Raw genomic sequence first — 45,043 nt, forward strand, 5'->3', positions numbered from 1 at the left:
CGCAGAATCAGGGACAGCCGGTTAAAGCTGTTTTCAATCCCTTCGGAATCGGGTTTGCCGAAAAATGCGTCCAACTCCTCATGAACGCGCACGGCCTGATCCAAGAGCGGGTCTGATCCTTCTGAATACAGCCCGGCCTTTATCATGACTTCGGATTGTTCGTAGCTGCCGACAAGTTTGCGGGTTTCGTTGATCATCTGGTTCTCGGCCTCGGACGCGGCCTCTGGAAGGCTGCGGGATACGGATTTGCTTAGATCGATGGCCGGGAAGCGCCCGCGTTCGGCAATCTCGCGGCTGAGCACGATATGCCCGTCCAACACACCGCGCAGAATGTCGGCGATGGGTTCATCCATGTCGGACCCCGCAACCAGGACGCTGAACACGGCAGTGATATCACCCTGCTCCTGCGTGCCGGGGCCTGCGCGTTCACACAGGTTGGCAATCAGGGGGGTGACAGAGGGCGGATACCCTCGGAGTGACGGGGCTTCGCCCATGGCAACGGCGATTTCACGGTGCGCTTCCGCGAAACGGGTTACCGAATCGGCCAGAAACAGAACGTTCAGCCCCAGATCCCGCAGGAACTCGGCCGCCGACATGGCCGACCACGCGCACCGCCTGCGCGCCAATGCAGACTGGTCGGACGTCGCGGCGACCACGATAGTGCGCTTCATGGCTTCCGGGCCTATGGCGCGGGCAACAAACTCGTTCACTTCACGCCCGCGTTCGCCGACAAGAGCCACCACAACCACGTCAGCCTGCATGAAGCGCGCCAGCGTCGACAGCAGCGTCGATTTCCCCACACCCGATCCCGCAAACAACCCAACGCGTTGACCGCGTACAATCGGCAGCATGGTGTTGAGAACCGATAGTCCGGTGGCCATCCGCTTTCCCAATGGCTTGCGCGCCACCGCAGGCGGGGGGGCTTGCATGATGTCGCGATCCTGTGGCCCGTTCAGCAGGGGTTTTCCGTCCAGCGGTTTGCCAAACGGATCTATGACGCGCCCAAGCCAGTGCAATGCAGGCGCGAACCCCGGCGAGGGATCAAGGTACACACGGTCCCCCAGGCTGACACCGTCCGGGGCGGAACCCGGAATCATGTGAACATGGTCTGCACCGACATGCAGCACTTCACCGGCCAGATCGGGCCCCGCGCGCCGCCGCAATGTAAGCAAGTCTCCGATTCGGGCATGTTCGTTGAGGCCACTGATCTCGATCAACCCTTGTGCGACGCCGCTGACCAGGCCCACGTGGCGGATCGAAGTCATCCGATCAAATTCATGTTTCAGAAGCATCGGGTCGAGATCAGACATCTTGGGTTCTCCAATTGGGTTCTGAAAACGGTTTTTAAAGGAATCGGGGTTAAGCCTTGATTGAAATTGATCGAGGGAGAAGCCCCGATGTTCTATGACTTGAACGTCCTTAAGACTGCGTACGCAATGGCAACCCATGCCGGGCAACGGCAGGCGGTGATTGCGCGCAACATGGCCAATTCGGATACGCCAGGCTACCAGCCGCGCGATATCGAACCCTTCCATACAGCACTTGAAACCTCGGGACGCGAAGTGACCATGGTGGCTACGCGGCGGGGTCATCTGCACGGCGGTACAGGTGCGCAGCCATGGGCAGAGCATCAGGCCGTTCCGTCGGGTGATCCAAATGGCAACGGTGTATCGCTTGAAGAAGAGATGCTGAAATCGGTCGAGGTCAAACGACAGCACGACCGCGCGTTGGCGATCTACAAATCCTCGATCAACATCCTTCGCACCAGTCTGGGACGTGGATAAGGGGGCCGAGGATGAGCGATTTTTCCCACTCACTTGCGGCATCCGCCAGCGCCCTGCGTGCGCAGGCAGCCCGTCTGCGCCACGTGTCCGAAAACATATCGAATGCGGATACGCCCGGGTATCAGCGCAAGACGGTGCCGTTTGAGACCATAGAAAAAGATGGTCAGAACGTGGTGCAAGCCGGCCGCGTAAAGCTTGATCGACGCGACCTGACACGAATTTTCGACCCCGGCCACCCGATGGCAGATGCCAGTGGTCACTATCTGGGATCGAATGTCGATCTGATGATCGAAATAGCCGACGCGCGCGAGGCGCAACGGAGCTACGAAGCCAACCTCAAGATGTTCGATCAAACACGGCAAATGTCGTCGTCATTGATGGAACTGCTCAGAAAATAAAGGACAGCCAGAATGGACATCCGATCATTGAACGCCGCGCAGAATTATGCCGGCGCCCGTCCTGCAACCCAGGCCGACCCCGATCACCCGGGCATGGTGCAGGGGCTGAAGGCAAGTTTTCAGGACTTTGCATCCACGTTGAAACACAGCGAGCAGATGTCGCAGACCGCGATGGTCGGGCAAGCCGACCCGCACGCGCTGGTGCAGGCGCTGGCACAGACCGAACTGGCCGTTGAGACAGCTGTGATCGTTCGCAACAAGGTGGTCGAGGCCTATCAGGAAATCCTTCGGATGCCGGTCTGATACGATGCTGAGCGAAGGTCTTTTCTATGACATCGTGCGTCAGGCTCTTTGGATCGCCGTCATCACATCGGTCCCGATTCTGGCAGTTGCTCTGGTGTCAGGCCTGGTCGTTGGTCTGTTTCAGGCTCTGACGTCGATACAGGAAATGACGCTGACCTTTGTTCCCAAACTGATCGCCATCGTCGTCGTGTTCTGGATCTCGATGGGGTTCATGACTCAGACCCTTGTTACGTTTTTCACCGGTACGCTTGTTCCATTGATCGCAGGAGGTCGCTGATGGACACCGCCTATGTCACCCTGTCCCGCCAGTCCGGGCTGATGAATGAAATGCGCCTGGTGGCGAATAACATCGCAAATGCCAACACGACCGGCTATCGCCAGCAGGGGCTGGTGTTCTCGGAATACATTCGAGATATGCCGAACAGCCCCTCCCTCTCCATGAGCCGGGCCGAGGCGCGAAATACGTTAATGCAACAAGGCGTGCTGACGCAAACCGGCGGGCAATTTGATTTTGCCATCGAAGGCGACGGTTTCTTCATGGTCGAAACCCAGGATGGCAACCGGCTGACGCGGGCTGGCAGCTTTTCTCCCAATGCCGATGGCGATCTGGTTTCAATGGATGGCGCGCGCGTGCTCGATGCCAATGGCGCGCCTGTGTTCATCCCGCCTGACGCGGCGTCAATCGATGTCGGCAGCGACGGAACGCTGAGTGTCGATGGTCAGCTTCTGGGTCAGCTGGGCGTTTTCAACGTCGCCGATACGAATGAACTTGTACGCGAAGGAAACACTCGTTTCCGCACCGACGGTGCAATTGAGCCGGTCGACGAGCCGGTGGTTTTGCATCGCTTTCTCGAAGGGTCAAACGTGAATGCGATTCAGCAAGTGACCCGTTTGGTGGAAATCCAGCGCGCCTATGAGCTGGGGCAAAGCTTTCTTGAGAGTGAAGATGAGCGCGTGCGTGGAGCACTCAAGGCGCTGATGCGCTGATTTGGATGAGGAGAGTTGGACATGCGGGCCCTTAAAATTGCCGCCACCGGGATGACAGCACAACAGATGCGGGTCGAGACGATCTCGAACAACCTCGCGAATATGAATACCACCGGCTACAACGCGCGACGGGCCGAGTTCGCCGACCTGCATTATCAACAGATGGCGCGGGCCGGCACCGTGAATGCGTCGGACGGAACGGTTCTGCCCACGGGTATTCAACTGGGTCTGGGTGTGCGACCGGCAGCGGTGACAGTGCAATTGGAACAAGGCGCCTTGTCGGCCACCGGGAGCGATCTGGATGTTGCAATCGAAGGTCGCGGATATCTGGAGGTGACCTTGCCCAGCGGTCAGGCCGCTTATACGCGCGACGGCAGCTTGAAGCGGTCGGCGGAAGGACTGATCGTTACCTCTGACGGGTTTGCGGTTTCGCCTGAAATCACCATCCCCGACGATGCGCGTTCTGTTTCGATCAACGCGTCGGGCGAGGTCTATGCATATTTTGACGATTCCCCCGAAGGTCAGTTGCTTGGCGAGTTTACGCTGGCCAGTTTTTCGAACGCCAAAGGGCTGGAAGCCGTCGGAAGCAATCTGTTCAAGGAAACCGAAGCGTCCGGTGCTCCGGTTCTGGGTGCGCCGGGCGAAGACGGTCTGGGAACTTTGCGGCAGGGATATCTGGAAGACAGCTCGGTTGACGCCGTTCGCGAAGTTACCGAGCTGATCGAAGCGCAACGCGGCTATGAGATGAATGCCAAAGTCATCACCGCGGTGGACCAGATGATGAGCGCGACAACGCAGGTACGGTGATGCGATATCTGGTTCTTTCTCTGGTGCTGCTGGCGCCAATTGCCGCCCAGGCTGACATCGTGGTGCCGACACGCACGATCCGGGCCAAGGAAGTCATTTCTGCGGCCGATCTCGAGTTGAAGCCAACAGATGTTGCGGATGCAATTTCCGACCCTGACCTTCTGATCGGACAAGAGGCCCGGGTGGCGCTCTACCCCGGTCGGCCAATTCGCGGCTCTGATGTCGGGCCACCTGCCATCGTGGATCGAAACGATCTGGTCGTGCTGGTGTTCAGCAGCCAACCCTTGTCGATCACCACAGAGGGCCGGGCCTTGGGGCGCGGTGCGGCGGGGGATCGCATTCGGGTCATGAACCTTTCATCCCGAACAACCGTAACAGGCCGAATCCGTCCGGACGGTCAAATCGAGGTACAGTGATGCACGGATTGCCAAAAACCCTTGTCCTGACGGCTTTTGTCTTGTCCGCATGTGGTCGAATGGATCATTTGGGCAAACCGCCAAGTTTCACACCCAACGAGGATTCCCCGGAACAGGTTGCAATGTTGTGGCCGGGTTTGCCATTGCACACCCAACCCCAGCGAAACGTCGACCGGTCCTCTTTGTGGAGCGGCGGGCAGCATTCGCTTTTGGGCGACCAGCGCGCGATCAAGAAAGGCGACATCCTGACCGTTGTCATCGAGTTGGACGAGAAGGCCGAAATTTCGAACAACACCAGACGATCCAGATCTGGGTCCGAGAACCTTGAAGTCCCCAGCCTCTTTGGCCTGCCTCAGCGTGTGCAAAAGAACCTGCCCCAGGGCGCGTCCTTGGATGAAGCCGTTTCGATTGAGGCGGATTCCTCAAGCTCTGGCCGCGGATCCGTCAGGAGAAACGAAAAACTGACTCTGCGTGTTGCCGCAACGGTGCTGGATGTGTTGCCGAACGGAATTCTTTCAATATCGGGATCCCAGGAGTTGCGGGTCAACTTCGAGCTGCGAGAACTTCTTGTCACGGGATATGTCCGCCCGCAGGACATCTCGCGGCAAAACGAAATAACCTATGACAAAATCGCGTCAGCGCGCGTGTCATATGGCGGCAGAGGGCAGATAACGGATGTCCAGCAACCCCGCTATGGTCAGCAAGTTCTTGATTCCCTTTTGCCGTTCTGAGGTGAGACCGTGGTTGCGAAATTGATCCCCGTGATTTTTCTGATTGTTGGACTCGGCGCGGGTATTGGCGCGGGGCTGGCTTTTGCACCTGCGAAAAAACCTGAAACCGCGGTTGCCGAAGAAAAAGCAGTCAAAGAGGACAAGGCGACCGGCAAGAAAACAGGAAAATCAAAGGAAAAGGGCGAGGCGAAAAGCTTTGAATATCTGAAAATGACCAAGCAATTCGTCGTCCCCGTTGTGAAAGACGACCAGATCGAAGCCATGGTAACGCTGTCGCTGAGCCTTGAGGCGAACCCGGCAATTACAGAAACCTATTATGCAATCGAGCCTAAACTCAGGGATGGCTTTCTTCAGGTTCTTTTTGACCAAGCAAACACGGGTGGTTTTGACGGGGCTTTTACAGAATCCGGGAACCTGGATGTATTGCGGAAATCCTTGCTGGAAGTGGCGCGCAAAGAATTTGGCGACGACGTGTCCAAAGTGCTGATCCTGAGTGTAAACCGACAAGACAGCTGACACTGGTCAGCCCGAAACTTCGGACCGGTCAAGCTATGGCCCGAAGTGCTTTTTGGTTTTTGCTTTTCGGTTTGCCTGCTGAACGTTCTTCCGCAGTGTTTCCACGGCTTGTTTTCGCCCAAAAGCAGCACGTAAAGCTTCCATTCCGGCCAGTTTCTGCGCGAGGGTTCGTGCCAGTTGCAGGTTCAATTGTCTCCGCGTCGCGGACTCCCAACTATTCCAGAGAACGTCGGTTCCTGAAACCTGATAGCCTTCGACCTTGGTGCTGTCTTGGCGCGCCTGATGGAGTTGACTGTCCAATCTGGCAAGTTGCTGCCTGATCCGTGCCTCGGCCTCCAGGATCGGTCGCAGCGCTTGAAATTGCTTCTGAAACGCTGCGTCGGTCACTTTTTCCAGATCGGGTAATTGCGTGCGAGTCATAGTACTTGCTCCTTCGCGCGTTTTCGCATCGCTTCGGCAAACCGGATCGCGGCGGCAACAGGACGATAGTGCTCTTCGGCGATCTCCTGACCTATGTCCACGGTCGCGTGAAGTGCGCGCGCTGTGGGAGGGTCCGAATGGATCGGAACGCCTGCTTCTCCTGCGGCGGATCGGATGGTGGCGGCGATTTCGTCCACCCCCTTGGCAACACAAACCGGGGCGCTGCCCGCAACCCGTGTCCATTTCAGCGCCACGGCATAATGGGTGGGGTTTACGATCACGACATCCGCGCCGGGAACATCTGCCAACATTTGGTTGGTTGCGATTTCCTGTGCACGCTGGCGCCGGTGTTGTTTGACATGGGGGTCGCCCTCGGCATCCTTGGTTTCATCCATGATCTCCTTGCGCGACATACGGTTCTTGCGCATGTGCTCGGCATATTGCCAAAGGAAATCGACAACCCCGATGGCCAGTGCGATTGCGATCACGATGAACAGAAAGCGAAACAGCAGGTTCATCATCAGCAGAATGGATGATTTTGCCGGCGCCGCGCTGGCAGACAGAATCTCGGTTAGATTGGCCTTCAGAAACAGCGCAAGGCAGGTGCCGTAGATCAACAGTTTGGTGGTGCTTTTGGCAAACTCGAACAACCCGCCCCGCCCGAACTTGTTCTTTGCGTTCGAAATCGGCGAGATACGCGAAAGTTTTGGTTTCAGTTTGCTTGGGGCAAAGATCAGCGCGCGCTGGGCGATCAAGTTCAGCAGAACAGCCGCGGCAGGAAGGCAGAACAGCAAAGCAACAGGCAGCAGGGCACTTTTCAAAACCCCCGCAACCGGAGCATGCGATGGCCCATCCGTCAGAAGCCGTGCAAATGCGTCGGACTGATCGATCAGGACCATGAACACGGTGCCCATATGCTCGACGGTGTATTGACCGACTGTAAGCAGGGCGATCAGAAGCCCGGTATATGCCGCCACAACCGACAAGTCGTTGGATTTTGGAACCTCACCTTTCTCGCGCGCTTTCAGCAGTTTTTGCGGTGTCGGTTCGTATGACTTGTCGCTTTCGTCATCACCTGCGCTCATCTTTGCGCTCCTATCGGGTTGGTGAAGAAAGCGGCCAGCGCGTCAGCCCACACGGAAAGGATCAGCGGTGTGCCTGCGAACAGCAGAAACAGCCCAGCAAAGGTAATCGCCGGAGCACCGACGAAGGCCACCATCAACTGTGGCATTGCCCGGTTGATGACCCCAAGTGCCAGATTGTAGATCAATGAGGCGATGACGAACGGCGTTGCCAGTGCAAAAGCCAGCCCGAAGCTGTTGGCGACCTGATGCAATCCCCAGCGCGACACATCCGAGGCTTCGGGTGCCAAACCTATTGGAAACAGGGCATAACTCTGGATCAGGAACTGTGCGGCCCGGACGTGCAGGTCCATGATTACCGCGAGTGTCAGCCCTGCCAGGGTTAGCAGGTATCCCATGGCGGGGACCGGATCGGCCGCCGCGCCACCCAGCAGTTGCGACAATGACGTGGACTGAGCCGCAATAGACCCTGCGGTTTGCAGTGCGAGAACGAAAAGGCGCAAGCCTATCCCAAGGACAAGCCCGATCAGAACTTCGGTGCCGACCAGCCGCACGGTCGCCCAAAGGCTGGGGTCAATTCTGACGGGAGGCGCAGCGGGCAGTATGATCAGCGTGAAAGCAACGGAAGCACCAAGCTTTACCCGTGTCGGAATACTACGTTCACCGAAAGCTGGAAGCAGCGAGACAAGAGCGGAGACGCGCAGAAACACGACAAAGGCCTGCCACATTGCTTCGGCCAGCTGCGACAGCATTTCTGGCGGCAGGGCAATCACGCTGCAACAGTTCCGACCAAGGCAGGATTGGCTTCCAGCCCGATTTCTTCGAAGGACAAAACCGGGTTGGACACGCCGCGTGCCTGCATGACGGTGCGCAGCAACCGACGGCGCCGGGTCGAGGTCACGACAGCCGGAAACAGGCCGTTGTCAGCGGATTTGGCGATGCTGCTCACAACTCCGTCGGCCAGTTTGTTGAACACGTTCGGGGGCAGCGCGACGTCCATACCGGTATTTGGGGCGTCGATCTGGTAAGAGGCAAATGTGTCCTCCCATTCCGGGGCCAACTGGATCAGAGGGATCGAACCATCCTCGCGCTTCATGTCCGCGACCAGCTGAAAGCCAAGACGCTGACGCACCAGTTCACAGATGCCTTCGGGCTGGGTTGTGGTCAGCCGCGCCTCGGCGACACTTTCAAGGATCAGCGCCATGTTCCGGATCGACACACGTTCGTCAAGCAGCAGGCGCAGAACCGCGTGCAAAGTGTCGATCGGCACTTTGTCGGGGATCAGTTCATCCAGCAGTTTGCGGTTGGCTTCGGCGCGTACCGGGTCGCTCAGACGGGTCATTTCCGACAGCAGGCGACGGAGGGATTTCAGGGTCAGCAGGCGCGAGAAGTTCTGTTTGATGATCTCCAGCAGATGGGTGGCAAGAATTTCGGGCGGTGAGACTATAGTGGCTCCATTCAGCGCGGCGTCCTCCTGATCCTTGGGCAGGATCCAGCGTGCCGGAGCACCATAGACCGGCTCGGTCACGTCATTGCCCTCCGGCAAAAGGTCAAAACCGTCCTGCACGAGCGCCAGGATCAGATCGGGGTGCAAGACACCGCGTGCCTGTTCGACGCCCTGAACCTTGATCACATACGTTCCGGTCGGCAGGTCGGCGCGGTCGGTCAAGCGGATTTCGGGCAGGATCAGGCCAAAGGTCGACGCCACATAGGTCCGCATATTGGCAATTCGGGCGTCCAGCCCGGTGCCCGGATTCAGAACCATGCTGACCAGATCCGGCGCGAACTCCAGATGGACATCATCCAGGTCCAGGATGTCGCCGATAGCTTGGGATGTCGGCGCTTCGGTTTCGGTCGAGGGCAGGTTTGCCGATGCGGTTGCGTCTTTCTGTTTTCGGTGAACATTGTAAGCCGCGTATCCCAGAATGGCCGCGCCAAGGATGAATGGCAGAAAAGGGAGACCGGGCACCAGCGCGAACAGGACCATGAGCACCGCGACAGTGGACAATGCTGCCGGGTGGCGGCCGAGTTGAGAAAAGATGGCGGTGTCTGTTGCCCCCTGCGTGCCGCCCCGTGCCAGCAGCAGGGCAGACGCTATGGAAATGATGACGGCGGGAATTTGCGACACCAACCCGTCGCCGACGGTCAGAATCGCATAGGTTTCGAACGCCGAGGCCACGGGCATTCCATGCACGACGACGCCCATGACCAGGCCCATGACGAGGTTCAGCAACGTGATCAGAAGCCCGGCGACGGCGTCTCCCTTCACGAATTTCGACGCACCATCGAGAGAGCCAAAGAATGTCGTCTCCTGCTGTTCCAGCTCTCGCCGTTCCTTGGCTTGCTGATGATCGATTGCCCCGGCGGACATGTCGCTGTCGATCGCAAGTTGTTTGCCGGGCATCCCGTCCAACGCAAAGCGTGCGCCTACTTCGGCCATGCGGGCGGCGCCCTTGGTGATGACCATGAAATTCACGATCAGCAGAACGCCGAACACCACCAGCCCAAGAAAAATGCTGCCGCCCATGACGAAACTGGCAAAACCTTCGATCACGTCTCCTGCCGCATTCGGGCCGGTGTGCCCCTGCCCGATGATCAGTTTCGTCGACGAAACATTCAGCGACAGGCGCAACATCAGAGACGCCAGCAGAATCGTCGGGAAGGACGAAAAGTCCAGCGGGCGTTCAATGAACAGGGTCAGGGTGAAGATCAGGATCGCCAGCGCAAAAGAGGCCGCCAAACCCACGTCCAGAACCCAGGCTGGCATGGGCAGGATCATCATGACGATGACCGTCATCAGTGCAATCGCCAGCAGGACAGTAGGCGAAAACAGGGACTGGATGTCGATCTTGGGCACGCGAAACTCCTAATTGAAGGCGATAAACGCTGTTGCGGCGCCTGCGGCTGGCACCAGAGACCCAAGCGCGCCGGTACGGGGCGATGCCGCCGGAATGGGGATCAAGGGGAGTCCGGCCCCGGTGAACGGATCCCGAGTTGTGGCCGCAACCCGGGTTCGGGGGCCACCCTCGAGCTGTGCCAGCACCGTTTGAAACCGCTCTTTGTAAGCTTCGGCAAGGGGTGATGTGCGGGAATGGTAAGCCCCCGCTGCCGCGGGCCACGATCCAAGCTCGGCATGGAGTTCGTTCAGGAACCGGGCGGCGTAGGTTGCATTCTCATCTGGATCGAACATCGCGTCTATCGAACGGAAGGCTTTGCCGTGCCAGCGATAATTGATCTGAAAACAGCCCACATCAAAGCTGCGTGCGCCGGTTTTGAAGATTTTGAACGCATAGGCCTTGGCTTCGACCTCGGACTTGAACCAGTACCCCTGACCGCCGACATTGATCGTCCAGGGCCAGGGCTGCAACCGGCCGTCCAGCCTGCGCCCGGTTTCAACGCGCGAGATGGCGCGCAGCACGTCCAGGGGCACGCCTTCGGACAAAGCGGCGCGGCGCGCGGCCTGATCGCACATGTCACCGGTTTTGGCATCTGGCATGGCAAACCCTGCCTGCGCCAAAAGCACATGCACCAACATGAGTAACAGCGGGAACTTCTGATTTGGCATTCTGCCGGTCCGGGATTCTGATCTGTCCCGGCCAAGCTAGCCAACGATCGGTTTACAGAGAGTTATCGCCGCTTCAGTTTCGATCTATCCTGCGCCCGAACACGACGCTGGTATTGGTGCGCAGGACACCGGGGATCTTCGCCAGGTCGTCGACCAGAATGTCCAGATCCTCCAGCCTTGGCGCCTCCGCCGACAGCATAAGATCGAACTCTCCGTTGATCGACAGGCATAGCTTGACCTCGGGGTAGGCTTCGAGCCGCCTGATGATCCGGCTGGTTTCCTTTTGCTGCACTTCAAGCATGACGATGACCTGCACTTTCGGCGTGTCTTCGGTGGACCCGAGGCGCACGGAATATCCTTCGATCAGGCCACGCTGTTCCATCCGGTTTATTCGCTCGTGCACGGTTGTCCGGGCAACACCCAGCGTGGTCGCAATCTGCGTGGTCGAGGCGCGTGCGTTGGCTTGCAGGGCGGTGATGATGCGGCGGTCAAGCTGGTCCATTGGGGCTCTGGTTCGTGGTCATTCCGGGTTGAGATCAGATCGAAGCGTCCGCTCAGGGTTCGCGCGGGATGCGCGGGTGCAGATCGTCGATGATGATCGGATGCGCGTGCGGGCCTGGCCCGGCCAGATGTGGGTGATCGGGCGGCAGGTCGGGGTGATCATGGGTGATCGGTTCCTGGTCGAGGCGCGGCCAAAGGCCGATTGCACCGACGACGCCGGCCACGGACAGCGTTGCCATGCTGCTGAGTGTGACGGTCGGACCAAACACGGTCATCAGCCACCCTGCCAGCGGGTAAAGAACCAGCCAGCAGCCATGCGAAAGGGTAAACTGTGCGGCGAAGACGGCAGGGCGATCCTCGGGGTGGGCCGACCGGGTCAAAAGGCGGCCCGAGGGTGTCAGGGTGGTGGAATATCCGAAGCCGGTGAATGCCCACAACGCGGTCAGCAACCCGAGCGACAGAGGAGCAATTGCGGCCAGCATCGCGGCGACGGCCATGGAACCAGTGGCAAAAACGGCGCCCGCGACCATGACCCGACGGTCCTCGGTCCGATCCAGAAGGCGGGGCAAGGTAAAGGCCGCCAGCATCGATCCGCCCCCGAAGCCGGCCAGGGCAATGGCCACGGCGCTTTCCGACAGGCCCAGATTGGCACGCACGATGACCACGGTGTTCACGATCACCATCGAGCTCAGTGCCGCCGCGCTCCAGCTGAGTGCAAGCAGCCCGCGCAACCGGGGTGTTTTCAGATAGATACGTATGCCGCGTGTGGTGCGGTCATAGATGCCGCGGGGCCGGCTTGGCTTGGGTGACGGAAGCACGACCGAGACAACCAGCATTGCCGATGCGACAAAACCCAGCGCAGTACCCCAGAACAGGCTGTTGAAGCTGACCAGCAGCAGCAATGCGGCGGCGAACATCGGGCTCAGCAGGCTTTCCATATCGTAGGCCAGGCGCGACAGCGACAAGGCACGCGTGTATTCAGCTTCGTCCGGCAGCACGTCCGGAATCGTGGCCTGAAAGGCGGGCGTAAAGCCCGCCGACGCAGATTGCAGCACGAAGATCAGCACATAGATCTGCCAGACTTCGGTCACGAACGGCAGGCACACTGCCACCGCAGCGCGGATCAGGTCCAGCACGACCAGCATCTTGCGGCGATCCAGACGCTCGGCAAATGCAGCGGCGAGTGGGGCAACGGTGACGTAAGCCACCATCTTGATCGTCAGCGCGGTGCCAAGGACAAGGCCCGCGGCATTCCCGGCCAGATCAAAGGCGAGCAGCCCCAGTGCAACCGTGGCCAGCCCGGTTCCGGTCAGGGCGACGATCTGGGCCGCGAACAGGTGGCGGTAGGTGCGGTTTCTCAGAATGCTCAGCATGGCTCAGAGGTACTTTGTGATCGCTTTGAACTCTTCGATCCCGCTGCCATCGTCGTCAGAGGACAGGCAGTGTTCGATATGATCATGAATCAAAGCGCGTTTGGCATTGGTGACAGCCTTTTCAACAGCAAACAACTGTTGTGCGACGTCCGAACAGGGGGCTTGCCCCTCGAGCATGGCAATGACCTTGGCCAGATGCCCATGGGCCCGCTTCAGCCGGGCCATGATCTGTGGATGTGACTCGTGGGCGTGATTTGACATGGCTTATCCATATCCCCCCGATGGGGATATGGTCAAGGATTTGGCATCGAATGGCCCGCGACTTTTGGACGGCGTTGAGTTTGGGGGCCAAACCGCCTATCTCGGGGGCGATATCGCACAAAGGAATAGTCGCGTGGCGAACCATTTGTACAAAAACGATCTGCCGGATGGGCTGGATCTGGGCCCGGTTGTGGCCATTGACTGTGAAACCATGGGGCTGAACCCGCATCGCGATCGCCTGTGCGTGATTCAGATGTCAGGTGGTGACGGAAACAGCCATATCGTTCAGGTGGAAAAAGGCCAGACCGAGGCGCCGAACCTGAGTGCCATGCTGGAAAACCCTGACGTGCTGAAGCTGTTTCATTTCGGGCGTTTCGACATTGCCGCGATGTATCACACCTTTGGCGCCCTGGCCGCACCGGTTTACTGCACCAAGATCGCCAGCCGGCTGGTGCGCACATACACCGACCGTCACGGGTTGAAGAACCTGTGTCAGGAACTGATTGGCGTGGATATCTCGAAACAACAGCAGATGAGCGATTGGGGTGCTGAAACCCTTACGGATGCGCAGCTGGACTATGCGGCCTCGGACGTTCTTTATCTGCACCGCCTGCGGGACGAGTTGAACAAGCGGCTGGCGCGCGAGGGTAGGGCCGAGATGGCGCAGGCCTGTTTTGACTTCCTGCCGATGCGTGCGAAGCTGGACCTCGCCGGTTGGCCCGAAACGGATATTTTTGCGCACTCATGACCGATACCGAAGCATTCCTGAGAACCGCCCGCCAGGTCGTCACCGATGAAGCCCGTGCGCTGGACGTTCTGGCCGACAGCCTTGACGAGCATTTTGCCGAGGCCGTGCATCTGATCCTGAAAGCCACCGGGCGTATCATCATCAGTGGCATCGGCAAATCGGGCCATATCGGCCACAAGATTGCCGCCACTCTGGCAAGTACCGGAACGCCTGCCTATTTCGTGCACCCGGCCGAGGCCAGCCATGGCGATCTGGGCATGGTTTCCAAAGGCGATGTGGTGCTGGCGATTTCGAATTCCGGCGAAGCGCCCGAGCTGGCCAACCTGCTGGCCTTTACGCGCCGCTTTGGCATTCCGCTGATCGGGCTATCCAGCAAGCCAGAAAGCACGTTGATGAAACAGGCCGATGTGCATCTGCTGATCCCGTCGATGGGCGAGGCCTGCGGTTATGGCATGGTGCCTTCGATCTCGACGACGCTGACCCTTGCCATGGGCGATGCGCTGGCCATTGCGCTGATGAAGTATCGCGATTTTCGCCCCGAGGATTTCCGTGCCTTCCACCCCGGCGGCAAGTTGGGAGCGCGGCTGAGTACGGTGGGTGACCTGATGCATACCGGCGACGCCCTGCCTCTGGTCGCCGCGAACACCCCGATGAGCGACGCGTTGATCGAAATCAGCCAAAAGGGTTTCGGCGTGGCCGGTGTAACGGATGCGCAGGGGCAGTTGTCGGGCATCATTACGGACGGTGACTTGCGGCGGCACATGGATGGCCTGCTGGATAAAACGACCGAGCAGGTCATGACCGCCAATCCGACCACCATAACACCGGGCGCCTTGGCGGAAGAGGCGGTGGCGATCATGAATGATCGCAAGATCACTTCGCTGTTCGTGGTTGACGAGGCTTCATCAGGTCAGCCCCTGGGCCTTCTGCATATCCACGACTGCCTGCGCGTCGGCCTGGGCTGAGGGAGGCTGAAGTGGACAGGTATTCCCGCATGGTACAGTTCCTGAAGGTTCTGTTGCCGCTTGCGGCCATTCTAATGCTGTCCACCGTGTTCCTGCTGTCCCGCAGCATCGAAACCAACGTGTCGGTGCCATTTGCAGAGAAAGACATTGACGAGCGGCTGGCGCAGCAGGTGGTCACACAGCCGAAGTATCGCGGGACAACCCGCAAAGGCGAAGATGTCCAGATCGAAGCCATCCAAGCCAAGCAGGGCGGCGAAGACGAAACTCCGACCGCATCCGAATTTCGGGGCCGTCTGGGGCTTCTCAGCGGTGGAGCGATATTTCTGGATTCCAATTCAGGTTTGATCCGCCCTGATGAGGGCACGGCAACTTTTGTCGGCGACGTGGTGATTACAACCGCCGACGGTCTAAAGGTCACAACGGATCTGCTCAACACGTCGCTGGACGAAATCCGGGGCGACACGCCGGGGCAGGTAAATGGAACCGGGCCGATCGGCAACTTTTCCGCCGGACGCATGACCTTCGGGGCTGAAAAAAAGGACGGACCGGTCCATATTGTTTTTACAGACGGCGTGAAGCTGGTATACGAGCCTGAAAAAGCAGAAAGATAACCTGTGTTCGATTTTCGTTTTGTTCCTTTGTGCCTTGCTCTGTTTGCAGGTGCCGTAACCGCGACTGCGCAGGAGGCGCAGGTGGCTTTTGGTTCTGCAAATGCCGACCCAAGCCTTCCGGTCGAGGTCACGTCCGAAACGTTGAACGTCAACCAGGAGGACGGTTCTGCCGAATTCCTCGGAAATGTCGTCGTCATCCAGGGCGAAATGCGGCTGACCGCTGAACGGGTTCTTGTGATCTACAACGAGGAACGATCGGCGATTGAACGGATGGAAGCCACCGAGAATGTAGTTCTGGTCAGCCCGCCGGATGCGGCAGAGGGCGATTGGGCAGAATACACGATCGATTCCGGTGTGATCGTCATGAAAGGCAATGTCCTGCTGACGCAAGGCCCCAGCATCATCAGCGGCGATCAGATGAACGCCAATCTGACAACCGGCACAGCGAACATGACCGGGCGCGTCAAAACGATCCTTCAACAGGGAAACAACTGATGGCGCGACCCGACCTGTCAGTGGCCGAAGGCAATTCCGGGCTGCGCATCGAGAAGCTGCGGAAATCCTACCGTAAGAAAACGGTGATCCGCGATGTCTCGATGACGCTGGACCGGTCCGAAGTCGTTGCCCTGTTGGGACCCAACGGGTCGGGTAAGACCACGACTTTTTATTCCGTGGCAGGGCTTGTTTTCCCGGAGGCCGGCAAAGTCACGATAGATGGCCAGAATGTTACGACTTTGCCGATGTACCGGCGTGCGCGAATGGGAATCGGTTATCTGCCGCAGGAGATGTCGATCTTTCGCGGCATGAGCGTCGAGGACAATATCGCTGCGGTACTGGATATCACGGTTCCTCATGCTCACAGGCGGAAAGAACGGCTGGAAGAGCTGTTGTCGGACTTCTCGATCGAACATCTGCGCCGCGCGCCGGCTCTTGCCCTTTCCGGCGGTGAGCGCCGCCGCGTTGAGATAGCGCGATGTTTGGCCGCAGACCCGAAATATCTTTTGCTGGACGAACCATTTGCGGGTGTTGATCCGATCAGCGTCGGCGATATCCGGCATCTGGTGGCCGACCTGAAAAAACGGGGGATCGGTGTTCTGATCACCGACCATAACGTGCGGGAAACGCTGGAAATTGTCGACCGCGCCTATATCCTGCATGACGGGCAGGTTCTCATGTCCGGCACTCCTGACGAGGTCGTCGAGAACGAGAATGTCCGCCGTGTCTATCTTGGTGAAAACTTCCGTATTTCATAGGCTTGCTCTGGTCTGCGTCGGGTGCATGGCGGAAATCGCGTATATACACATCTGTTTTGATTGACTCTTCCGTCGTCTCTTGCCTCAATTGTCCCATGGCATTTACCCGGTTTCAGTCTGGAGATCGTTGTCCCTTCGTTGAAGGGCTGGAGTTAAGACAACCGCGGAAAGTGCCTCGACCCCCCACCCGATAAAAACAAGTTCGTCACGCAACGTGACGTCAGAATGGGTGTGAATTGTGAAGGAGATCACATGCGTTACCAAATCAGCGGAAAACAGATCGACATCGGTGCGGCGCTTCAGACTCACGTGCAGACCGAATTGGGCGAGGTTGTGAGTAAATATGCTCAGCGGCCTACCGATGCCAACGTCGTCTTTTCCCGTTCAGCGCATGAATATGTATGCGAAACAACAGTGCACCTGTCCACCGGGCTGACCGCTCAGGCCAAGGCGCATGCAACCGAAATCTATGCAGCGTTCGAGGCATGCTGCGACAAAATGGAAACACAACTGCGGCGCTACAAACGTCGTTTGAAGGACCACCACAAGGATCGATCCGAGCCGGTTGAACTCTTTGGGGCGTCCTCTTATATCCTCGCCTCTGACGAATCGGACACGGCCGATGAACCCGAATCGCTACAGCCCATGATTGTGGCTGAGATGGAAACAAAAATCCCGTCTTTGAGCGTTGGTGAAGCCGTGATGCAAATGGAACTTGCCGGTGCCCCGGTGCTGGTGTTCAGAAATGAGAACAAGGATGGATTGAACGTCGTGTATCGTCGCGAAGACGGTAACATCGGCTGGATTGATCCTTAACAGGCAAGGATACGGGGCCGCACCCGCCGAGGCGGGTGCCGTTCCCATGGAGCGTGATCATGGAGCTTTCGAGCATACTGAAGCCCGAAGCAGTGCGTGTACTATCCGCCGCTTCCAGCAAGAAGCGGTTGTTTCAGGAAATCGGCGATGTAGCAGCCGCCAATCTGGGGCTCGACTCTCAGGCGGTCGTTGACTGTCTGCTTGAACGGGAAAGCCTGGGCCCGACCGGTGTGGGGCATGGCGTTGCGCTTCCGCACGCGCGTTTGCCCGAGCTGGATTCGGTTTCGGGCGTATTCGTCATGCTGGAAAAGCCCATCGACTTTGGGTCGGTTGATCGTCAACCCGTCGACATCGCCTTTGCACTGTTTGCACCGGAAGAGGCCGGCGTGGATCATCTCAAGGCGCTGGCGCTTGTGTCGCGCACGCTGCGGGATACTTCGGTGTGCACCAAGCTTCGGGCGAACCCTGATCCGGTCAAACTCTATGCGATCCTGACCGAAGCGCAGTCCATGCAAGCAGCGTAATCAGAAAAAAAACTCCCGGATTTCGGGGGCTTTTTTCTTTGTACGGTGATCGGGGTCAGCCGCCGGTTCCCATTTCCAGCGTCCACCAGATTTTCCCGCCTTTTTCCTGATGCCAGGCGAACCCCATCTGCGTGGCCTTGGGGTCCATGATGACGGCGCGCGGTCCGGGTTCCTGCATCCAAGCAGCAAGGGTTTCGGTTTCGGTTTCGTAGGTCTCGGAAATGGCTTCACCAAGGAATGTGCCGAAATATCCGACCCGTGCAGCCCGATCGATCGGAGAAGAACCGTCGGACCCAAAGTGCCAGGGCCGGTTCTGCCTTGCCATGTCCTTGGAATGGGTCGCCGCCGCCGCGTTCAACTGCGCGTTCAGCTGGACAGGCTGCAATCCCTGGGCCTGACGCAGGGCGTTGACCGAATCAACCATGCGGAACTGTAGTTTTTCCGGGTTGCCGCGAATTTTGTAGACCGTGGGCAGCGGGCGGCCGTCCGCACCAATGGTCGTGGTGCCGGTGTCTGTACATGCCGCCAGCGCGACAAAGCAAATCAAAAGTAAAGAAACGATACGCGTCATGATCGACCTGGTTATTGTGTCTTTACAGGGCATAGCGCGCCTGACAGCTCTGAGCAAACGCGCAATGGCCCTAACTTGCGTGATTCTGCCGGTTTGATTTGCGACTGAAGCATTCTGGCAATAGAATGTCACGGATTTCAGACCTCACTTGAACACAGGACCCGTTGTCATGGTCAAAAAGCGCATTCAAACGTCTACACGCAGGGGTTTTCTGGCTGGGGCCACCGCGACGCTGGCAACCCCCGCACTGGCACAGTACACCCCCGGTGATCCGCTGCGTCCCGCACCCGAACCCGAGCCATCGGTGCGCCGGAACGTATCGGGTTTTCGGGCACTGGATTGGCAGCCGTATTTTTCGAACACCAGAAACGGCGCCATTCTGGTCGATACCGTATCGCGCGCGCTGCACTATTGGTCGGATGATCAAACCATATACAAACTCTACCCTTCATCGGTTCCACTGACCGAGGAACTGACCCGCCGGGGGCGTACCAGCGTGATCAGAAAGGTGGAAGGGCCCAGCTGGTCTCCGACTCCGTCCATGAAAAAGCGAAACCCGGAATGGCCTGACTATATCCCTCCGGGGCCGGATAACCCGCTGGGAACACATGCTTTATACCTGAGCTGGAAATACTATCGCATTCACGGAACGCACGATACGCGCAAAATCGGTCGCCGGTCGTCGAATGGCTGTATCGGTCTGTTCAACGAAGACATTGCCGAGCTGTTCTCGATGGCGAAGGTCGGCACGCAAGTGTTGCTAATTTGACGACATTTTCGTGTGGGAACCCGCTTAGCGGTCAAGTTGCAATTGCATTCCAGCGTCAATGCTGATTAGAAAAAACCACGAGGTAAGTCTTAGATGTGCGGTTCCGGGCATTGGAACTGCGCAAATTCTGGAGGTTAATATGAAGAAACTCGTTCTCGCTGCTGCTCTGACTGCTGCTGCTTCGACCGCTTATGCTGGTAACCTGGAAGAGCCGGTTGTTGAAGCACCTGTTGTTGTAGAAGAAACTCAGGGTTCGTCGCAGGGCATCCTGCTGCCGCTGATCCTGTTGGTCGTTGTTGCTGCTGCTGTTGCTGCAAGCTAATTCGACACGGAATTCATGAAAAAGGCGGTGGAGCAATCCACCGCCTTTTTTGTTTTCCCAAGGCTGTGCCGGTCAGTCCAGCCAGCCGCGCAAGTTTTCTTCGATCACCGTGCCCAATGCAGCAATGTGCGCCGCATCGTCATTGAGGCATGGAATATAGGTGAAGGTTTCGCCGCCCGCGTCTTCGAAGCTTTCCTTGATCTCTTCGTTGATCTCTTCCAGCGTTTCGATGCAGTCGGCCGAGAATGCCGGCGCGATGACCGCTATGTTCTTTTTGCCCTGCTTGGCCAAATCCGCAACATGATCCACTGTATAAGGTTTCAGCCATTCCTCGGGGCCGAATCGCGACTGGAACGTCGAAACCAGTTGATCGTCTGACCATCCCAGCCGTTCCTTCAGCAGCCGTGTCGTCTTGGCGCACTGGCAATGATAGGGGTCACCCTGTTGCAGATACCGTTCCGGCATCCCGTGATACGAGCAGACCAGAATATCGGGTTTTGTCTCTGCCGCTGCATAAGCACGTTCAACCGATTGCGCCAGGGCGTCGATATAGGCGGGTTGGTCGAAATAGGCCGGTACGGTTCGCGAGGCGGGCTGCCAGGTTTCGTCCATGAGTGCGCGGAAGAACTGGTCATTGGCGGTGGCCGTGGTTGCGCCCGCGTATTGTGGGTAAAGCGGGAAGAACAGAATACGGTCACAGCCCGCGGCAACCATCTCGCGCACTTTGGATTTGGTTGACGGGTTGCCGTAGCGCATACAGAAATCGACCATCACCTGATCCCCGTACCGATCCTGCATCGCGTCGCGCAGTTTGGCAGTCTGGTCCTTGGTGATCGTCATAAGCGGGCTTTCGCCCTTCTCGTGATTCCAGATCGATTTGTAGGCTTCACCCGAACTGAATGGCCGCTTGCTGAGGATGATCCCCTGAAGAATCGGTTGCCATTTCCATTTCGGATAGTCGATGACCCGCTGATCCGACAGGAACTCGTTCAGATAGCGGCGCATCGGCCAATAGGTGTAATCGTCCGGCGTGCCCAGATTGGCCAGCAAAATGCCAACGCGGCCCATCTTGACCTTCGGATGGTCGGCAGGGGCATGAGCGGGGCGAGTGGCATCAAACATGTGGGCATTCCTGAGTTATCGTGTTCAGACCTGAGATAAAGGGATTTGGTTGCGCGTCAATCCGGCAGTTTGCCCTCTTCCGTGCGCAAGGCATCTGCAAGACGCATTTGGGCTGACCCCGGGCGCAGCGGCTTTGGTTGGCTGCCATCGGGGGACCAACCGGTCAGGCAAATCAGTTCGAAGGTTGCGGCAAGGCGGCCTGTTTCCGTCGAAAAGTGATCGGAATAGACGCGCTGCGCGGTTTCGAACACTCTGCGTCGCGTCGGGCATTTCAACCGGGCAGCCAAAGCGTTGGTTTCACCCATGTCCCTCAGATCGTGCATCAGGTGCCAGATGTCGCGGTATTCTGCCGTCAACGGTACGGCATCGGCCACTGGCAATGCCAGACCGGCCCGTTGCAGCAATCCACCCAGATCGCGCAGCTCGGCCATGGGGGCGATTCGGGGGCTGAGCCCGCCCGTGACCTCGATTTCGGCCTGACCCAGCGCGGCGCGCAATTCGTGAAGGGTCTCACCCCCGAGGCACAGGACAAGCACCAGCCCGTCTGGCTTCAAAGCCCTTTTGCATTGGATCAGCTGGCCGACCGGGTCATTGGCGCAGTGCAGCGCCATCGCATGAATCGCCAGATCATGCGCACCGGGTTGCAGTGACAGCACATCGTCATCCGCGACAATGGCGGCATCCGGAAAAACGTCTGCCCAAAGCTGTGGGAAAGGGGTCACAACCGCAGGTGCCGTAAAGCTTCTGTTAACCATGGAGAGCCGATCCTGAACCTCATCAATGGCGGCGCGGTGCAAGAACAGGGCGTCGTCCTTCGCGCGGGCGCGATGATGAAGAATGGCGTTACGGTCGAAAAGAGAGGATGCGGTGGGCTCGGGCAGTTTCATAGGTCGCAAGTATCGCATTGCGCGGCGGATTCAAACTGCCCTTGCATTGATCTATCCGCCGCGATGCATGGGTTGCGGAGAGCTGACGGAATCAGATTTCGGCCTGTGTGGGACGTGTTGGCGGGATACGCCGTTCATCGGTGGCACGGTTTGTGAAAGCTGTGGTGTGCCAGTGATCGGAAGCGCAGACAGGTTCCGGACCGAGTGCGACGATTGTCTGAAAACCCCTCCGCCGTGGAAAGCGGGTCGCGCTGCGCTGATGTATGATGGGAAGGCGCGGTCACTTGTTCTGGCTTTGAAACATGGTGACCGGACCGAACTGGCCCGCCCCGCTGCGCGTTGGATGGCGCAGGCCGGACGCGAGCTGTTGCGTCCCGGGATGGTGATTGCTCCGGTGCCGTTGCATTGGTCGCGCCTGCTGAAACGGCGATACAATCAGTCTGCGCTGCTGGCACGCAACCTGGGGCGAGAAACCGGATTGGACTGCGTGCCGGATCTGCTGGTGCGCAAACGGCGGACCCCGGTGCTGGACGGAAAGACCGCGCGGGAAAGGGGCGAGACCTTGGAGGGCGCAATTGACATCCACCCAAGGCGGGCACTGCATTTGAAGGGGCGTGATATTCTGCTGGTGGATGACGTGATGACATCCGGCGCGACGTTGGCGGCGTGCACGCGTGCGTGTCAGGCCGCAGGGGCAAATCATATTTTCGTGTTGGCACTGGCGCGCGTTGCCAAGGATGCATAATTCGCCCAAGATTGCACGAAATCCAAAGGGACCGGAACATGAAGCCCGTAGAAATCTATACCTCGCCGCTCTGTGGTTTTTGCCACGCGGCCAAGCGTCTGCTGAAGCAGAAAGGCGTTGAGTTCAAGGAAGTTGACATTCTGATGCACCCCAAACGCAAACCCGAGATGATCCAGCGCGCAGGCGGCAAACGCACCGTGCCTCAGATTTTCATCGGGACGCAGCATGTGGGCGGCTGCGACGACCTTTACGAGCTGGAGCGGCAAGGCAAGCTTGACCGTCTGCTTGCGGCCTGATGAAGACCGCGCTGCTGCAAATCACCTCGTCGGATGATCCGGTCGAAAACCTGGACATGGTGCGCGCCATGGCGGCCGACGCGGCAGGGCAGGGGGCGCGGTTTATCCTGACGCCAGAGGTCACGAATTGCGTGTCAAACAGTACGACGCGGCAACACGAGGTTCTTCAGTACGAAGAAGACGACATCACCTTGGCCGGCCTGCGGGATCAGGCCGCCCGACTGGGCGTTTGGGTGTTGATCGGATCACTGGGGATCAAGACTCATGACGCTGACGGGCGGTTTGCCAACCGCTCTTTCATGATCGATCCGCAAGGTCAGATTGTGGCGCGCTACGACAAGATCCATATGTTCGACGTGCAGGTCACGGAAACCGAGACGTTCCGCGAATCGAAAAACTACCGCCCCGGCGAACAGGCGGTCATAGCCGAGACCGACTTTGGCAAGGTGGGGCTGACCATCTGTTACGACATCCGGTTTCCGTACCTGCACGCGGCTTTGGCACAGGCAGGCGCACGGGTTTTGACCGTTCCGGCGGCGTTTTCACCGGTAACGGGCGCCGCACATTGGGAATCGCTGTTGCGGGCCCGGGCGATCGAGACGGGCTGTTGGGTCTTGGCTCCGGCACAAACGGGGGAACACCCGACGACGCGTGGAAAGACACGTTTTACCCATGGTCACAGCATGGTTGTGGACCCTTGGGGAAAGGTGCTGATCGACGCAGGGACAGATCCGGGCATTCACATTTTCGATTTGGATGATAGTTCTGTGACAGAGGCGCGCCGTCGCGTGCCGTCGTTGACACACACCCGGTCTTTCACGGGACCCTGACAGAACTGAACAATGACAGAAGACACCAATGCCCTTGCGGTCACGCTGTTCAGCGAGATCCTGACCGCGGATCAGTTGTTGCGTAACCGGCTCAGCCGGGTGCTGCCCAAGGGCATGGAAATTTCGCATTTCTCGGTGCTGAATCATCTGGTTTTTGTCGGCGACGAGCGTAGCCCCGCGCAACTGGCCAGCACATTCCACGTGACCCGAGGCGCGATGACCAACACCTTGGCCAAGCTGGAATGGGCCGGGTACATCCACATCCGCCCCGACTGGGACGACGCCCGTCGCAAGATGGTCGCGATCAGCCCCGCAGGCCGACGGGCGCGGGATCAGGCGATTTCCTCAATCGCACCGCTGATCAACCGCGTGGTCGGAGAGCTGGGGCTGGAGCGGGTCCGCAGCGCCCTGCCAGTACTGCGGGATTTGCGGTTGCAGTTGGAGGGGGAGTAGGGATCAGCGAACCGTTGTCCCAAGGTGGATCCAGGACTGGTGTGGTCGGGCGCTGGCAGGCTTGATGCTCATGCAATGTGCCGCGGACTAAACGGCCACTTCATTCTAAGAGCATTCTATCCAGAAGCTGCCGTAAATCACGGGGATGCAAAGCAGGAAGATCAGCCAACCAAATTCCGGCCGAAGCCGCCGCCGCAAAAAGAAGGCAGGATTCAATTCCTTCTTTGCCCTCATATTGCCCACCATGAACAAGCCATACCAAATACTCTCCTTTTTCTTCTTCATTCGTGGAGAATATTCTCCCTACATTGCATCCTTCGTCAGAGAGTTCGTGTTTGGAAAATGGTTCTGTCGCCTCCTCCGTCAGTTCTAATTCGACTGGTTTCACAAACTTGCCATCCGAAACTATCTCGGGGTCAATAAAGACGAAAAAATACAACGCCCTTACCAGATCATAGTTGTTCGAGTTCGAACCCAAGTAACGATCTGCTATTTCCTGAGTCGCCTCAGAGACTTTAGGATCGCTTACATAGCCATACAGCGGAACGCCTTCATGTTCGTACACGAACACGCCCGCATTCTCTTCTGCTGTGGCTCGTGTGTTATCGAACAAGGTAGCAGCGGAAATTGCCGCACCAAAAAATACCGCGCGCCACGGCGCGTAACTTAAAGATCGAATCAAAAAACCTACCTCACCCCGGCTTCACACTCGCCGTCACGTAATTCACGCTCAAGTCCCGGTCCGAGATCGACCAGCTCCACAGGATCGGGTTGAAGACAAACCCCTTGCGGTCCACCGGGTCCAGCCCGGCCTGACGCAGCAGGTCGAACAGTTCATCCGGGGTGATGAACTTGTTCCATTCATGCGTGCCGCGCGGCAGCCAGCGCATGACGACCTCGGCCCCGAAAATCGCCATCGCATAGGATTTCGGGTTGCGGTTGATGGTTGAACAAATCTCCAAACCGCCGGGCTTAAGCAACTGTTGTGTCGCGGTCAGATAGGACAGAGGATCAGCCACATGTTCGACCACTTCCATGTTCAGCACCACATCGAACTGCTCGCCCGCAGCGGCCATGTCCTCGGCCGTGGTGTGGCGATAGTCGATTTGCAGTCCCGATTGCTCGGCATGGATGCGGGCTACGGGCAGGTTGCCCTCGGCGGCGTCGGCACCCACAACGTCAGCACCGAGCCGCGCCATGGGTTCGCTCAGCAGCCCGCCGCCGCAGCCGATATCCAGCAGGCGCAGGCCTTCGAACGGCGTCGGCGACTTTAGGTCGCGATCGAATTCACCGGCGATCTGCTGCGTGATATAATCCAGTCGGCACGGATTAAGCATGTGCAATGGTTTGAATTTTCCGTGCGGGTCCCACCATTCAGCCGCCATCGCCTCGAATTTTGCGATCTCGGACGGGTCCACCGTGTTCGGATGCGCTTGCATTCCTGTCTCCGTGTGCTCTTTTACGCTTAAGGACTATATAGGGCCATAATGGACAAGTACCCGGACCAAAAGCGCGCAGTTCAATATCTGTATCCGCCGATCGACCCTTTCGATCAGCGGATGGTCGATATGGGCGATGGGCACCGTATCTATGTGGAACAATGCGGCAATCCTGACGGCATACCCGTCGTGATCCTGCACGGGGGGCCGGGTGGTGGGTGCAGCCCGGCCATGAGGCGATACTTCGATCCACAGGTCTACAGGGTGATTCTGTTTGACCAGCGCGGATGTGGCCGGTCGCGCCCTACCGCCTCGGTCGAAGACAACACGACGTGGCATCTGGTGGCCGACATAGAGCGGCTGCGCAAACTGATCGAGATCGAAGAATGGATCGCATTTGGTGGCAGTTGGGGTGCGACTCTGGCGTTGATCTATGCCCAGACTCATCCCGACCGCGTCAGCCGGTTGGTGTTGCGCGGTGTGTTTCTGGCGACTCAGGCCGAGCTTGACTGGTTCTATGGCGGCGGCGCCGGGCGGTTCTGGCCCGAGCAATGGCAGAAGTTCACCTCACTGCTGCCCGAGGTTGAACTGAACGACACCATTGCCGCCTATAACAAACGTCTGTTCTCGGGCGACCGAGCGACAGAGATCCTGTACGCGCGGGCCTGGTCGCATTGGGAAAACGCGCTGGCCTCGATCCACACCAATGGATCGGTTGGCGAAAGCCCCGGCGAATACGCGCGCACCTTTGCGCGGCTCGAGAATCACTATTTCACCAACAAGGCGTTTCTGGAAACGGACGGGCAGATTCTGGATCAGATGGACCGGATCGCGCATATCCCCGGCCATATCGTGCAAGGGCGCTATGACATGATCTGCCCGCCCCAGGCCGCATGGTCGCTGGCCGAACGCTGGCCGAATGCCGAGTTGAAGATGGTTCGTCAGGCGGGGCACGCATTGTCAGAGCCGGGCATCAGCGCAGAGCTGGTACGGATCATGGATCGTGTGGCGGAGGGTATCGCATGACCCGGATTGACCGCCGTGCTCTCTTTGCCTCTGGTGCCGCAGCTGCATTGCTGGCAGCGACAGGTGCATCCCTTGCCGGGACGCCCAAGAAAGGCGGGACATTGCGTCTGGCCGTTCCGCGCGATGACAGCCTCGAGCAAGTGGCGCGTGGAGCCGTTTTCGACACAATGACCGAAATCGCCCCGGATGGTACTTTGCGCGGTGAGCTTGCGACCGGCTGGCAAACCGACGCCGACGCACGGGTCTGGAGCTTTGATTTGCGTGATGACGCGGTCTTTCACGATGGCGAACCCTTGCAGATTGCCGATGTCATGGCCGTTTTGGCCGAAATCGGAAGGCCCGAGGCCCTTGCCCCCAACCGCCTGCGGCTTGAACTTGCCGAGGCAAATCCCGGATTGCCTTTCCTGCTGGCCGACAGCCGCTTTGTTGTTGCGCGCGCCGGTGAAACCGTAACACCGTTGCGCAACGCCAACGGCACCGGCTGCTATCGTGTCGAACGGGCTGAGGATGGGCGCCATTTTCTGGGCCGCCGTGTCGAGGGGCATTACAAGGATGGTCAGGCCGGATGGGCTGACGCGGTCGAAATCATTGTAATCCCGGACCCTGCTGTGCGGGCCGAGGCGCTGCGGGACGGGTATGTCGATATCGCGGCGCTTCCGGATCGGGCCGGAATGCGAGGCACGCGCGGTGTCCGGTTCCACCCCTCCGAGGCCGACATGGCCCTCGCCGTTTCGGATGCTGTCGGGATGCCGCGGCAGATTGCCGGGAACGCTGCACTGGACGATGGCCGCATCGCCGAACGATGGTGGATGGTGTAAATCCGATCGCGAATCCCGCTGGGGGTTGCAGACTCGGACCATCCTGCGTATATGCAGTTTCAACAGCGGCGCGTTGGACTTCTGGCCCAAGGCTCCACCGGAAAATTCGACGGGCCGCGCGCCCGTTTTTTTGTGCCCGACTGACAGGGTAGAGTACCAGATGACAAACGACCTGATAGCAAAAGCTGCCATTGACCGGCGACTGGCCGAGATCATCACCCCGGTGATCGAGGATCTGGGGTATGAGCTGGTCCGCATCCGCCTGATGAGCGGCAAGCAGACCACGCTTCAGATCATGGCCGACAAGCCCGATGGCGGTATTGAAGTGGATGACTGCGCCGAAATTTCCAACGCGGTCAGCGCCACGCTGGATGTCGAGGATCCGATCCTTGACGCCTATACGCTCGAGGTGTCGAGCCCCGGTATCGACCGCCCTCTGACCCGTCTGAAGGATTTCGAGACCTTCGAGGGATATGAGGCCAAGATCGAAACCGCCGAACTGATCGACGGCCGCCGCCGCTTCAAAGGCGAATTGGCCGGCATAGAAGGGGATGAGGTGCTGATCAACATCCCCGAGGGGGACGAGACCATCACCATCGGTCTGCAATTCGACTGGCTGAGCGATGCCAAGCTGGTCCTGACCGATGATCTGATCAAGGAAATGCTGCGCCAGCGCAAGGACGCCGGTGCCCTGAACGAAAACGCTTTCGACGAGATTGAGACCGAAGGGTCCGAAGAGGAGACGAACTGATGGCAATCACCTCAGCCAACCAGCTGGAGCTGCTGCAGACCGCCGAGGCCGTGGCCCGCGAAAAGATGATCGACCCCGGTCTGGTTGTCGAAGCGATGGAGGAATCGCTCGCCCGTGCCGCCAAGAGCCGTTATGGCGCGGAAATGGACATCCGCGTGTCGATCGACCGCAAAACCGGCAAGGCGACCTTTACCCGCGTCCGCACCGTGGTCGAGGATGAAGAGCTTGAGAACTATCAGGCCGAGATGACTGTCGAACAGGCGCGTCAGTACATGGAAGCGCCCGAGGTTGGTGACGTCTTCGTTGAAGAAGTGCCGCCGGTTGAAATGGGTCGGATCGCGGCGCAATCCGCCAAGCAGGTGATTCTGCAGAAGGTCCGCGAAGCGGAACGTGATCGTCAGTACGAAGAATTCAAGGATCGTGCGGGCACCATCATCAACGGCGCGGTCAAGCGTGAAGAATTTGGCAATGTCATCGTCGATCTGGGCGGTGCCGAGGCGGTTCTGCGCCGCAATGACAAGATCGGCCGCGAAAGCTATCGCCCGAATGACCGGGTGCGCGCGTACATCAAGGAAGTGCGCCGCGAAGTACGTGGCCACCAGATCTTCCTGTCGCGCACCGCGCCGGAATTCATGGCCGAGCTGTTCAAGATGGAAGTGCCGGAAATCTATGACGGCATCATCGAGGTCAAGGCCGTGGCCCGTGACCCCGGTTCGCGCGCCAAGATCGCCGTGATTTCCTATGACAACTCGATCGACCCCGTCGGTGCCTGCGTGGGTATGCGCGGCAGCCGCGTGCAGGCCGTCGTGAACGAGTTGCAGGGCGAAAAGATCGACATCATTCCGTGGAACGAGGATCAGCCGACCTTCCTGGTGAACGCGCTGCAACCGGCCGAGGTTTCCAAGGTGGTTCTGGACGAAGAAGCCGGCAAGATCGAGGTCGTCGTGCCCGAAGAACAACTGTCGCTGGCCATTGGCCGCCGCGGTCAGAACGTGCGTCTGGCCAGCCAGCTGACCGGTCTGGACATCGACATCATGACCGAGGCCGAAGAATCAGCCCGCCGCCAGAAGGAATTCGAAGCCCGTACCAAACTGTTCATGGACAGCCTGGATCTGGACGAATTCTTTGCCCAACTGCTGGTCTCGGAGGGCTTCACCAACCTCGAAGAGGTTGCCTATGTCGAGATTGAAGAACTGCTGGTCATCGACGGCGTTGACGAAGGTACCGCGCAGGAACTGCAAACCCGCGCCCGCGAGTATCTGGAGGCACAGGCCAAAGCGGCACTGGACGCGGCGCGCGCACTGGGTGCCGAGGACAGCCTCATTGAATTCGAAGGTCTGACACCCCAGATGGTGGAGGCACTGGCCAAGGACGACGTGAAGACTCTGGAAGACTTCGCAACTTGTGCCGACTGGGAACTGGCCGGTGGCTGGACGACAGTCGATGGTGAACGCGTCAAGGACGACGGTGTACTTGAGCCTTTCGGTGTAACGCTGGAAGAAGCGCAAGACATGGTCATGACCGCGCGTATCCTGCTGGGCTGGGTCGATCCGGCCGAGCTGGAACAGGCGGAAGAAAACGTCGACGGTGACGCAACAGACGAGGAGGTCGAGGCCTGATCTCAGGCTTCGGGTGGCGTGTATGAGTCGCGGTGGCGCCCATAAGGATCGGTCAGACGGACCCGAGCGCAAGTGCATCGCCACAGGCGAGGTTCAGCCCAAATACGGGCTGATCCGCTTCGTGGCGGGGCCGGACGGTCAGGTTTTTCCGGATGTCGCGGCGAAACTGCCGGGACGAGGGGTCTATGTGGCGGCGGATCGTGCCGCTCTGGACAAGGCCATCGGAAAGAAACTGTTTGCGCGGGGGTTCAAGGCACAAGTGACCGTGCCCAAGGACTTGGCGGAAGAGGTTGAAAAGCAGATCGCACGCCGCGTTGTCGAGTTGCTCAGCCTGGCGCGCAAGTCCGGCGACGCGGTTGCCGGGTACGAAAAGGTCAAGACGTGGCTGGACCGGGAAGAAGCACAGGTGCTGATTCAGGCCGCAGATGGATCGGGGCGCGGAAAGTCCAAGCTGAGTACGCCGCACTTCGGAAAATACATAGGTTGGCTGACCGCAGACGAATTAGGACAGGCATTTGGGCGCCAAACGGTGATTCATGCTGCCTTGGCCTCTGGCGGACTCGCCAAACGTGTTGTAGAGGAAGCGCAGCGCCTGCGTGGCTTGCGCGAAACGGATGACGGCGGCAGGGGCCGCACGGAAGGGTAAATAGCTTTATGAGCGATAATGACGGCAAAAAGACATTGGGTCTTCGTGGCGGGGCACGCCCCGGAAATGTGAAACAGAGTTTCAGCCACGGACGCACCAAGAATGTCGTGGTGGAAACCAAACGCAAACGCGTGGTGGTCCCCAAGCCGGGCGCAGCAAAGCCGGGTGGCGGTGCTGCACCATCGGGTGATCCGTCGCGTCGTCCTGCGGGAATTTCCGATGCGGAAATGGCGCGCCGCATGAAGGCGTTGCAAGCGGCCAAGGCACGCGAGGCCGAAGAGGCCGCAGCGCGCGAGGCTGCTGAAAAGGCGCGCGAAGAAGAGCGCGCACGCCGCCGTGCGGAACAGGAAGCCAAGGAACGCGAACAGCGCGAAGCCGAAGAGCGTGCGCGTCAGAAGGCCGAGGATGAAGAGCGCAAGCGCAAAGAGGCGGACGAAGCCGCCAAACGCGCCGCTGCCGCGCCCGCACCGGAAGAGCCCAAGGCGGCTCGCGCTCCGGCCAGCAAACCTGCGCCGGCAGCCACGCCGCGCAAACAGGACCGCGAACGTGAACAGCGTGGTCGTGGCAAGGGTCGTGACGACAATCGCCGTTCGGGCAAGTTGACTCTGGGTCAGGCGACAGGTGGCGAAGGCAACCGTCAGCGCTCGATGGCCGCGATGAAGCGCAAGCAGGAGCGTGCGCGTCAAAAAGCCATGGGCGGTGCCGTTGAACGGGAAAAGGTGATCCGCGACGTACAGCTGCCCGAGGCGATCATGGTCTCGGAACTGGCCAACCGTATGGCCGAACGTGTGGCTGACGTGGTCAAATCGCTGATGAACATGGGCATGATGGTCACGCAGAACCAGACCATCGACGCCGATACTGCCGAGCTGATCATCGAAGAATTCGGCCACAAGGTCACTCGCGTATCCGATTCGGATGTTGAAGACGTCATCAAAGAGGTCGAAGACAGCGAAGCAGATCTGCAGCCGCGTCCGCCGGTCATCACCATCATGGGTCACGTTGACCACGGCAAGACCTCGCTGTTGGACGCAATCCGCGACGCGCGCGTTGTGGCGGGCGAGGCTGGTGGCATCACCCAGCACATCGGCGCGTATCAGGTGAAAACCGATGGCGGCGCCACGCTGACCTTCCTGGATACTCCGGGCCACGCGGCGTTTACGTCGATGCGCTCGCGCGGTGCTCAGGTTACGGATATCGTGGTTCTGGTCGTCGCGGCTGACGACGCGGTGATGCCGCAGACGATCGAAGCGATCAATCACGCAAAAGCGGCCGGAGTGCCGATGATCGTGGCGATCAACAAGGTCGACAAGCCGGATGCAAATCCGGACAAGGTGCGCACCGATCTGTTGCAACACGAAGTCATCGTCGAGAAGATGTCGGGTGACGTCCAGGATGTCGAAGTGTCCGCAATCACGGGTCAGGGTCTGGACGAATTGCTGGAAGCCATCGCGCTTCAGGCCGAGATTCTGGAACTGAAAGCCAACCCCAACCGCGCCGCTCAGGGGGCCGTGATCGAGGCCCAGTTGGATGTGGGTCGTGGTCCTGTGGCCACCGTTCTGGTTCAGAACGGCACATTGCGTCAGGGTGATATCTTCGTCGTGGGTGAGCAGTACGGTAAGGTCCGTGCGCTGATCAACGACAAGGGTGAGCGCGTCAAGGAAGCTGGCCCCTCGGTTCCGGTCGAGGTTCTGGGCCTGAACGGTACGCCCGAAGCCGGTGACGTTCTGAACGTGACCGAGACCGAAGCGCAGGCCCGTGAAATCGCCGCCTATCGTGAACAGGCCGCCAAGGACAAACGCGCCGCTGCCGGTGCCGCGACCACCCTCGAGCAGTTGATGCAGAAGGCCAAGGAAGACGAGAACGTGGCCGAGTTGCCGATCCTCGTCAAAGCCGATGTGCAGGGTTCTGCCGAGGCCATTGTTCAGGCGATGGAAAAGATCGGGAACGACGAGGTGCGCGTGCGCGTTCTGCACTCGGGTGTGGGTGCGATCACCGAAACGGATGTCGGTCTGGCGGAAGCCTCCGGCGCGCCGGTCTTTGGCTTCAACGTCCGTGCCAACGCATCGGCGCGGAACACGGCGAACCAAAAGGGTGTCGAGATCCGCTATTACTCGGTGATCTATGATCTGGTCGACGACGTGAAAGCGGCCGCATCCGGTCTGCTGAGCGCCGAGATCCGCGAAAAGTTCATCGGCTATGCCGAGATCCGCGAAGTCTTCAAGGTTACCGGTGTCGGCAAGGTTGCTGGCTGTCTGGTCACCGAAGGTGTTGCGCGCCGTTCCGCAGGCGTCCGCCTGCTGCGCGACAACGTGGTGATCCACGAAGGCACGCTGAAGACGCTGAAGCGCTTCAAAGACGAAGTGGCCGAGGTTCAGTCGGGTCAGGAATGCGGTATGGCGTTCGAAAACTACGACGATATCCGCCAGGGCGACGTAATCGAGATCTTCGAGCGCGAAGAGGTTACCCGCACCCTGGATTGATCCGAAGCGGGATGAACTCAAAAAAAAACAGCGGCACCGATCGGGCCGCTGTTTTTTGTTTGAAAAATGCCTCGTTACGTGTCGGACAGGAATGTCCCGGAATGCAGGATGATGTCGAAATGGTGCATTCCGTGTTTCAAGGCAAAGCTGACCGAGTGCCCGGCCTTGCGCAGCCGTTCCGCATAGTCGCGGCTTTGACGAATGAATTCGCCGGTGTCCCGTTCCCCCACTGAAACATGATAGCGGGGCCCCGGTGGGGGCAGGTTGCGGATCGGGGACAGATCGTTCACTTCGACCGGCGTCAGGTGCAGCGGATCATTCACGGACGTCAAACTGACGGGTTCCAGATCATAAACACCGCTGATCAGAAGCACATCACGCACGCGCAGCCCGGCGCGGGCCAATGCGCCGGCCGAGCTTGCCATGACCATGCTTGCCAGATGGGCGCCGGCACTGTGCCCTGACAAGGTGATCCGTGTCGGGTCGAATCCCAGTGCCCCGGCCTGGGACGCAAGCCACAGAAGGGCGTCGCGGCATTCGTCGACCATTTGATCCAGCCGCGCATCCGGGGCGAGCGTGTAGTTCAAGGTGGCAAAGGATTGCTCGGCCTGGATCAGCGCCGGGGCCATCATGGCCGATTCGCGCTGGCTGAGATCCTGCCAATACCCACCGTGAATAAAGACATGCAACGGGGCTCCGGCCCCCTTCGCGGGAAAGAAATCCAGCACCTGGGCCGGGGTGTCGCCATAGGCCAGGTTGGCCTGAACGGGCAGCTCGGCGCGGGCCTGCGCACTGAGCGCTTGATAACTGGCAAGATAGGGGGCTAGGTCACCACCGATCATCGAACTGGGAGAGTACTCCCGCTCCAGTTCGGCTTGTGAAAATCCGCGATACAGCATGGCTTAGCCTTGCCCGCTGTACATCAGTTCCGTCCGCACATCGTAGAGGTCATGGAAGAACCGCAACTCAAGTGCTTTTCGCAGGAAAGCCACGCCGCTGGAACCTCCGGTGCCGGGTTGCATTCCGATCACACGTTCAACCGCGGTGGCGTGGTCAAAGCGCCAGCGTTGAAACAGGCTTTCCACATCCATGAGTTTTTCGGCCAGCGCGTACAGATCCCAGTACTTGTCCGTGTTGCGGAACACGTCGACCCAGATCTGAACCACGCGCGGATCACCGGAATACGGCTCGGAGTAGTCCCGCTCGATCAAGTCCCGTGGAACGTCGAACCCCTGTCGGGCCAGCATGTGCAACACTTCGTCATACAGGGACGGTTTGGTCAGGGCGGCGGTCAGCATCTCCATCACCTCAGGGTCATGCTCGTGCACTTTCAGGGTCGAGGCATCCTTGTTGCCAAGAATGAACTCGATCTGCCTGTACCCATAGCTTTGAAACCCGGAAGAGTTGCCCAGGGCCTGCCGAAACGTCATATAGTCGGCCGGCGTCATGGTCAGCAGGGTTTCCCAGGCCGCAATCAATTGCCGTTGAATGGCCTTGATGCGGTCGAGGTTCTTCATGGCGGGTCCGAATTCATCTTGTTGCAGGAACCGGCGGACCTCGACCAGTTGGTGATGCATCAGTTTCAGCCACAGTTCACTGACCTGATGAATGATGATGAACAGCATTTCGTCAGGTTGTGCGGGGTCCTGAAACGTCTTTTGCAGGTTCAGCAGCGTCTTCAGTTGCAGGAAGTCGCCATAGCTTTTGCGGTGCGTTTCGGCGAAATCAGTGACCAGGGTGTCTTCGACCCCCCGCTGCAACAGACGATCGTCTTTGTCCTCGCCCATCTCATGCCTCCCTTGTGCAAGTTCTGCACCTGTCTAGGGGCTGAGGTTGCAACTTTCCAGCGCGTTAGGTCCAGTCCAGAACAACCTTGCCGGACAGGCCTGATTTCATCGCGGAAAACCCTTGGGCGAAATCATCAACCGCAAAGCGGTGCGTGATCACGCGGGACACATCCAGACCGTTTTGCAGCATGGCGATCATCTTGTACCACGTCTCGAACATCTCACGCCCATAGACCCCCTTGATCGTGATCGCCTTGAACACGATGCGCGACCAGTCAACCGGAGACTTGCCCGGTGGAATCCCCAGCAACGCGATCTTTCCACCCATCACCAACGCTTCGACCATCTGGTCCAGGGCGGCCTGCGAGCCGGACATCTCAAGCCCGACATCGAACCCTTCTTTCATCCCAAGCTCGGCTATGACGTCCTGCAAATCCTCGGTGGATACATCGACGGTCCGCACCGAAGGAACCACATGTTCCGCCAGTTTCAATCGGTCTGCATTGATGTCGGTGATGACTACGTTGCGCGCACCCGCGTGACGAGCGACGGCAGCGGCCATGATGCCGATGGGGCCTGCACCCGTGATCAGAACATCCTCGCCCAGCAAATCAAAGCTGAGGGCAGTATGCACTGCGTTGCCCAGCGGATCGAGGATGGCTCCGATCTCATCCGGTATGTCGTCGGGCAAGGGAACCACGTTGAAAGCAGGCAGTTTCAGATACTCGGCAAATGCGCCCTGTTCGTTTACTCCTATGCCCCGAGTACCCGGATCCAGGTGGAACTTTCCGGCGCGGCTCTGGCGGCTGTCGGTGGTGATCAGATGACCTTCGCCCGAGCACCGCTGGCCGATTTCAAGCCCTGTCACGTTGCGTCCGATCTCGACGATCTCTCCGGCAAACTCATGGCCGGTGATCATCGGAACCGGCACGGTATGAGAGGCCCATTCATCCCAGTTCCAGATATGGATGTCGGTGCCGCAGATGCCCGTCTTGTGGATGCGGATCAGCACGTCATCCGGGCCGATTTCGGGGATCGGGGCCTGCACCATCCACAGCCCCTCTTCGTGTTTGGATTTTTCCAGTGCTTTCATCGTGTTGGGTCGCATGGACTTACTCCCACAAATCGGTCGACAGGTATTTCAGGCCGCTGTCACACATGATGATTGCGACGCATCCGCCTTCCTCGGGACCGCGAAGCAGTTCAATTGCCGCGGCAAGGTTCGCGCCTGCCGAATAACCGGCGAATATCCCCTCGGTGCGGGCCAGAAGCCGGGCACAATCCCGCGCGGCCTTTCCCGAAACAGAAAGGTGTCCAGCCAATTGGGTGCCCTTCAGATGCACCAGATCACCCATGGCGTAACCACCGCCCTGAATGGGGTGATCCGGGATCGAAACCGGTTCACCGGCCAATGCGCGTGCGCCTTCGGGTTCTATGGCATAACACCGTACGCCGTGTCGGTTCAGATACTCTGCCGCGCCAGCCAGTGTTCCACCGGATCCTGCAAAATCGCAGAATGCCGTAACGGTGCCTTCGGATTGCGCCCAGATCTCGGGCCCGGTCCCGGTTTCGTGGGCCTTGGGATTTCCCGAATGACCAAATTGATCGGCACGATATGCGTTACGTTCGGCTGTGATGCGTTTCGCCTCGACATCGACCAGTTCAAGATCGGCGCCCGAGACTTCGCCGGGTTTGCTGCCCGGGGCCTGGGGCACGATGACAACTTCGGCCCCCAGGGCCCGCATCATACGTGCACGTTCGACCGAGTTCCCGGCGCTCATGACTGCCACGAAAGGATGGCCCAGAATACCGCAAACGATAGCCAGCCCGGTTCCCATATTGCCCGAGGTCAGCTCGACCACCGTTTGCCCAGGTGACAGAGAACCGTCTGCGCGCGCCGTTTCGATGATGGACTTTGCCGCGCGGTCCTTTTTCGAAAACCCCGGCAGCAAGTAGTCGAGCTTGGCGATGATACGCCCGTTCAGCTTCTGCTGGGCACACACGCGCGACAGTTCAACCATGGGGGTGTCGCCGATCAAATCAATGACCGATGGAAGGATCATTAGATGACCCCCAGTTCTTTGCCGACCTTGCCAAATGCGGACAGGGCGCGGTCCAGTTCATCCCTGGTCAGCGCCGCGTTCATCTGCGTTCTGATCCGCGCTTGCCCGCGTGGGACGACCGGGAAGAAGAAACCGGAAACATATACGCCTTCGTCGAACAGTCGTGAGGCCATGTCTTGTGCCAGTGTCGCCTCACCCAGCATTACCGGGACGATCGGGTGTTCCCCGGGCAGCAGGTCAAAACCAAGCTTTTCCAAGCCAGCGCGCCAGTACTTGGCGTTGCCGAACAGTTGCGCGCGCAGCATGTCGCCTTCTTCGACCAGACGGATCGCTTCCAATCCGGCAGCGACGATGGAGGGCGGCAGCGAGTTTGAGAACAGATAGGGCCGCGCCCGCTGCCGCAGCAGGTCGATCACTGGCTGCGGCCCGGCGATATAGCCGCCGATTGCCCCCCCAAGTGCCTTGCCCAAGGTTCCCGTCAGAATATCCACATCGACGCCGAAATGATCCGGTGTGCCGGCCCCGTTCGGCCCCATGAAGCCGGTCGCGTGGCAATCGTCCACCATGACAATCGCATCGTATCTATCGGCCAGTTCCCGGATTTTCGGCAGGTTGGCCAAATAGCCGTCCATCGAGAACACGCCATCGGTGGCGATCATGATGTGCCGCGCCCCGTCCTCGCGCGCCTGTTTCAGCCAGGCTTCGAGGTCATTCATGTCGTTGTTCAGATAGCGATAGCGTTTGGCCTTGCACAGCCGCACGCCGTCGATGATCGAGGCGTGGTTCAGGCTGTCCGAAATGATCGCGTCTTCCGGTCCCAGCAGAGGTTCAAACAGCCCGCCATTGGCGTCGAAACAGGCGGCAAAAAGGATGGAGTCGTCCTTGTTCAGGAAACTGGCAAGACGTTGTTCCAGTTCGCGGTGAATGTCTTGCGTGCCACAGATGAACCGAACCGACGCCATGCCGAAACCCTTGGGGCCCATGGCTTGTGTTGCAGCCTCGATCAGCGCGGGATGATCCGCCAGACCCAGATAGTTGTTGGCACAGAGGTTGATCACCTGCTTGCCGCCGACAGTAATCTCACCGCCCTGAGGCGAGGTGATCATTCGTTCGCGTTTGTAAAGACCCTCAGATTCGATCTGCGCAAGTGTGTCCGTGATATGGGACAGGAATGCATCTGCCATGGCGACCTCCGTTCAACTGAGTCGCACATCTAACATAGCGGATGAAATTCCCAAATAGGGGAAATTCAATATGAAGGAAAAAAATCCGTGAAGGTGGAATTTCGCGGGTGTCAGGCGTTTTTTACGATCAGGAATACCCGGGCCGGTCCTTTGGCACAGATGGAATGCGCAATGTCGGCGGCATATCGGGCCGTGTCCCCCTGGTTCAACTCGGTCACCGCATTGCCTGAAGTGACCTTGACCGCGCCTTCCAGCACGGTGAGCTGCTCACGGGCACCGCGGGCATGGGGTTGGCTGTTCAGGGCCCCGTCCTCGTCGAATTCGATATCATAGACTTCATGACCCCCGGCCTCTTCAGGCGGTGACAGGATGCGAATTCGGCAGTTCTGCCCCATATTGTCGATGCTGGGGACCTCGGAGCTTCGCAGAACCTCGATCTGGTCCGTGGCCTTTGCGCCCTCCAAGAGACCGGCGAAATCCACCTGCAACGCGCGTGTCAGGTTCCACAGAGTCGAGATCGTCGGGCTGCTTTCTCCGCGTTCGATCTGACTGACCATGGACCGGGACACGCCGCTGAGATTGGCGACCGCTTCCAGGGACAGGCCCTTGGCCCGTCGCGCCTCTTTCAAGCGGGCGGGCAGGAGGTTCAGGATATCGTCTGTGTCTTCCGTCATGACGGAATCCATGGGGGCTGCGCAACGCAATGTCAATTCCCGCCGTGACGGGACGTCTGGGGCGACAGTGCCATTCTGCGCATGCATAATGCAGCGAAATTCAGGAGGAGTAGCTCATGAGCGATATCGTTATTCTCGACGGTGCCCGCACCGCAATTGGCACCTTTGGTGGTGCGCTGGCTTCAACCGCGCCGATTGATCTGGCCACTGTCGCGACGGAAGCGGCGCTTGAGCGCTCGGGGGTTGAGGGGGCGCAGATCGGGCATGTGGTGTTCGGTCATGTGATCAACACTGAACCGCGTGACATGTATCTGTCGCGTGTTGCCGCGATGCAGGCGGGCATTCCCAACGGCACACCGGCCATGAATGTGAACCGTCTGTGCGGATCCGGCGCGCAGGCGATCGTGTCAGCCGTGCAGTCCCTGATGCTGGGCGATGCTGACTTTGCCGTTGCGGGCGGAGCAGAGAGCATGTCACGAAGCCCCTACATCGTTCCGCAGGCGCGCTGGGGCGCGAAGATGGGCGACGTCACCTCTCTGGACATGATGCTGGGTGCGTTGAACTGCCCGTTCGGCACAGGACATATGGGGGTGACGGCCGAAAACGTGGCGGATGAGCATCAGATCAGCCGTGAACAGATGGATGCGTTCGCTTTGGACAGCCAGACACGTGCGGCAGCGGCGATCGAGGCCGGGTACTTCGACAGCCAGATCACTCCGGTACAGGTCAAGGTCAAGCGGGACATGGTCGATTTCAAAGTCGACGAGCATCCAAAGGCGACGACCGCCGAAGCGTTGGCCGGTCTGCGCCCGGTGTTCAAAAAGGACGGGCGAGTGACGGCCGGCAATGCCTCGGGCATCAATGACGGGGCGGCGGTGATGGTGTTGGCGACAGCGGATGCGGCCGAAAAGGCTGGGTTGAAACCGAAGGCGCGTGTCATTGGGTATGCGCATGCAGGCGTGCGGCCGGAAGTTATGGGCATTGGCCCTGTTCCGGCAGTGCAAAACCTGTTGAAGAAGACGGGCTTGTCAGCAGAAGATTTCGACGTGATCGAAAGCAATGAAGCCTTCGCCGCGCAGGCTCTGGCCGTGAATCAGGAGCTTGGATTGGACGCAAGCAAGGTGAACCCCAACGGCGGTGCGATTGCGTTGGGGCATCCGGTGGGGGCCACGGGTGCGATCATCACGCTGAAAGCGCTGTACGAGCTGGAACGCACCGGAGGGTCCAAAGGGCTGATCACCATGTGCATCGGGGGCGGTCAGGGGATTGCCATCGCCATCGAACGGCTCTGATCCGCAAGTGGTGCGGGGGGCTGTCTGCCCCCCATCGCGCAAGGCGCGATTCCCCCCGAGGATATTTTTGGCCAGATGAAGCAGGTAGGTTGGTTTTAGTTGAGCGCGCTGATCAGCAAGACCAGCGCTGCACCTGCTGCGGCTCCGAACGTGGCAGGCAGAACAATGGACCACAGGGTGGACGTCTGCGGTTCGTCTTTCTGGGTTTGCGCGATCAGTGCGTTTTCGACGAGGGCCGGCAGACGCGGGCCGAAGCGGGCCAGAACCATCGCGGTTTTTCCCAAATCCCGCAGGGCCGCCCGGGGGCCGATGGATTGTTTGATGTAGTCTTCGACCACGGGGCGGGCGACCTCCCAGATGTTCATATGTGGGTCGAGTGAGCGCGCGACGCCTTCGACGACAACCATGGTGCGTTGCAGCAGGATCAACTCGGTTCGTGTTTCCATCCCGAACCGTTCGGTCACTTCGAACAGATAGCTCAGCAACCGCCCCATGGAAATATGCGTGGCATCCATGCCGAAGATCGGCTCGCCCACGGCCCGCAGAGCGCGGGCGAACTCGTCCACGTCCTGGTTGGCGGGAACATAGCCGGCTTCGAAATGCACCTCGGCCACGCGTTTGTAGTCGCGGCGGATGAAGCCGAACAGGATTTCGGCATAGACCCGGCGTGTGTATTCATCGATATGCCCCATGATGCCGTAATCATAGGCTATGATGTCTCCGTTCGCGGCGACCTTCAGGTTGCCCTGGTGCATGTCGGCGTGGAAAAAGCCGTCGCGCAGGGCATGGAGAAGGAACAGGCGCAGGACACGTTCGGCCAGATCATTGCGGTTGTGACCTGCGGCATCCAGAGCATCATTGTCACCCAGTGCGATCCCGTCCGCCCAACTGAGCGTCATGACGCGGCGCGCGGACAGTGACCATACAACGGGGGGCAGCCAGAAGCCGGCGTCGTCCTTGGTGTTGGCGGCATATTCTGAGGCCGCCGCGCTTTCCAGACGCAGATCCAGTTCGCCGCGTACGACACCGTCAAAATGCTCGATCACTTCCATCGGGCGCAGACGGCGCGCGCCAGGCGCGCAGAGTTGTACCATGCGGGCGGCGAAATAGAACGCATCGACATCTTTGCGGAACGCGCGTTCGATCCCCGGGCGCAGGACTTTGACCGCGACATCCTCACCCGTGCTGGTCAACTTGGCCTTGTGAACCTGCGCAATAGATGCAGCGGCAATCGGCTCGCTGAATTCGCTGAACATGTCCGAGATCGGCTGACCCAGTTCTTTCTCGACTTCGGCCATCGCGTCGGCTTTGGAGAAAGGCGGTAGCTTGTCTTGCAGAACGCGCAGTTGCTCGGCCAGTTCATTTCCAACGACGTCCGGGCGGGTCGAAAGCACTTGACCGAATTTTATATAGGCGGGGCCAAGCGCCGTCAGGGCGCGCGTGGCGGGTGGCATCCCGGGGTCGCCCTTGTAGCCAAGCCATTGAAAGGGTTTGCCCAATGCGTGGGCCAGGATGCGAACGGCGCGCGGGGCTTCGAACGCATCCAGTACCACGTTCATTGCGCCGGTGCGCTCGAGCGTGGCGCCTGTGCGGATCAGGCGGATGATGTTATGGGGACCACGCATGTGTCAGATCTTCCAGCCGGAATGCAGCGCGGCGATACCCATGCTCAGGTTCCGGTATTTGGCGTTTTCGAAACCTGCGGTGCGAACCATGTTCAGGAACGTTTCCTGATCGGGGAATTTTCGGATCGATTCGACCAGGTATTGATAGCTGTCATAGTCATTGGCGATCAGTTTCCCCATGCGCGGGATGACGTTGAAACTGTAGAGGTCATAGAGTTTCTGAAGCCCGTCATTGGGCAGTTGGCTGAATTCCAGAACCATCAGGCGGCCGCCGGGTTTCAGCACACGGTAAGCCTCGTTCAAAGCTTCTTGCGGGCGGGTGACGTTCCGAATGCCGAACGAGATCGTATAGACATCGAATGTATTGTCTTCGAAAGGCAGGGCCATGGCATCGCCCACGACCCAGTTCAGGCTGTCCGACATCTGATCTGCTTCGGCGCGTTGCCGCCCTTCGATCAGCATCGGCTCGGTCAGGTCCAGCACCGTGGCGTGGCCGTGGCCCGCGCGCTTGAGGAACCTGAACGAGATGTCGCCCGTTCCGCCGGCCACGTCCAGCAGCCGCTGGCCGGGGCGCGGCGCCAGCCAGTCCATCATCGCGTCCTTCCAGACCCGGTGGATGCCCATCGACATGACATCGTTCATCACGTCATATTTCGAGGCAACCGAGTTGAATACGCCCTGCACACGCCCGGCCTTTTCGGCCTCGGGGACGGTTTCGAAACCGAAATGAGTGGTCTTGTCGCTGTTGTCGGACATTTGCCTTGCCGTTTGTCGAATTTCGCCTCTGTTATAGGGCCAAGAGAGGCGGGCACAATGCGGCCCTTTGAATTAGGAGCCCTGTAATGCCCGAATTACCTGAGGTCGAGACAGTAAGACGCGGCCTGAGCCCTGCCATGGAGGGGGTCGTGATCGAACGGGCTGATGTGAATCGCCCCGATCTGCGCTGGCCGTTCCCTGAACGTATGGCCGAACGGCTGACCGGGCAGCGGGTAGAGCGGCTGCGGCGGCGGTCGAAATACATCCTGGCGGATCTCAGCAGCGGCGAGACGTTGTTGATCCACCTGGGTATGTCGGGGCGGATGACGGTGTCGGGCGACCCGTTGGGACAGTTCGTCCATGACCATCCCGCCGTGCAGAAACATGACCATGTGGTCTTTCATATGGCCAATGGCGCACGCATCACCTTCAACGACCCTCGCCGGTTTGGCGCGATGGACCTGTTGCAAACGGACAACGCCGAAAACCACAAGCTGCTGTCGGTTCTGGGGCCCGAACCCTTGGGCAACGATTTTCACGACCAACACCTGATCGATGCGTTCAAAGGCAAGAACACGCCTGTCAAATCCGCCTTGCTGGATCAGGGAATCGTTGCCGGTCTGGGCAATATCTATGTTTGCGAAGCTCTTTATCGCGGCCGAGTGTCGCCACGTCGCAAAGCCGGACAGATTTCGGCACCCCGCGTGGCGGCGCTTGTTCCGATCATCCGGCAGGTGTTGCAAGACGCCATAGAAGCCGGCGGGTCCTCGCTGCGGGATTTCCGCCAAGCCGATGGAGAACTTGGATATTTTCAGCACAGCTTTGATGTCTACGGTCGCGAGGGCGAGGCCTGCCGAACCGAAGGGTGCGGAGCGCCGATCAAGAGAATCACCCAGTCCGGTCGCTCATCCTTCTATTGTGCGCAATGCCAAAGATAGCTTGATCCAAGTTTTTCGCGTGGTAAGGAATCGTACCTGAACGGAACAACCGGAAGCTTTCCTCTCATGGCTTTTGAGACGATCATCGTCGAAATCGAAGACCACGTCGCACTTATCAAACTCAACCGACCGGATGCGTTGAACGCGTTGAACACCCAGTTGCTGGGTGAGCTCTGCACCGCGCTGGAAGATGCGGACAGCAATGACAAAGTGCGCTGCATCGTGATCACCGGATCGGACAAGGCCTTTGCCGCCGGCGCGGACATCAAGGAAATGTCCGAGATGAGTTTTGTCGACGTCTACAACATCAACCTTTTTGCCGACGCGAATGATCGTGTGACCGCGATTCGCAAGCCGATCATTGCGGCCGTGGCAGGCTATGCGCTGGGCGGTGGATGTGAACTTGCCATGCTGTGCGATTTCATCATCGCGGCGGACACCGCAAAATTCGGCCAGCCCGAGATCAATCTGGGCGTCATTGCCGGATTGGGTGGAAGTCAGCGTCTGACACGGTTTGTGGGTAAATCCAAATCGATGGACATGAACCTGACGGGGCGTTTCATGGATGCGGACGAAGCTGAACGCGCAGGTCTCGTGAGCCGGGTGGTGCCGGCCAAGAAGCTGATCGAAGAAGCCGTGAGCGCAGCACAGAAGATTGCCGAGAAATCGCAGCTGACCGCAATGGCCGCGAAAGAAGCGGTGAACCGCAGCTACGAGCTTCCGCTGAGCGAAGGTATGTTGTTCGAGCGTCGTGTCTTCCATTCGATGTTCGCAACCGAAGATCAGAAGGAAGGCATGGCTGCTTTCCTGGAAAAGCGCACTGCGCAATTCCGCGACAAGTAACGCGCGGGATCTCTATGGCGGGTGGGCTTGAGCCCGCTCTTTTTTCCTGGCCATGGTTTGAAGAATCAACTTGGCAACTCCCCAAAACTTGGGTAAAGAGCGCCGCTATACATGCGCGTGCGGCCCGCTTGGCCCGACTCACACTCGTGATTTCTGATCCGGTGCGGATATGTCCGTGGCGCGCAACCCAAGATTAACGTACCGTACAAAAGGTCAGAGACACATGGCTAATTCGCCTCAGGCAAAGAAACGCGCCCGTCAGAACGAAAAGCGTTTCGCAATCAACAAAGCACGTCGTTCGCGCATCCGCACCTATCTGCGCAAAGTCGAAGAAGCGATCGCATCCGGCGACAAGGACGCGGCGACCGCGGCCCTGCGTGCGGCTCAGCCCGAGCTGATGCGTGGCGTCACCAAAGGTGTCTTCCACAAGAACACTGCGGCCCGCAAAATGTCGCGCCTGTCCGCGCGTGTCAAAGCGCTGGGTTGAGCTTTCGGGTGACCCTGCGTCACGTCAGAAAAGCTGAACTATTCTGAAAGGCGTCGCACATTGCGACGCCTTTTTTCGTGTTGCCAGAAAACCGCGCCTTCACGAAACCGAGAGATTCTTTCGGCCAAAGACCCGAGTCAATATCGAAGTTTCGTTGCCGCGCCCCGCTTCGAATTGCTACCACTGATGTCAGCGATTCACTCGCTTGGGGGGACAGGCTGTTTACCCGATTGAACTGACGGGCATCAGAACGATCTGGGGACAATTGTCGACGACTGGCGCAAGCCAGGCTGCCGATCTGTCGTGGTTTCCGGGTTATACCCGGTGATCTCGGCCCTGTCTAAAAAATTGAGATTGCGACGTGCAACCCGGTTTTCGGGGCGCTCTGTTATTGTTGAGCGTCAGATTTGGGGTTTGCCGAGCATTCCGGGACAGTCCCGCCAAGCCATTTGGTTTGGCGACAGGATACCTATTGCGTGTGAATACAACACCGGGAAACCGGCTTCGTCTGAATAAGGCTGACAGGCCAATAAGAATGGGATGCGTGAGGCGCTTA

54 protein-coding genes (1 of these 54 running past the window's edge) are annotated in these 45,043 nt (G+C 59.0%); 32 read left to right on the top strand and 22 right to left on the bottom strand.

The genetic code is table 11. The features are described 5' to 3' along the window. A protein-coding gene (locus NOR97_RS16130) for a FliI/YscN family ATPase (RefSeq protein ID WP_257600890.1) crosses the window boundary here: on the bottom strand, positions 1–1,292 show its 5' portion. The gene continues 28 nt to the left of window position 1, outside the view; the window shows 1,292 of its 1,320 coding nt (coding positions 1–1,292); it begins with the start codon at positions 1,290–1,292; its stop codon lies off the left edge, out of view. 105 nt (positions 1,293–1,397) lie between these two features. Here NOR97_RS16130 and NOR97_RS16135 point away from each other — a divergent pair, with 105 nt between their 5' ends. Genes NOR97_RS16135 through NOR97_RS16175 form a run of 9 tightly spaced genes read left to right on the top strand, consistent with a single transcriptional unit; the run spans position 1,398 to position 5,942 of the window. Continuing rightward, positions 1,398–1,784, top strand: coding sequence for a FlgB family protein (locus tag NOR97_RS16135; protein ID WP_257599810.1), 387 nt, complete (start codon positions 1,398–1,400; stop codon positions 1,782–1,784). Positions 1,785–1,795: 11 nt separating this feature from the next. Next, positions 1,796–2,182: a flagellar basal body rod protein FlgC gene (flgC, locus tag NOR97_RS16140; RefSeq protein ID WP_257599811.1), complete on the top strand. Its 387-nt coding sequence runs from the start codon at positions 1,796–1,798 to the stop codon at positions 2,180–2,182. 12 nt (positions 2,183–2,194) lie between these two features. Further along, the gene (fliE, locus tag NOR97_RS16145; protein WP_170345697.1) at positions 2,195–2,485 is read left to right on the top strand and encodes a flagellar hook-basal body complex protein FliE; all 291 of its coding nucleotides are present in this window, start codon (positions 2,195–2,197) and stop codon (positions 2,483–2,485) included. 4 nt (positions 2,486–2,489) lie between these two features. Continuing rightward, the gene (locus NOR97_RS16150) at positions 2,490–2,762 is read left to right on the top strand and encodes a flagellar biosynthetic protein FliQ (RefSeq protein WP_170345696.1); all 273 of its coding nucleotides are present in this window, start codon (positions 2,490–2,492) and stop codon (positions 2,760–2,762) included. After that, on the top strand, positions 2,762–3,472 hold the full coding sequence (locus tag NOR97_RS16155) for a flagellar hook-basal body complex protein (protein ID WP_257599812.1): 711 nt from the start codon (positions 2,762–2,764) through the stop codon (positions 3,470–3,472). The genes NOR97_RS16150 and NOR97_RS16155 overlap by 1 nt, the downstream gene beginning before the upstream one ends. 21 nt (positions 3,473–3,493) lie before the next feature. Continuing rightward, complete coding sequence (gene flgG / locus NOR97_RS16160) at positions 3,494–4,279, top strand: flagellar basal-body rod protein FlgG (protein WP_257599813.1); 786 nt, start codon at positions 3,494–3,496, stop codon at positions 4,277–4,279. Then, positions 4,279–4,695: a flagellar basal body P-ring formation chaperone FlgA gene (flgA, locus tag NOR97_RS16165; protein ID WP_170345693.1), complete on the top strand. Its 417-nt coding sequence runs from the start codon at positions 4,279–4,281 to the stop codon at positions 4,693–4,695. Before flgG ends, flgA begins: the two co-directional genes overlap by 1 nt. Beyond that, on the top strand, positions 4,695–5,426 hold the full coding sequence (flgH, locus tag NOR97_RS16170) for a flagellar basal body L-ring protein FlgH (RefSeq protein ID WP_170345692.1): 732 nt from the start codon (positions 4,695–4,697) through the stop codon (positions 5,424–5,426). Before flgA ends, flgH begins: the two co-directional genes overlap by 1 nt. A gap of 9 nt (positions 5,427–5,435) precedes the next feature. After that, positions 5,436–5,942 (top strand): flagellar basal body-associated protein FliL, encoded by a 507-nt coding sequence (locus NOR97_RS16175; RefSeq protein WP_257599814.1) that lies wholly within the window; start codon positions 5,436–5,438, stop codon positions 5,940–5,942. A 33-nt stretch (positions 5,943–5,975) separates the two neighbouring features. On the opposite strand, the gene NOR97_RS16180 is transcribed toward NOR97_RS16175, so the two are convergent. The 8 genes from NOR97_RS16180 to NOR97_RS16215 form a co-directional block, all read right to left on the bottom strand. Beyond that, entirely contained in the window at positions 5,976–6,362 is a 387-nt protein-coding gene (locus tag NOR97_RS16180) for a hypothetical protein (protein ID WP_257599815.1), read from the bottom strand. Continuing rightward, the gene (flhB, locus tag NOR97_RS16185; protein ID WP_170345689.1) at positions 6,359–7,447 is read right to left on the bottom strand and encodes a flagellar type III secretion system protein FlhB; all 1,089 of its coding nucleotides are present in this window, start codon (positions 7,445–7,447) and stop codon (positions 6,359–6,361) included. Before flhB ends, NOR97_RS16180 begins: the two co-directional genes overlap by 4 nt. Further along, positions 7,444–8,217 (bottom strand): flagellar biosynthetic protein FliR, encoded by a 774-nt coding sequence (locus NOR97_RS16190; RefSeq protein WP_257599816.1) that lies wholly within the window; start codon positions 8,215–8,217, stop codon positions 7,444–7,446. Before NOR97_RS16190 ends, flhB begins: the two co-directional genes overlap by 4 nt. After that, positions 8,214–10,301 carry a flagellar biosynthesis protein FlhA gene (flhA, locus tag NOR97_RS16195; RefSeq protein ID WP_257599817.1) on the bottom strand — a complete coding sequence of 696 codons (2,088 nt, stop codon included), beginning with the start codon at positions 10,299–10,301 and terminating at the stop codon, positions 8,214–8,216. Before flhA ends, NOR97_RS16190 begins: the two co-directional genes overlap by 4 nt. 9 nt (positions 10,302–10,310) lie before the next feature. Further along, complete coding sequence (locus NOR97_RS16200) at positions 10,311–11,009, bottom strand: transglycosylase SLT domain-containing protein (protein WP_374041591.1); 699 nt, start codon at positions 11,007–11,009, stop codon at positions 10,311–10,313. Positions 11,010–11,082: 73 nt separating this feature from the next. Continuing rightward, on the bottom strand, positions 11,083–11,511 hold the full coding sequence (locus NOR97_RS16205) for an Lrp/AsnC family transcriptional regulator (RefSeq protein WP_170345686.1): 429 nt from the start codon (positions 11,509–11,511) through the stop codon (positions 11,083–11,085). A 52-nt stretch (positions 11,512–11,563) separates the two neighbouring features. After that, entirely contained in the window at positions 11,564–12,883 is a 1,320-nt protein-coding gene (locus NOR97_RS16210) for an MFS transporter (protein WP_257599818.1), read from the bottom strand. Between the two features lie 3 nt (positions 12,884–12,886). Then, positions 12,887–13,144, bottom strand: coding sequence for a metal-sensing transcriptional repressor (locus tag NOR97_RS16215; protein ID WP_257599819.1), 258 nt, complete (start codon positions 13,142–13,144; stop codon positions 12,887–12,889). Between the two features lie 133 nt (positions 13,145–13,277). On the opposite strand from NOR97_RS16215, the gene NOR97_RS16220 reads away from it, so the two are divergent. The 7 genes from NOR97_RS16220 to ptsN all read left to right on the top strand — a co-directional run bounded on the left by NOR97_RS16220 (position 13,278) and on the right by ptsN (position 18,061). After that, positions 13,278–13,892: a ribonuclease D gene (locus NOR97_RS16220; protein ID WP_170345683.1), complete on the top strand. Its 615-nt coding sequence runs from the start codon at positions 13,278–13,280 to the stop codon at positions 13,890–13,892. After that, positions 13,889–14,857, top strand: coding sequence for an SIS domain-containing protein (locus tag NOR97_RS16225; RefSeq protein ID WP_257599820.1), 969 nt, complete (start codon positions 13,889–13,891; stop codon positions 14,855–14,857). The genes NOR97_RS16220 and NOR97_RS16225 overlap by 4 nt, the downstream gene beginning before the upstream one ends. An 11-nt stretch (positions 14,858–14,868) precedes the next feature. Next, on the top strand, positions 14,869–15,468 hold the full coding sequence (gene lptC / locus NOR97_RS16230) for an LPS export ABC transporter periplasmic protein LptC (protein WP_257599821.1): 600 nt from the start codon (positions 14,869–14,871) through the stop codon (positions 15,466–15,468). Between the two features lie 3 nt (positions 15,469–15,471). Then, complete coding sequence (locus tag NOR97_RS16235; protein ID WP_374041592.1) at positions 15,472–15,963, top strand: LptA/OstA family protein; 492 nt, start codon at positions 15,472–15,474, stop codon at positions 15,961–15,963. After that, positions 15,963–16,721: an LPS export ABC transporter ATP-binding protein gene (gene lptB / locus NOR97_RS16240; protein ID WP_152459766.1), complete on the top strand. Its 759-nt coding sequence runs from the start codon at positions 15,963–15,965 to the stop codon at positions 16,719–16,721. The genes NOR97_RS16235 and lptB overlap by 1 nt, the downstream gene beginning before the upstream one ends. A gap of 252 nt (positions 16,722–16,973) precedes the next feature. Beyond that, positions 16,974–17,537: a ribosome hibernation-promoting factor, HPF/YfiA family gene (gene hpf / locus NOR97_RS16245; protein ID WP_170345680.1), complete on the top strand. Its 564-nt coding sequence runs from the start codon at positions 16,974–16,976 to the stop codon at positions 17,535–17,537. A 59-nt stretch (positions 17,538–17,596) separates the two neighbouring features. Next, positions 17,597–18,061 (top strand): PTS IIA-like nitrogen regulatory protein PtsN, encoded by a 465-nt coding sequence (gene ptsN, locus NOR97_RS16250; protein WP_117872900.1) that lies wholly within the window; start codon positions 17,597–17,599, stop codon positions 18,059–18,061. Positions 18,062–18,116: 55 nt separating this feature from the next. Here ptsN and NOR97_RS16255 read toward each other — a convergent pair whose 3' ends face one another. Beyond that, positions 18,117–18,632, bottom strand: a complete 516-nt coding sequence (locus tag NOR97_RS16255; RefSeq protein WP_171120163.1) for a CAP domain-containing protein — start codon at positions 18,630–18,632, stop codon at positions 18,117–18,119. A 169-nt stretch (positions 18,633–18,801) separates the two neighbouring features. Here NOR97_RS16255 and NOR97_RS16260 point away from each other — a divergent pair, with 169 nt between their 5' ends. Next, positions 18,802–19,401 carry a L,D-transpeptidase gene (locus NOR97_RS16260; RefSeq protein WP_170345678.1) on the top strand — a complete coding sequence of 200 codons (600 nt, stop codon included), beginning with the start codon at positions 18,802–18,804 and terminating at the stop codon, positions 19,399–19,401. Between the two features lie 139 nt (positions 19,402–19,540). Next, complete coding sequence (locus tag NOR97_RS16265; RefSeq protein ID WP_117870963.1) at positions 19,541–19,723, top strand: hypothetical protein; 183 nt, start codon at positions 19,541–19,543, stop codon at positions 19,721–19,723. Between the two features lie 72 nt (positions 19,724–19,795). On the opposite strand, the gene hemH is transcribed toward NOR97_RS16265, so the two are convergent. Further along, positions 19,796–20,845: a ferrochelatase gene (gene hemH, locus NOR97_RS16270; protein WP_257599823.1), complete on the bottom strand. Its 1,050-nt coding sequence runs from the start codon at positions 20,843–20,845 to the stop codon at positions 19,796–19,798. Between the two features lie 56 nt (positions 20,846–20,901). Continuing rightward, positions 20,902–21,732, bottom strand: a complete 831-nt coding sequence (locus NOR97_RS16275; RefSeq protein ID WP_170345676.1) for an SAM-dependent methyltransferase — start codon at positions 21,730–21,732, stop codon at positions 20,902–20,904. Between NOR97_RS16275 and NOR97_RS16280 the strand changes: the two genes are divergently transcribed. From NOR97_RS16280 to NOR97_RS16295, 4 genes are read left to right on the top strand one after another with little or no spacing between them, the layout of a single operon-like run. Next, entirely contained in the window at positions 21,713–22,477 is a 765-nt protein-coding gene (locus tag NOR97_RS16280; protein ID WP_257599824.1) for a ComF family protein, read from the top strand. The two genes, NOR97_RS16275 and NOR97_RS16280, sit on opposite strands and share 20 nt — an antisense overlap. Before the next feature lie 38 nt (positions 22,478–22,515). Continuing rightward, a complete protein-coding gene (gene grxC, locus NOR97_RS16285) occupies positions 22,516–22,773 on the top strand; it encodes a glutaredoxin 3 (protein WP_152459773.1) in 258 nt (85 codons plus the stop codon). Beyond that, a complete protein-coding gene (locus NOR97_RS16290; protein ID WP_257599825.1) occupies positions 22,773–23,603 on the top strand; it encodes a carbon-nitrogen hydrolase family protein in 831 nt (276 codons plus the stop codon). Before grxC ends, NOR97_RS16290 begins: the two co-directional genes overlap by 1 nt. Positions 23,604–23,615: 12 nt before the next feature. Further along, a complete protein-coding gene (locus NOR97_RS16295; RefSeq protein WP_117870951.1) occupies positions 23,616–24,056 on the top strand; it encodes a MarR family winged helix-turn-helix transcriptional regulator in 441 nt (146 codons plus the stop codon). Between the two features lie 100 nt (positions 24,057–24,156). On the opposite strand, the gene NOR97_RS16300 is transcribed toward NOR97_RS16295, so the two are convergent. Both NOR97_RS16300 and ubiG read right to left on the bottom strand, forming a co-directional pair. After that, positions 24,157–24,738 carry a hypothetical protein gene (locus NOR97_RS16300; RefSeq protein WP_257599826.1) on the bottom strand — a complete coding sequence of 194 codons (582 nt, stop codon included), beginning with the start codon at positions 24,736–24,738 and terminating at the stop codon, positions 24,157–24,159. Positions 24,739–24,748: 10 nt separating this feature from the next. Then, positions 24,749–25,495, bottom strand: coding sequence for a bifunctional 2-polyprenyl-6-hydroxyphenol methylase/3-demethylubiquinol 3-O-methyltransferase UbiG (ubiG, locus tag NOR97_RS16305; protein WP_257599827.1), 747 nt, complete (start codon positions 25,493–25,495; stop codon positions 24,749–24,751). A gap of 48 nt (positions 25,496–25,543) precedes the next feature. Here ubiG and pip point away from each other — a divergent pair, with 48 nt between their 5' ends. From pip to infB, 6 genes are all read left to right on the top strand, one after another. Then, positions 25,544–26,521 (top strand): prolyl aminopeptidase, encoded by a 978-nt coding sequence (gene pip, locus NOR97_RS16310; protein WP_257599828.1) that lies wholly within the window; start codon positions 25,544–25,546, stop codon positions 26,519–26,521. Then, a complete protein-coding gene (locus NOR97_RS16315) occupies positions 26,518–27,339 on the top strand; it encodes an ABC transporter substrate-binding protein (RefSeq protein WP_257599829.1) in 822 nt (273 codons plus the stop codon). Before pip ends, NOR97_RS16315 begins: the two co-directional genes overlap by 4 nt. A 160-nt stretch (positions 27,340–27,499) precedes the next feature. Further along, positions 27,500–28,090 carry a ribosome maturation factor RimP gene (gene rimP, locus NOR97_RS16320; RefSeq protein ID WP_152459779.1) on the top strand — a complete coding sequence of 197 codons (591 nt, stop codon included), beginning with the start codon at positions 27,500–27,502 and terminating at the stop codon, positions 28,088–28,090. After that, a complete protein-coding gene (gene nusA / locus NOR97_RS16325; RefSeq protein WP_257599830.1) occupies positions 28,090–29,709 on the top strand; it encodes a transcription termination factor NusA in 1,620 nt (539 codons plus the stop codon). Before rimP ends, nusA begins: the two co-directional genes overlap by 1 nt. Before the next feature lie 22 nt (positions 29,710–29,731). Further along, positions 29,732–30,355: an RNA-binding protein gene (locus NOR97_RS16330; protein WP_257599831.1), complete on the top strand. Its 624-nt coding sequence runs from the start codon at positions 29,732–29,734 to the stop codon at positions 30,353–30,355. An 8-nt stretch (positions 30,356–30,363) separates the two neighbouring features. Further along, a complete protein-coding gene (gene infB / locus NOR97_RS16335; RefSeq protein WP_170345666.1) occupies positions 30,364–32,838 on the top strand; it encodes a translation initiation factor IF-2 in 2,475 nt (824 codons plus the stop codon). Positions 32,839–32,912: 74 nt separating this feature from the next. Here infB and NOR97_RS16340 read toward each other — a convergent pair whose 3' ends face one another. The 6 genes from NOR97_RS16340 to NOR97_RS16365 form a co-directional block, all read right to left on the bottom strand. Beyond that, a complete protein-coding gene (locus tag NOR97_RS16340) occupies positions 32,913–33,737 on the bottom strand; it encodes an alpha/beta hydrolase (protein ID WP_171120185.1) in 825 nt (274 codons plus the stop codon). Positions 33,738–33,740: 3 nt separating this feature from the next. After that, on the bottom strand, positions 33,741–34,625 hold the full coding sequence (locus NOR97_RS16345) for a tryptophan 2,3-dioxygenase (RefSeq protein ID WP_257599832.1): 885 nt from the start codon (positions 34,623–34,625) through the stop codon (positions 33,741–33,743). Positions 34,626–34,689: 64 nt separating this feature from the next. Next, complete coding sequence (gene tdh / locus NOR97_RS16350; protein WP_257600891.1) at positions 34,690–35,718, bottom strand: L-threonine 3-dehydrogenase; 1,029 nt, start codon at positions 35,716–35,718, stop codon at positions 34,690–34,692. Positions 35,719–35,737: 19 nt separating this feature from the next. Continuing rightward, positions 35,738–36,688: a PLP-dependent cysteine synthase family protein gene (locus tag NOR97_RS16355; protein WP_257599833.1), complete on the bottom strand. Its 951-nt coding sequence runs from the start codon at positions 36,686–36,688 to the stop codon at positions 35,738–35,740. Continuing rightward, positions 36,688–37,872 carry a glycine C-acetyltransferase gene (locus NOR97_RS16360; protein WP_257599834.1) on the bottom strand — a complete coding sequence of 395 codons (1,185 nt, stop codon included), beginning with the start codon at positions 37,870–37,872 and terminating at the stop codon, positions 36,688–36,690. The genes NOR97_RS16355 and NOR97_RS16360 overlap by 1 nt, the downstream gene beginning before the upstream one ends. Positions 37,873–37,982: 110 nt before the next feature. Beyond that, positions 37,983–38,546: a helix-turn-helix domain-containing protein gene (locus tag NOR97_RS16365; protein ID WP_170345661.1), complete on the bottom strand. Its 564-nt coding sequence runs from the start codon at positions 38,544–38,546 to the stop codon at positions 37,983–37,985. Between the two features lie 116 nt (positions 38,547–38,662). Here NOR97_RS16365 and NOR97_RS16370 point away from each other — a divergent pair, with 116 nt between their 5' ends. Next, complete coding sequence (locus tag NOR97_RS16370) at positions 38,663–39,838, top strand: acetyl-CoA C-acyltransferase family protein (protein ID WP_257599835.1); 1,176 nt, start codon at positions 38,663–38,665, stop codon at positions 39,836–39,838. A 95-nt stretch (positions 39,839–39,933) separates the two neighbouring features. Here the strand turns inward: NOR97_RS16370 and ubiB are convergent, their stop codons facing one another. Beyond that, complete coding sequence (ubiB, locus tag NOR97_RS16375) at positions 39,934–41,463, bottom strand: 2-polyprenylphenol 6-hydroxylase (RefSeq protein ID WP_170345659.1); 1,530 nt, start codon at positions 41,461–41,463, stop codon at positions 39,934–39,936. A gap of 3 nt (positions 41,464–41,466) precedes the next feature. Beyond that, a complete protein-coding gene (ubiE, locus tag NOR97_RS16380; RefSeq protein WP_170345658.1) occupies positions 41,467–42,219 on the bottom strand; it encodes a bifunctional demethylmenaquinone methyltransferase/2-methoxy-6-polyprenyl-1,4-benzoquinol methylase UbiE in 753 nt (250 codons plus the stop codon). An 86-nt stretch (positions 42,220–42,305) separates the two neighbouring features. Between ubiE and mutM the strand changes: the two genes are divergently transcribed. From mutM to rpsT, 3 genes are all read left to right on the top strand, one after another. Beyond that, positions 42,306–43,157 carry a bifunctional DNA-formamidopyrimidine glycosylase/DNA-(apurinic or apyrimidinic site) lyase gene (mutM, locus tag NOR97_RS16385; protein ID WP_257599836.1) on the top strand — a complete coding sequence of 284 codons (852 nt, stop codon included), beginning with the start codon at positions 42,306–42,308 and terminating at the stop codon, positions 43,155–43,157. Between the two features lie 66 nt (positions 43,158–43,223). Beyond that, positions 43,224–44,000 (top strand): enoyl-CoA hydratase, encoded by a 777-nt coding sequence (locus tag NOR97_RS16390; protein ID WP_117870917.1) that lies wholly within the window; start codon positions 43,224–43,226, stop codon positions 43,998–44,000. Positions 44,001–44,223: 223 nt separating this feature from the next. After that, entirely contained in the window at positions 44,224–44,487 is a 264-nt protein-coding gene (gene rpsT, locus NOR97_RS16395) for a 30S ribosomal protein S20 (RefSeq protein WP_170345656.1), read from the top strand. Positions 44,488–45,043 lie beyond the last annotated feature (556 nt).

The organism is Ruegeria sp. YS9 (assembly GCF_024628725.1).
Lineage (GTDB): Bacteria > Pseudomonadota > Alphaproteobacteria > Rhodobacterales > Rhodobacteraceae > Ruegeria > Ruegeria atlantica_C.

Excerpts from the sequence above, each read along its gene's own strand:
- NOR97_RS16340 (WP_171120185.1), bottom strand. The coding sequence starts at position 33,737 with ATGCTGTATCGCGGATTTTCACAAGCCGAACTGGAGCGGGAGTACTCT.
- NOR97_RS16205 (WP_170345686.1), bottom strand. The coding sequence starts at position 11,511 with ATGGACCAGCTTGACCGCCGCATCATCACCGCCCTGCAAGCCAACGCA.
- hpf (WP_170345680.1), top strand. The coding sequence starts at position 16,974 with ATGCGTTACCAAATCAGCGGAAAACAGATCGACATCGGTGCGGCGCTT.
- NOR97_RS16315 (WP_257599829.1), top strand. The coding sequence starts at position 26,518 with ATGACCCGGATTGACCGCCGTGCTCTCTTTGCCTCTGGTGCCGCAGCT.
- NOR97_RS16345 (WP_257599832.1), bottom strand. The coding sequence starts at position 34,625 with ATGGGCGAGGACAAAGACGATCGTCTGTTGCAGCGGGGGGTCGAAGAC.
- NOR97_RS16370 (WP_257599835.1), top strand. The coding sequence starts at position 38,663 with ATGAGCGATATCGTTATTCTCGACGGTGCCCGCACCGCAATTGGCACC.
- NOR97_RS16180 (WP_257599815.1), bottom strand. The coding sequence starts at position 6,362 with ATGACTCGCACGCAATTACCCGATCTGGAAAAAGTGACCGACGCAGCG.
- flgA (WP_170345693.1), top strand. The coding sequence starts at position 4,279 with ATGCGATATCTGGTTCTTTCTCTGGTGCTGCTGGCGCCAATTGCCGCC.
- flgH (WP_170345692.1), top strand. The coding sequence starts at position 4,695 with ATGCACGGATTGCCAAAAACCCTTGTCCTGACGGCTTTTGTCTTGTCC.
- rpsT (WP_170345656.1), top strand. The coding sequence starts at position 44,224 with ATGGCTAATTCGCCTCAGGCAAAGAAACGCGCCCGTCAGAACGAAAAG.
- tdh (WP_257600891.1), bottom strand. The coding sequence starts at position 35,718 with ATGAAAGCACTGGAAAAATCCAAACACGAAGAGGGGCTGTGGATGGTG.
- NOR97_RS16360 (WP_257599834.1), bottom strand. The coding sequence starts at position 37,872 with ATGGCAGATGCATTCCTGTCCCATATCACGGACACACTTGCGCAGATC.
- lptB (WP_152459766.1), top strand. The coding sequence starts at position 15,963 with ATGGCGCGACCCGACCTGTCAGTGGCCGAAGGCAATTCCGGGCTGCGC.
- NOR97_RS16275 (WP_170345676.1), bottom strand. The coding sequence starts at position 21,732 with ATGAAACTGCCCGAGCCCACCGCATCCTCTCTTTTCGACCGTAACGCC.
- NOR97_RS16215 (WP_257599819.1), bottom strand. The coding sequence starts at position 13,144 with ATGTCAAATCACGCCCACGAGTCACATCCACAGATCATGGCCCGGCTG.
- ubiG (WP_257599827.1), bottom strand. The coding sequence starts at position 25,495 with ATGCAAGCGCATCCGAACACGGTGGACCCGTCCGAGATCGCAAAATTC.
- infB (WP_170345666.1), top strand. The coding sequence starts at position 30,364 with ATGAGCGATAATGACGGCAAAAAGACATTGGGTCTTCGTGGCGGGGCA.
- NOR97_RS16210 (WP_257599818.1), bottom strand. The coding sequence starts at position 12,883 with ATGCTGAGCATTCTGAGAAACCGCACCTACCGCCACCTGTTCGCGGCC.
- flhB (WP_170345689.1), bottom strand. The coding sequence starts at position 7,447 with ATGAGCGCAGGTGATGACGAAAGCGACAAGTCATACGAACCGACACCG.
- flgC (WP_257599811.1), top strand. The coding sequence starts at position 1,796 with ATGAGCGATTTTTCCCACTCACTTGCGGCATCCGCCAGCGCCCTGCGT.
- ubiB (WP_170345659.1), bottom strand. The coding sequence starts at position 41,463 with ATGCGTGGTCCCCATAACATCATCCGCCTGATCCGCACAGGCGCCACG.
- NOR97_RS16365 (WP_170345661.1), bottom strand. The coding sequence starts at position 38,546 with ATGACGGAAGACACAGACGATATCCTGAACCTCCTGCCCGCCCGCTTG.
- NOR97_RS16255 (WP_171120163.1), bottom strand. The coding sequence starts at position 18,632 with ATGACGCGTATCGTTTCTTTACTTTTGATTTGCTTTGTCGCGCTGGCG.
- NOR97_RS16155 (WP_257599812.1), top strand. The coding sequence starts at position 2,762 with ATGGACACCGCCTATGTCACCCTGTCCCGCCAGTCCGGGCTGATGAAT.
- ptsN (WP_117872900.1), top strand. The coding sequence starts at position 17,597 with ATGGAGCTTTCGAGCATACTGAAGCCCGAAGCAGTGCGTGTACTATCC.
- fliE (WP_170345697.1), top strand. The coding sequence starts at position 2,195 with ATGGACATCCGATCATTGAACGCCGCGCAGAATTATGCCGGCGCCCGT.
- NOR97_RS16330 (WP_257599831.1), top strand. The coding sequence starts at position 29,732 with ATGAGTCGCGGTGGCGCCCATAAGGATCGGTCAGACGGACCCGAGCGC.
- NOR97_RS16200 (WP_374041591.1), bottom strand. The coding sequence starts at position 11,009 with ATGCCAAATCAGAAGTTCCCGCTGTTACTCATGTTGGTGCATGTGCTT.
- NOR97_RS16390 (WP_117870917.1), top strand. The coding sequence starts at position 43,224 with ATGGCTTTTGAGACGATCATCGTCGAAATCGAAGACCACGTCGCACTT.
- NOR97_RS16260 (WP_170345678.1), top strand. The coding sequence starts at position 18,802 with ATGGTCAAAAAGCGCATTCAAACGTCTACACGCAGGGGTTTTCTGGCT.
- rimP (WP_152459779.1), top strand. The coding sequence starts at position 27,500 with ATGACAAACGACCTGATAGCAAAAGCTGCCATTGACCGGCGACTGGCC.
- NOR97_RS16135 (WP_257599810.1), top strand. The coding sequence starts at position 1,398 with ATGTTCTATGACTTGAACGTCCTTAAGACTGCGTACGCAATGGCAACC.
- NOR97_RS16225 (WP_257599820.1), top strand. The coding sequence starts at position 13,889 with ATGACCGATACCGAAGCATTCCTGAGAACCGCCCGCCAGGTCGTCACC.
- nusA (WP_257599830.1), top strand. The coding sequence starts at position 28,090 with ATGGCAATCACCTCAGCCAACCAGCTGGAGCTGCTGCAGACCGCCGAG.
- NOR97_RS16355 (WP_257599833.1), bottom strand. The coding sequence starts at position 36,688 with ATGATCCTTCCATCGGTCATTGATTTGATCGGCGACACCCCCATGGTT.
- ubiE (WP_170345658.1), bottom strand. The coding sequence starts at position 42,219 with ATGTCCGACAACAGCGACAAGACCACTCATTTCGGTTTCGAAACCGTC.
- flgG (WP_257599813.1), top strand. The coding sequence starts at position 3,494 with ATGCGGGCCCTTAAAATTGCCGCCACCGGGATGACAGCACAACAGATG.
- pip (WP_257599828.1), top strand. The coding sequence starts at position 25,544 with ATGGACAAGTACCCGGACCAAAAGCGCGCAGTTCAATATCTGTATCCG.
- NOR97_RS16265 (WP_117870963.1), top strand. The coding sequence starts at position 19,541 with ATGAAGAAACTCGTTCTCGCTGCTGCTCTGACTGCTGCTGCTTCGACC.
- mutM (WP_257599836.1), top strand. The coding sequence starts at position 42,306 with ATGCCCGAATTACCTGAGGTCGAGACAGTAAGACGCGGCCTGAGCCCT.
- NOR97_RS16150 (WP_170345696.1), top strand. The coding sequence starts at position 2,490 with ATGCTGAGCGAAGGTCTTTTCTATGACATCGTGCGTCAGGCTCTTTGG.
- NOR97_RS16290 (WP_257599825.1), top strand. The coding sequence starts at position 22,773 with ATGAAGACCGCGCTGCTGCAAATCACCTCGTCGGATGATCCGGTCGAA.
- grxC (WP_152459773.1), top strand. The coding sequence starts at position 22,516 with ATGAAGCCCGTAGAAATCTATACCTCGCCGCTCTGTGGTTTTTGCCAC.
- NOR97_RS16295 (WP_117870951.1), top strand. The coding sequence starts at position 23,616 with ATGACAGAAGACACCAATGCCCTTGCGGTCACGCTGTTCAGCGAGATC.
- hemH (WP_257599823.1), bottom strand. The coding sequence starts at position 20,845 with ATGTTTGATGCCACTCGCCCCGCTCATGCCCCTGCCGACCATCCGAAG.